This is a genomic window from Brevibacterium sp. Marseille-P9724 (assembly GCF_902500275.1).
Classification (GTDB): Bacteria; Actinomycetota; Actinomycetes; order Actinomycetales; family Brevibacteriaceae; genus Brevibacterium.
On the sequence record NZ_LR722991.1, the window covers coordinates 344,393 to 402,063 of the forward strand.

Here is a 57,671-nt window from a genome sequence, read left to right on the forward strand (position 1 = left end):
AGCGACAGCTCTTCGCCGTTGCCGATCCGCAGCATCCACTCGACCAGGTCAACACCCGTGACTTCTTCTGTTACGGGGTGTTCCACCTGCAGGCGGGTGTTCATCTCCATGAAGAAGAACTCGTCTGGCTTATCAGCCGAGACAATGAACTCGACCGTGCCGGCACCGCGGTAGCCCACGGAGCGGGCCGTGTCGCAGGCCGCCTGGCCGATGGCCGCGCGCGTCTCTTCGTCCAGCAGTGCCGACGGGGCTTCTTCGATGACCTTCTGGTGGCGCCGCTGCAGGGAGCATTCGCGCTCGCCCAAGTGAATGACATTGCCGTGCTCATCAGCGAGGATCTGCACTTCAACGTGGCGCGGGGTTGCCACCAGGCGCTCAATGAACAGCGTGTCGTCGCCGAAGCTCGCCGCGGCTTCGCGGCGGGCTGCCGCAAGGGAGTCCTTGAGGTCCTTCGGGTCGTGCACCGCGTGCATGCCCTTGCCGCCGCCACCGGCCGAAGGCTTGATGAGGATGGGGAAGCCCACCTCGTCAGCTCGTTCAATGAGCTGTTCATCGCTCAGGCCTGCTTCGGCCACACCGGGTACCAGCGGCACATTGCGCGAAGCCACGGCCTGCTTGGCCGTGATCTTGTCGCCCATCGTGCGGATGGCTTCGGCGGTGGGCCCGAGGAACACGATCCCCGCGTCTTCACATGCCTGAGCGAACTCGGCATTTTCCGACAGGAAGCCGTAGCCGGGGTGAATCGCCTCGGCACCGGTGTCCTTCGCGGCCTGAATGACCTTGTCGATCCGCAAGTACGATTCCGCAGCGGCAGCGGGACCCAAGCGGACCGCAACATCGGCGGCTTTGGTGTGTGCCGCCTCGGCGTCGGCATCGGAGTACACGGCAACCGTTTTGATGCCCAGTGCACGGCAGGTGCGCATAACGCGCAGGGCGATTTCACCGCGGTTGGCAATGAGAACTGTTGAAAACACAGCGATCACATCCTGAACACGCCGTAGCCGGGCGCGTTGTTGGGGCGGGCAAGCGGGGCGTAGCGGGCGGCTTCGAGAGCCAGTGCGAGCACCTGGCGGGTGTCACCGGGTTCGATGATGCCGTCATCCCACAGCCGTGCCGTCGAATAGTAGGGCACGCCCTGGGTTTCGTACTGCTCAAGGACAGGCGCTTTGAATTCGGCTTCTTCTTCTGCCGACCACTCTTCGCCGCGTGCCTCAATCTGGTCGCGCTTGACGGTTGAAAGCACACTGGCAGCCTGTTCGCCGCCCATGACGGAAATGCGGGTGTGCGGCCACATCCACAGAAACCGCGGGCTGTAGGCGCGCCCGCACATCGAGTAGTTTCCAGCACCGTAGGAACCGCCGATCACCACGGTGAACTTCGGCACCCGGGCCGTGGCGACCGCGTTGACCATCTTCGCGCCGTGCTTGGCAATACCGCCTGCTTCGTAGTCGCGGCCAACCATGAAGCCGGTGATGTTCTGCAGGAAGATCAGCGGGGTGTCGCGCTGGTCACACAGTTCGATGAAGTGCGCGCCCTTCTGCGCGGACTCACCGAACAGCACGCCGTTGTTGGCGATGATTCCCACGGGGTGTCCGTCCAGGTGGGCGAAGCCGGTGACGAGCGTCGTACCGTACTCGGCTTTGAATTCGTGGAACTCGCTGCCGTCGACCAGGCGGGCGATGACTTCGCGGACGTCATAGGGGGTTTTGAGGTCAGCGGGCACCACCTGCGTGAGTTCGTCCGGGCTGAACAGCGGTTCGCGCGGCTCTTTGCGCGCCCACGCCGGGGTGAGGCTTTCCTGCGGCGGAAGCGTTGAAACGACATCGCGCATAATCTCCAGGGCGTGTTCGTCATTGGCCGCCAGGTGATCGGTGACACCCGAGGTGCGCGAATGCAGAGCACCGCCGCCAAGCTCCTCGGCCGTAACAACTTCGCCGGTTGCGGCCTTCACCAGCGGCGGACCGCCCAGGAAGATCGTGCCCTGTTCATTGACGATGATCGATTCGTCCGCCATTGCCGGAACGTACGCACCGCCGGCAGTACACGAGCCCATGACAGCCGCCAGCTGCGGAATACCGGCGGCCGACAGTGTGGCCTGATTGTAGAAGATGCGGCCAAAGTGCTCACGGTCAGGAAAGACATCGTCCTGATTCGGCAGATTGGCACCGCCGGAATCCACCAGGTAAATGCACGGAAGCTGGTTTTCGCGCGCAACTTCCTGGGCGCGCAGGTGCTTCTTGACGGTCATCGGATAGTAGGTTCCGCCCTTGACCGTGGCGTCATTGGCAACAATGACGCAGGTGCGCCCGGCAACAACGCCTATGCCGGTGATGATTCCAGCACCCGGGCTGTCGTCGTTGTACATGCCGTTGGCAGCCAGGGGAGAAAGCTCCAGAAACGGAGTGCCGGGGTCCAAAAGCTGCTCTACCCTGTCGCGCGGAAGCAGTTTGCCTCGGTCGATGTGCCGCTGCCGTGAACGCTCGGAACCGCCCAGGGCGGTTTGGGCGACGCGCTCACGCAGTTCGTCGATGAGCTTTTGGTGCGCCGCAGCGCGTTCGGCGCCAACCGCAGCATCAGGCGGTGTGCCTAGTGTCTTCATCCGAACTCCTTCGTACTGGATACCACCGGGCCGGCAGACTGAATTCTGAAGACCAAGCCCTGCCGATTTCAGTGAATTGCCACTAACTGAAAGTATAGTATGTCGATGTGTCGCCAGACACAAGCACGGACCGGCAAAGCCAAAAGCGGCACAGTGAAGGAGGGCCCATGACAGGCAGTGACGCTCCCCAGCCCACGCGGCGCCAAGCCGAAAAAGAGCGCAGGCGCCAGCAGATCCTCGACTCCGCCAAAAAGCTGTTTGCCCGTCAGGGGTTCCGCGCGGTCAGCATTGACGACATCGGCGCCGGTGCCGGGATCTCGGGCCCAGCGGTGTACAGGCATTTCGAATCCAAAGAGGCCCTACTGGCCGAACTCCTCGTGGGCATATCCAAACACCTGCACACCGGCATGAGCGCTATCGTCAACACCCACAGCGGTCAGAGCGCAGACAAAGCAGACGGCACAGCAAAGCGCCCCCACGCCGACCCCCACCCCGGTAAGGGCGTAGCGTCGGGTGAGGGCGCCTCGGCAGTGGGGGCCAGCCCGCGTTCAGCGATGGAAGAGCTTCTTGCCTTTCACGTGGAGTTCGCCGTCAACGAACCCGAGCTCATTCGCATTCAGGACCGCGATTTCGAGGCTCTGCGGGAGAGCGACCGCAAACGGGTGCGCCGCCTGCAACGGGAATACATGACCGGCTGGGAAGACGTGCTCGTGCAGGTGCGCCCCGACCTTAAAGGGGCCGGGGCGCGCGTGCTCGTGCAGGCTGTCATCGGGATGCTCAATTCGACGCCCTACGTGGTGCGCCGGCTCGAATCAAACGTCATTGAGCGGCATCTGCGCAAAGCCGCTCACGCCGCCCTCGGCCTGGGCTGAGGCTTCAGACAGCGGCGGGCCGCCGGGGTGACGCGCACTCCCCTGCCGTCACGCTTTCTGGACTGTGATCGTCCAGCTCGCATCGCCAACACGGTCAAAGTGCGTCACTGGGTAGCCGTTTTCGGCAGCCCATTCCGGGATCGCCTCCGTCGCCTGGGTGCAGTCAAAGTCGATTTTGAGCTCATCGCCGACAGGCAGAGTCTCCATGGCCTTCTTCGCTTCGACCAGCGGGAACGGGCAGACCTGGCCGACGGTTTCGAGTACGTGCTGCATATTCATCTTCTCCTTGATAGGACGCGCTTGGGGCGCAGGGCCGCGCCCCAAGCGCCGGATTCCGTGCCGAAGTGTTCGGGCACGAGGGGTGGTTCAAAGACGGCGGGGGTCTTAGGCGCGAACGGGCGCTTTCTTTTCAGATGCGGCTTCCTGCGAAGTGCCGCCGCCGATTGTGAGCTTGGCGGCGACTCCCGCTCCGATCACCATGAATGCGAGCGAAACCCAGCCCTGCCAGGTCATCATGGCGGTCTGGACCATCCCGTTGCCGACAGTGCATCCTCCCGCCAAGGCAGCGCCGAAGCCCATGCCGATACCGCCGAGGATTGACTTGACCACTGTGGTTGCGTCAGGAACGCGCAGACGGAACTCGCCGGAGGCTTTGGCCGCAATGAACGAACCTATGATGAGCGACACGGTGAAGTAGACGCCCCAGTCGACGAGTTCGACATCGCCAGAAGCCAGGTAGGTGACCAGGTTCGCCGACGGAGTCGTCACACCCAGCCCGCTGTTGCGACCGGCAGCAGCTGAGAGCACCCAGCCGATGGTGGCGATGACGCCGATGACGGCTGCTGTGGCAAACGGGTTCCAGCGCTTTTCAAGCAGCAGGTGCTTCACCCCGCTGTAGCGGGGAGGAAGGGTCGCAACCTTGGCGCGGCCTCCGTTGTGGTGGATCGTCAGCCAGGCGGCCACAGCAGCCAGGATGATGGTCAGCACCCACGGGGACACGTGCAGCGTTTCGTAGATCGCGCCCTGCGAGATTTCGATATCGCGCATGCTTTCAGTGAAGCCGCTGAGCGGGCCGTGCTTCATGATCGAGGCGGTCAGCGCGTACATGCCGAGTGCAAACCATGAACCGACGAGCCCTTCACCGGCGCGGTAGTACGTGCCGGTGGCGCAGCCCCCGGCGACGACCATAGACGCTCCGAAGATGAAGGCGCCGATGATGGTTGCCGCCCACGGGAACCCCTTGGAGTCCAGGTGAATCACGCCGAGGGACACCAGCGCCCACAGGCCGACGGCGTGCACGGCGATAAGCAGAATGAATGAAGAGAACCAGCGTGTTTTTCGTGCGAAGAAAACGTCACGGAATGCACCCGTGGTGCAGTAGCGTCCACGCTGCAGGATAAAGCCGAGGACGCCGCCGATCACAAGACCGGTCAGTGGCATAGCAAGCCTTTCGTGTTTGCCCTCTCAACCGCACCGAATCAAGCGCGGCGGCTTTGCCGCAGCGCCATTGGCTGAACCGAGCAGCGCTCAGCGCGCGACTACACGCGGCGCAGGCCGGACAACAGCCGTGCTGGCTCGGTGAGCGGAGGGAATTTTCTGGGAACCGAGTCCGCCTGGACGGCGGGCGCCCCAATCAACACGAAGACGTGCAGATGTACATAAAGTCAACAGCCCGGCGGGAGAACAGCACATTGCGCTTGGCAGCCATGTTCTCTCCTTGATCTTCGGGCTCAGATGCAGTTGTCCCACGGGAACAGCTGCTGCAATCATGCGCCACCGCTGTCGGGCGTGTCAACACGCGCGCATCGAACGATGGCGGTTTCGTCATCGAAGAACAGAGAAGGGCAGGGTTCTATTCCCGCTTTGGGTTCTCGCGATGCCCATCCTGGGTTCTCGCCCCAGGAAAGAGGCAGTGGACGGAGTTCAGTTGATGATGCGGCGGCTTGCCAAACGCGGGTCGTCGCGGAATGTCGACAGCAGAAGCGAACTCCGCGCTTCGGTCACAAGCCCCGCAGCGGCTCGACCCAGCTGGACCGCCATACCGTGGAACAGGTTCACCCCACGCTTGCCGATGCATAGCAGCTGCGCGTCAGCCGACGCCTCGGCCAGCGCCTGCACCGGGTTGGACGATTCAACGAACTTCGCGGACGCCTTGAGATCGCGGAACTCCGAGCGCAGCCACGTGAGATCGAAGTCCACCTGCGAATTCGCCCGCTCAGAGTTGTCCAGGGTCCCGGTGGCTACAACCACGTGCAGGGGCACACCCGCCCGCTGCGCAAAAGCCGCCGCATCGAGTGCTGCGACCGCGGAATACTCCGAGGTGTCCATGCCGACGACAACCGGACGTTCATCACGGGCGTCTTCACTGCCCTCGGAATCGTCAATCGGCCGGTGGATGACAACCGGACACAGCGCATGCCCCGGCAGCCCGCGACTGACAGTGCCGATCCGGCCTGCAACAGGCTGATCCGAACCGTGATGGCCGATGACCAACAGCCCGGCATCCATGCCGCACTTGTCGAGCTCTTCGGCAGGATCACCGAACAGCACACGCGATTTCACCTGGGCGCCTTCGGGAACCACGAGCTTCGACATGACCCGCTCGATTGCCGCCTGACCCTTTTCACGGTCCTCAGGCGTTCCAACAGTCGTGAAAGTGCCGGGCAGGTTGTGTTCGTAATCGCCTGCCGGCCGTTCTGTTTTGATGACGGTGACAAGGTCAACGGGAGCGTCCTGCGCGAAATTGTCCACGGCGAACTGCGCCGCTTTGCGACTCGAACCAGAACCGTCGATTCCGACGACGACGTCTCCGCTGATCTTCACGTGCCACTCCCGATAAACGCTCTGCCTTCTCCTGCACCCTACTGTAACCCGGACCACACACCCTGAACACGCGCGAGGCGCCGCCCACCTTTCCCAACCGGCACCTCGGTGGCGTGGCAGGAAAGCTGCGCGGCACCTCGTAAGACAAAGAAGAATCTCCCCTTCCAGACTGGAAGGGGAGATTCTTACGCCGAGCCGCCTGCCGGAATCGAACCGGCGACCTATTCATTACGAGTGAATCGCTCTGCCGACTGAGCTAAGGCGGCAACTCGGAAAAGAATACTCGAACGTCAAGACAAGAGCAAAACGATCGCACCGGCTGAGTCCGCACCCAGTAAGGTGACAGGGTGGCTTGCCCACCGCCGCGCAACAGTCGGCACGCACATACCGACCGACAGCACACAACAGCTAGGAATAGGGATATCAACAGTGGACAGCACGGAACTCGACCGATTCATCCGACACTTCCGCACACTCGTGGAATGCGAATCCCCGTCGATGGACCATTACGCGCTGTCTCAGTCCGCCCGCGTACACGCCGCCGTCGGCAAAGAGCTGCTCGGAACGGCACCCCGGATCATCACCGCGGCAGACACTCCGCACCTTCTGTGGCGGTTCGGCACGCAGCCGCGGAAGGTCATCATGATCGGCCACCACGACACCGTGTGGCCCATGGGCACGATCGACACCATGCCCTTCGCCGTCAACAAGGGCGTCATCACCGGCCCCGGAACGGACGACATGAAGGGCGGGAACCTCATCGCCCTGTACGCCGCCGCCCGAGTGCAGAAGAAACTCGGCTCACTCGACGGGCTGTCAATCTTCATCAACGGCGATGAGGAGCTCGGCTCACCATCGTCCCGCCACCTGATCGAAACGGAAGCCCACGGAGCATCGGCCGCTCTGGTATTCGAATCCGGCGGGCCCGACGGTGAGCTCAAAGCTGCCCGCAAAGGCGTTGCACTCTACGGCCTCAACGTCACCGGTCGGGCTGCCCACGCCGGTGTGGAACCTGAGCGAGGCATCAACGCCACGATTGAGGTCGCCCACCAGATCCTCGGTGTAGAACAGCTGAACTCCCCCGAAGTCGGAACGACCGTCGTCCCCACAGCTCTGCGATCCGGCACCACCACCAACACCGTCCCCGCCGAAGCACAGCTCGACATTGATTCGCGCGCACTCACGGTAGCCGAACAGCTGCGAGTCGACTCGGCACTGCACGCGCTCAACCCGCATCTGCCCGGCGCGCAGATCGAACTGACCGGCGGCATCAACCGCCCGCCCATGGAAGAGCGCTCCAGCCGACCGCTGATCGAACTGGCGCAGCACATTGCCGATAGTCAGGGCCTGCCGGAAGTGCGGCCGATTTCGGTCGGCGGAGGTTCCGACGGCAACTTCACCGCGGGCATCGGCGTTCCCACGGTCGACGGCCTCGGCACCGTCGGCGGAGGTTCGCACGCTGACGACGAGCACGCGCTCATCGACTGGATCGGCCCGCGCACCACGCTGACCGCCGGAATGCTCGAACACCTGCTGACCGTCGGCTTGGAGTGACCCCGGCTGATCTGGCAGCCGCCGGCTGGTTCACCAACCGCGTTCAGCCAGCCGGTGAGGCGCCGGGAGGTCAGCGACGTTGATGCCGACCATCGCCTTGCCCAGGCCCCGGGAAGCGTCTGCGATGACGGCCGGATCGCTGTAGTTCTTCACCGCGGTGACAATCGCCTTGGCGCGGGCTTCGGGATTGCCGGACTTGAAAATGCCCGAGCCCACAAACACGCCGTCAGCACCCAGCTGCATCATGAACGCGGCATCGGCCGGGGTGGCAACACCACCGGCGACCAGCAAAGGCACCGGCAGGCGACGCTCGCGCGCGGTTTCAACGACGAGTTCATACGGGGCTTGGAGTTCCTTGGCTCGGACGTAGAGTTCGTCCGGCGCGTTTTCGTACAGGGAAGCGATTTCGCTGATTTCGCGATTGAGCGTGCGGATGTGCTTAGTGGCCTCCGAAACGTCGCCGGTACCCGCCTCACCCTTCGAGCGGATCATGGCAGCGCCCTCGTTGATGCGGCGCAGGGCCTCGCCCAGGTTGGTCGCACCGCAGACAAACGGAACCTCGAAGGCGTGCTTGTCGATGTGGTGGACGTAGTCGGCTGGGCTGAGAACTTCAGATTCGTCCACGAAGTCCACGCCAAGCGACTGCAGGACCTGTGCTTCGACCTGATGGCCGATGCGGGCTTTGGCCATGACGGGAACGTCAACGGCCTCGATGATCGAGTCGATGAGGTCCGGGTCGGACATGCGGGCAACACCGCCCTGCGCGCGGATATCGGCGGGCACGCGCTCCAAAGCCATGACCGCGCGAGCTCCCGCATCTGCGGCTATGCGGGCCTGTTCGGCCGTGACAACGTCCATGATGACGCCGCCCTTGAACTGTTCGGCCAGTCCTCGCTTGACCATGCTCGACTGTACGGCGGTCTGATGTCCGGGTGCTGTCATGGGGTTCCTTTCGGTCTTCGGCCGTCGCAGTTGGTGCAGCTGGCGCGGCTGCGGCGGCCCTGTGATGTGACTTTGCCCATCGTGGCCCGCAAAGCGGTGCAAAGCGAGGTCCAGTTCAGCCTGAAACAGATAGACCACTTAGCTGATGGTCGGCTACTGTCTGAGCATGGCCCGCACCCCTCGCCCCGTGACTCTGCCTGTGTCTGTCGACCGTGCGGCAAGCGCGTCGCTTCCCGTGCAGATTGCCGGACAGCTGCGCACCCTCATTGAAACCGGAACTCTTGCCCCCGGTGCTGAACTGCCTTCAACCCGCAGCCTCGCCCACCTGGCAGGAGTTTCACGCGGCACGGTCGTCGCCGCCTACGACCAGCTGACAGCAGAAGGTTGCATTGTGTCCACCGAAGGGTCCGGCACGATTGTCAGCCCCGACCTCGCAGCAGTCCCCCGCCCAATGGCCCCAGATGAGCCGCGCACCGCGGGCGGTTCCGGCGTACGCGGGCAGGCACCTCGGGAGCTGGGCACCGGAATGCACGGAAGCAACACGGTCAGCGAGACCAAGGCGAACGTGACAAGTCGCGCGAAGGCGGGCTCCGCCAGGTCAATCAGCCTCCTGCCGTCGCGCGTGGACGGCTCCGGGATCGTGTCGCCCATGTGGCGGGCGGCGTGGCGGTCGGCCGCGAGCGCTGCCGAAGACGACTTTCGGGCAGGGACCGCTGAACCGCTGGGCCTTGGCGAGCTGCGAACCGCGTTTGCCGACAGGCTTCGGCGGGTACGCGGTATGCACGCCTCAGCCGAGCGCGTGGTCGTCACCGCAGGCGCCCGCGACGGTCTCCGGCTGGTTCTGGACTGTCTGCAGCGGCGGATGAGGCGAGATGACAAAGCGACCGGGTCAGCGGGGTCGGCTGGGCGTCCGGTGCTGAGCATCGGCATTGAGTCCCCCGGCTACCCGGGCCTGAGGCGGGCTGTCGAGGCTTTGAGACACCAGCTGATTCCTGTGGCCGTTGACGATCACGGACTGGTTCCCGAACGGATTCCTGCCGGTTTGGATGCGCTCATTGTGACGCCGTCGCACCAGTATCCGCTGGGCGGTTCGCTGCCGCTGGCCAGGCGTCTGGCGGTATTGGCCGCAGCCGAAGGGGATGGTTTTGCTGTGATCGAGGATGATCACACCGCCGAATTCCGATGGGATGCGGCACCCTTGCCGACTCTGGCAGGACTTGCTGTTGCCGGGCGGACGCCGGTTGTGATGCTGTCATCACTGGCTTCTCTCATAAGTCCCGGCATTGCTCTGGGGCACCTGCACGTCCCGGCGGAGTGGATTGACGACATTGCGGTTCTGCGCGCACAGCTGGGTGCACCGGTGGGGCGGATTCCACAGCGGGCAGCCGTGAAGCTGATCGAATCTGGCGGTTTGGAGCGCCACGCGGCTGCTGTGCGCGCCCAGCATCGGATCAAGCTGGATGTTGTGCGGACCTTACTGGGGCGTGTTCCCGGGTTTCATGTTGACGAGGTGCCCGGTGGTCTCGCTGCCGTTGTCACCATGGACCTGCCAGAGGCTGAACTGGTTGCCGCAGCCGAGGCGCACGGGGTTCGCGTCCAGCCGCTGTCGGAGTATTGGGCTGGCGGCCTGACTGACGGCGGTGGCGACTATGCGAGGCTGCCTGACGGGGTCGTTGTGGGTTTCGGCGGACCGGAGGACGAACTGCACACGGGACTGCGTAGGCTTGTGGAGGCCGCACGTTCACTGAGGTGAGCTGCAGTGCACCGGTTCAGCGCACCGACTCAGCGCACCGTGTGATTTTCAAGCCAGGGGTTAGCCAGCCCGATGAACGCCGCTTCGACAATCAGCAGGGGTGCGGTGTTGGTCTGCAGGCGTTCGCGGGCGAGTTCCAGAACATCAATGCGTTTGAGTGTTGTCGTTGCGTCGTCTTGTTCTGCGATTTCGCGGATGAGTTCGGCTTCGCTGATGTTGATGAGTGTGTCGCCGCTGCCCAGCTGGGTCAGCAGGACGTCGCGATACAGCGAAAGAAGTTCCAGCATGATCGAATCAAGTTCATCTGCCCGCGCCCGCACTGCTCGGCGCTTCTGTTCTTCTTCCAGCTTCTTGACCTGCGGCCGCAGGGCTGGTGGAACTGCTTTGCCGGGTTCAACGCCGAGGGTTTCGAGCAGTTCGGCGCGCTCTTTTTCCGAGCGGGCTTTTGTGCGCTCTTCTGCGCGTTCGGATGCCGCTTCGACCGTTCGACCTGCCAGCCGCACTGTCGCTCCGACGGATGTGAGCCGACGCGGGATTTCGAGGATTCTGCGGCGGGCCTGGGCGGCATCGTCGTCCAATGCCAGGTGTTTAGCTCGCCCAATGTGGTTTTGCGCGGCAGCCGCAGCCCACCGAGCACGTTCGGGGTCGACGCCGTCGCGGTTGACCAGCAGCTGTGCGACGGCTTCGGTCGGCGGGATTCTCAAACCGACGGTCCGACAGCGCGACCGGATGGTGGTGAGAACGTCTTCGGGGCTGGGTGCGCAGAGGATCCACACTGTGGAAGGCGGTGGTTCTTCGATGGCTTTGAGCAGCACGTTGGACGTGCGCTCGGCCATGCGGTCGGCGTCTTCGATGATGATGACGCGCCAATCAGCGTTGACCGGGGAACTTTGGGAGGTGCTGACCAGCTGCCGCACTTCGTCAATGGAGATGACGGACTTCTGCGTGCGCAGCATTGTCATTGATTCGTGCGTGCATGCCAGTGCTCGCTGAGCTGCGGGACTGAGGCTTTCGCCGTGGTCTTCAGTCAGCAGCGCAGCGGCGAAAGCCCGGGCGGCGTTGGACCGACCTGAACCGGGTGGGCCCGTGATGAGCCACGCGTGTGTCATCCCCTGGCCTGCGGCAGCGGCGGCGAGTTCGCCGATTGCGGCCTCTTGGCCTACGAGGTCGTTCCACACGCTCAACGGCGCCCCCTGCGGGCTTGGCGCAGCCGTTCACGCGCCTGACGTTCGAGTTCGGTCTGCCTCCGCAGCTTGTCAGCGCTCTGCTGCGGTTGGGACGGCAGGATTCTGGTTGCGGCGTCTGCCTCAGGACTTACGGCGGGTGTGTCCGGAAGAATCGCGTCTGCTTCCGGCACCGGAGTCGGCTGAGGCGGCAAAACGACCGTCGCCGGCGCGGCTTCGTCGCCATCGTCCTGGGAGCTTTCGCCGTTGTGGTGCGCTTCAACATACTGCTGGCCGCTCTGGGCGAGCTTTTGTTCCTCTTCGGCCTGCGCGAATTCATCGTCAAACGGCATGGCCTGTGTGGCATCGGGGTCATCTGAGGTCAGCAGATCCGCCGCAGAGCGCCGCGACGGACCGGACGCAGCATCCGCCGGCTTCGGACTGTGCCCCAGGCTTGCAGCGTCAAGTGCCCGGTCAAGAGCAGCCGCAATGTCCTCCGAGACTTTCTGGACGGGCTGATCGGCGTTGATGACGACGTACCGGTGCGGGTCTTCCCTGGCCAAAGCGAGGAAGCGTTCGCGCACACGCCCGCGGAACTGCGCTGACTGTTTATCAAGGTGGTTTTCATCGCCGCGTTGTGATGTGCGTGCGGCGGAGGCTTCCGGGGAAATGTCCAACAGCAGTGTGAGGTTGGGCATGAGCCCATCAGTTCCCCACGCCGACAGTGCGAAGACGTCTTCTTCTGCAAGTTCGCGACCCGCGGCCTGGTAGGCAAGCGATGAGTCGATGTAGCGGTCAGTGACCACAACTCCGCCGGACCGCAGGGTGGGGTCGACCAGCGATGCTACGTGGTGAGCCCTGTCAGCGGCGTACAGCAGAGCCTCCGACTTCGGCATGACTCCCTGACCGTCAAGGATTGCGGCGCGGATCTGCTGACCTTTGTCGGTTCCACCGGGTTCGCGAGTCAGTTCGACATTGTGCAGCCCCCGGTCGGCCAAATATTTGCCGATGAACTTGATCTGGGTTGATTTGCCCGATCCGTCAGGGCCTTCGACGGCAATGAAGAAACCGCGCTGCGCGGTCCGCGGGGAGGGAGTGCGCAGACCTTCACCGGGTGACGCCTGCCCCTGCGAGCTCTGTTCTGCCAGGCTCCCAGCCGGAGCGTGGACCTGCGTTGGCGCGTCGGAATCGTCGGCGGCGGCAGGCTGTGCGGGATCGGCGTCCCCTGTTGTCCGGGAGCGAAACGCGTGGACGATGTCGACGCCGATGCCGTGAATGCCCGTGGGTGAGAACAGGAACAGAGCGGCAATTCCGCCGCCGGCGGCGAGCAGACCCACACTGGACACGGCAACTGCCGAACCGGTGATCTTCCACGTTGATGCTTCGCTCAACACCACCGTGAAGCGCGCATCCAGGCTGAGGATGAGCAGAGTGATGATAGCGCCGATTCCCAATCCGATGCGCCGCGAGATCTGGTAGTCCTGCGCCCGCACGCCCACGCCGACAGCGAACGCCGCTGCCCCGAACAGCAGAGCAGTGCCCGAAACTTCGTGGACCATGCCGCCGAAGATGGCGAGTATGCCCGCGCCGATCAGCGAAAAGGCGGTGAGTCTGGGTCGGGTCATGCCGGGAGCAAATGTCGGCCCCGCTTCGTAGCCGGCAGCCCAGCCGATCAGCACGGCGCACACCATGAGCCCCAGGCTCATAATGCCGAACGATTCGTCAGAAGCAGTGGGCACAATCACTACGAAAATCGAGCCGATTACGCCGAACAGAGCGTACACCGGCCACGGAGCGCCCACGTCTACGTGTGCACGGGCCTGCCGCAGAGCGCGCGTGAGCGGAAATGCCCCGGTTGAGGGAATCCGGGAGCGCTGCAGCGGCGAGACGATAATGAGAACACCGACCAAGATGATGACAATGCCTGAAGTGAAAACAGTCCAGGGAACGGCGAGCATTCCGGCACCGATGCCGGCTCGAATCTGCGCGACTGCGCCGATGAAGAAGAAGATTCCTGCGGCAACCGTGCCGGCCCGCCAGGGTTTGGTGTGAAGTTCGGGGGTGTGAATGACCTGCAGGGAAATGAGCGCGCCGAGGAAAAGCGCGGCGATCGCACCCATCCACACCGTCGAATACACGCCGAACACAATGAGGACCACGCCCGTCAACACGGACGTGATGGTCAGAATCAGAGTACGCTGCGAAACGTCCATTGCGCGGACGCGCTTAAGCGGCAGAAAGCTGCCGATGCTCAAAAGCACGATGGCCGCCAAGTAGGCAGGGTTGGCGAAGTTCCGGTTGAAATCGCCGTCAGCTTCGCGCTGCACAACGGCGGCGAGCGCACCGCCGCGGGCAGAAGCCCCAAAGCCCACGACACCGGCCAGGGAGTATGTCAGCAGAACCGAGGACATCACGGCCAGCCACGTTGCGGCTTCGAGAACGGCGTGCCCGATGACACCGCGCTGCGGACTGATGACCGCCATACGCTCAGAGGTGTCTGTGTTCGGACCGCCGAAAGGCTGGTCGGCCGAAAGCCTCTTGTCACTGCTCATATGCTGACCTCCTGTCTCCTGACACTCCCAGCCTACGTTGACCCCCTGACATGACGCTGAACAGACACGTCCCGGCCCGCTACAGTGTTTCCGTGCCGACACTCCATTTCCTGCCCCGCGGTCACGACGATCCGCTGACAGCGCTCTCTTTAGCCCGGGTGCTTCTTGATTCGGTGCGCGAAGGCCGCAGGCCCGGCGCGCTGCGCATCTACCGGCCCGAGCCGACCGTTGTGTTCGGCGGGCGAGACAGGTTCCTCACCGGGTTCGACGAAGCGGTGGGAAAGGCGCGCACAGCCGGGTTCACTCCCCTGCTGCGCACGCTCGGCGGACGTGTGGCCGCCTACCATCACGGCAGTCTCGTCATCGACCACGTGGAGCCCGCAGACCAGATGTTCACGGGCACAAAGGCGCGCTTCACCTCGTTCGGCGACATGTACGTGCGAGCCCTCCGGTCGGTGGGGATCGATGCGAGGCTCGGGGAAATCCCCGGCGAATACTGCCCGGGCGAGCACAGCGTCAACGTCGCAGGAAAGATCAAGGCGATCGGCACGGCGCAGCGGGTGACGAAGACAGGGTGGCTGTTCTCATCGTCGGTGGTCATCACCGACCCGGCACCCATCCGATCCGTGCTGACAGAAGTCGAAGCGGCTCTCGGGGTTGACTGGGACCCAGCCACCGGCGGAGCAATCAGCGAAGTCCACCCGGATGTCACTGTCGACGCCGTCGAACGGGCGTTCACGGCGGAGTATGCGCGCGAATACGACCTCGAAGCCTCGGAGTTCTCAGCCGAGGAAATTGACGCGGCCGCCGCGTACAACTCAGTCAGCAGGCTCGACTCCACTTGCTAATGCAGATCCACGCTTTAATGCGGCGCATTAGCGCGTGCATCTGCATTACAGCGTGCGAACGGCCCGACGCGACTGCGCAGGCAGCCCAGGGTGAAAACGGCCCACAGGGCGCAGCTCCACCGCCACCCCGTTCACGCAGTTTTAGCTTCACTGCAAGAGTGAGTTAACCGACGAATACGACGGTGTAGAGGTTCGAATTTCGGTCTGCAGAAAGTACACCCGTGAACCTCACTCGTCTTGCACCAGCAGTCCTCGCCACCGGTTTGGCAGTCGGCTTCGGCATCACACCCGCCGTTGTCAGCACACCCGGAGCCACGGCCCCGGTAAACGCGCAGACCGCCCCGGCTGGCGCCTCGTTCGCTCGAACCGCAACCTACCCCGTCTACGAAAACCGGCCCAAGGGCGCTGGCATCACAGACGAAACCGTTGCCGAAATCTCCGACATCTCCGACGACGGCAAGACGATGGTGTACACGGACGCAGCCGGAAAGCGCATCGGATTCCTCGATGTGAGCGACCCCGGCAGCCCGAAGGGGCTCGGCACCGTCAGCCTTGCAACCCTGGGCAACAAGGGCGATGAGCCGACCTCGGTCGCAGTTGTGGGCGAATACGTGCTCGTCGTAATCAGCGAAACCGGCAAGGACTACGAAAACCCGAAGGGTCGCGTTGACGTCATCAAACTGAGCGACCGCAAAAAGGTCGGCTCCTACGATCTGGGCGGCCAGCCCGACTCGATTGCCATCAGCCCCGACGGCAAGCGCGCCGCAATTGCGATTGAAAACGAACGCGACGAAGACAAAGGCGACGGCGGGCTCCCCCAGCAGCCGACCGGCTTCGTCCAGACGATCAAGCTCGAAGGCGACCCCGCCTCAGACTGGAAGCCCGCACCTGTTCGCTTCCACAATGAGGACGGCACTGCCCTGCCCAAGGTCGCCACGGCCGGCCTTGACACTCCAGAAGACCTCGAACCCGAGTACGTTTCCATCAACAGCCGCAACCAGCTTGCTGTCACCCTGCAGGAAAACAACGGTGTGGCGATCATCGACCTGAACACCAATGAGATTCAGAGCGTTTTCAGCACCGGCAGCGTCGACCTTGAGAATGTTGACGCCAAGAAGGACAAGCTCATCAAGCCCACAGACTCGCTGGGTGGCGTACCGCGTGAGCCCGATGCGGTTGCCTGGATCGACGATAAGCACCTGGCCACCGCCAATGAGGGCGACTGGAAGGGCGGCAGCCGCGGATGGTCGGTCTTCGACAGCAGCGGCAAGGTCGTGTGGGATGCGGGTTCGTCGATCGAAGACATCGCCAACCGCTACGGCCTGCACAACAACAAGCGCGCCAACAAGAAGGGCCCGGAAATCGAGGGTATTGCAACGGCGACCATGAACGGCACCCGCTACGCTTTCGTCGGTTCGGAACGGTCGAACTTCGTTGCCGTCTACAACGTGGAAAACCCGGCCAAGCCCGAATTCGTGCAGCTGCTGTTCAGCACCAACGGCCCCGAGGGCATCCTGCCGGTCGAAAACCGCAACATGCTGCTGGTCTCCAGCGAAGTCGACGAAGCCAAGGCCGGCGTGCGCTCCGCTGTCAACGTCTACCAGCTGTCCGACAAGAAGGACCCACAGCCGTCGATCGTGGCTGATAAGTCCGAACTGGGCTTCAGCGCTCTGGGCGCGCTGACCTCCCACCCGACTGACGCGAAGACCCTGTACGCCGCATCCGACTCCGCACTGGCCGAAGGCCGCGTGTACACCGTCAATGTCAGCGACGAAAACGCACCCGCCCGCATCACCGAAGCACGTTCGGTCACGCACGGCGGCAAGCCCGCCGAAGGGCTCGACATCGAGGGCATTTCCGCACGTGAGGACGGCGGCTTCTGGATTGCCTCGGAAGGCAAGACGGGTAAGAAGAACGCCATTCACCGCACCGACGGCGACCTCAACATCAAAGACAGCATCAGCCTGCCGGATGACGTTGCCAAGCACGTCGGCAAGTGGGGGCTCGAAGGCGTTGACGCAATCGACGACGGCAAGGGCGGCGAATACGTCTACGCCGCACTGCAGCGCCCCCTGTGGAAAGACCCCGAAGCCGACAAGCTCGAAGCGCTCGAAGGCGACAACACGGTGCGCATCGGCCGCTACAGCACCACGGACAAGACCTGGGAATGGTTCTCCTACGAACTCGACTCCACTGACAAGGCCGGCGACTGGATTGGCCTGTCCGAACTCACCGTGGTCAACAAAGACACGCTCGCCGTGATCGAACGCGACAAGCAGAACGGTCCGAACGCCGAAATCAAGCGGATCATGAAGGTTTCACTGCCGGGCGGCGCTGCGGCTGGTGGTGAAGCTGACTCCGCTGACGAGGCGCCGGTCGCCGGCAGCTCGGCCTCGGGTGCCGACGGTGAGACCAAGGCTGCAGAGGAAAGCGCAAAGCCGCAGAAGGTGAAGAAGGCTGTTGCGGTTGACGTGCTGCCCAAGCTTCAGGAACTCAACGGCTGGACACAGGAAAAGCTGGAAGGCTTCACCATCGCAGCTGACGGGCAGGCCTACGCCGTCACCGACAACGACGCGCTTGAAGACGCAACCGGCGAAACCGTGTTCCTGCGTTTGGGCAAAGTCTTCGACGAAGACGTGCCCCCGGCAGACGAGCCGGGTGACGACACTGCCGAGGGCCCCTCGGACAAGCCCACCGAAGATGGTGAAGACGCGAAGCCGGGCGATGGTTCCAACGACGGCTCCGCAGACGAGCCGACGGAAGGTGCTGAAGACACAAAACCGGGCGGCACCTCGGGAGACTCTGACGATGCAGATTCGGCAGACCAGGCCGAAAGTGGCGCCGAAGACGGGACCGACGGCGGCGCTGGCGACCAGGCTGGTGAGGACGAAGGTGGTAAGGCCACCTCAGAGGCGAAGGCACCTTCCTCGCAGGGCGGTTCACTGCCGCGCACGGGTGTGAGCATCGCGGCTGCCCTTGCTGCGGCCGCCGTGTTCATCGGCGGAGGCTTCGGCCTGCGCGCTTTGGCCCGCCGTCGCGGCTGATTTCCGGCCCGGCGGCCGGCCACTTGGCCGCCTGGCCACCTGGCCACTTGGCCACCTGGCCACCTGGCCACGCAGATTCGCTCTTTAATGCAGATTCACGCGCTGATGCGCTGCATTAAAGAGCGAATCTGCATTAGCGCGCAAAACCAGCCTGGCTAACGGGCACGAGGCGGTGCTTGATGAAGGGTTTGGCTGCCCCTAGGGCCGCTGGTGTGCAGGACGGCGATGTTTCAGCCGAGCAGGCCCAGCTCTTTGAGGCGGGAACGCAGACGGTCGAGGTCATGGAGGTCACGCCACATGATGCGGACAACCCTGTAGCCCAGTCGATGCAGCTGATGCTCGCGTTCCTTTTCGCGCAGGAGCTCATCGCCGTCGTCGCTGAATCCGCCATTGGCTGTCGACCGATATTTCACGGCCCCGTCGAACTCGATGATGATGCGCTTATCTGCGATAAGTCCGTCAACGCGGGCAACGAATATCCCGTCTTCGTCGAGGATTTCGACTTGCTGTTCGAGGTTGCGGACTCCGAGCATGCGCAGCTTAGCCATACATACGCTTTCGCCATAGGACTCAGCAAGTCCGTTGGCCAAGCGCAGCGCCCAGCGCACACGCGCACAGCCAGCACGGTGGGCGTAAGCTTCAGCGATTTCGTGGGCTTGGGCTAACAGCTGTTCGCGCTGGAGGGGAGCTGCGCGCAGAACAGCGTCCAGCACCGCCGTGCCGTATTCGACGGATTCGTCTGCGGCCAGATCGACAGCGGTTCGGACGGGGCTTGTAATGGCAAAGCCCCGCCAGTCAGCGATTTCTGCTTCGCCTATCTGCCTGCGCCGCCGGTGAACAGTCTCGCCCCTACGCGACAGATTCGGGTTGGTCAGTTCGACGGTGCGAGGCACAGCTTTGACGGGCAGCCCCTGCAGCAAAGCAGCGGTCGAATGGCTGAGGACATCATCCCGGTGCGCCGTTTCAGCGATCAGCGCTGCCTTTGCGGTGTGCAGATTCGCCTGCATTTGACGCCACGCAGCATTGCGCAGTTTTGCATCCGCACGCGCAGCCAAATCAACCGTCGCCTGATCCGCGAGCTGCCAAAAGTGCCGATGTCGAGGGCATAGTCGCACAACCGCATAGATCCCGCGGTGCAGGCGTTCGACGCAACACGAAACGGCTGACCGCAGCTGTCCCATTTGGATGCCGCAGGTCGCCGCCATTTGGTTGGTGAAAACACTATGCACCCTTTTATGTCACCGCAGCGGCTCGGTTTCCACAAGGGGGTCTACACAACCTGTGGATAACTTCGGCCGCCCGCATTGCGCCAGATTCACGCGGCAGTGCAGATCCACGCGCTGTTGTGGCGCATTAACGCGCAAACCTGCATTAGCGCGCAGGTCCGGGCTGGTGCCGAGCACAGCAAAGCCCGGTCTGCGTGACTGCACACAGACCGGGCGATGCGGTAGAAAATCAGTAGCTGGAGAAGCCGTCTTCGCTCAGCACGTGCTTTTCAGTGCCGTCGATCGGCGGGTTGAAGATGCTCAGCAGCTCCATGTCTTCGTGATCGGAGGCGCGCAGGTAGTGCGGGTCGTGCTTGTCCAGCACGTAGATGACGCCGGGGGTCACGGGGTACACATTGCCGTCCGTGTCCTCAACATTGCCAGACCCCGAAATGCAGTAGCAGGCTTCGAGGTGGTTACGGTACTCAAGTTTCGATTCAGTTCCCTTGCGCACAACGGTGCGGGCAACTGCGAAACCCATGTTGTCTTTTGCAGTCAGGACGCGCTGGCTGGTTCCAGCACCCCACTCAACGGATTCGACATCGTCAACGGAACGTGTGAACACGGTGCCTCCTATAAGTCGTATTGAGAAATACGTATGGTCATTCACGCTATGAAAACGTCCCCTGCGCATTCAAGGCTCAAGGGACATTTTCAGAGCTTACCTAGGATTCTCTGCGGCCACGGTCAAAGGGCAACCGGGCTCACGGCAAGGTCGAACACAGCTGTTGACAGCATCCAGACCGCTGGCCGCGGCTCATCTCAATCGCGCTGCCGTCGGTGTCCTAGCGGCACAGACACACCGGTCGCGAAAGCAGAGAGGCATCCCTCCCCGTCCGTCACGATTTCTTAGCGGTGCTGGTCGTCGAAGTGCTCTTCTTAGCCGCAGTCGTTTTGCGCGCAGTGGTCTTGCGTGTGGTCGTCTTCTTCTTGGCAGGCCCCTTGGCGCGCTTTTCTGCCAGCAGCTGGAATGCGCGTTCGGCGGTGATGCCTTCGACGGTGTCGTCCTTGCGCAGAGTTGCGTTCGTGGTGCCGTCGGTGACGTAAGGACCAAAACGACCGTCCTTGAGCACGACCGGCTTTTCGGAGTTCGGGTCGGTGCCGAATTCCTTCAACGGCGGTTTTGCAGCACGGCGACCGCGAGTTTTGGGCTGTGCGAAGATCTTTTCGGCTTCTTCAAGCGTAATGGTGAAGATCTGCTCTTCAGATTCGATAGACCGGGAATCCGTGCCCTTCTTGAGGTACGGACCGTAGCGTCCGTTCTGTGCCGTGATGTCCACACCTTCGGCGTCCTGGCCGACAACCCGCGGCAGGCTCAGCAGCTTCAGCGCCTCTTCCAGCCCGATGGTGTTGAGGTCCATTGATTTGAATAGGCTCGCTGTACGCGGCTTGGGCTTCTTGGTTCCCCGCTTGGGCTTTTCGTCAGGTTCCGGCAGAACCTCTGTGACATAGGGGCCGAAGCGGCCGCTCTTGGCGACAATCGTGTGTCCGCTTTCTGGGTCTACACCGAGTTCGCGGTCGCCGTCGCCTTGTTTTTCGATGAGTTCGCGAGCCTTTTCTGCCGTGAGTTCGTCCGGGGCGAGGTCATCGGGCAACGACACTCGTTTGGGCTGTTCCGGGTTGTCGCCTTCGGCTTCGAGGTAGGGCCCGTAGCGGCCAACGCGCAGGTTGATGCCCTCTGCGATGTTCACCGTGTTCAGTTCACGCGCATCGATGTCGCCGAGGTTGTCGACGATTGCCTTCAGCCCAACGTGGCCAACGTCGGAGTCCATGCCCGCCGGCGCATCGTGACCGTCGTCGGCGCTGTTGCCGAAGTAGAAATCGCGCAGCCATTCGGCGCTGTTTTCATCACCCTTGGCGATTTCGTCGAGATCAGCTTCCAGACCAGCGGTGAACTGGTAGTCAACGAGGTCGTCGAAGTGCTCTTCTAGCAGTTTGACCACCGAGAATGCCAGCCAGCTGGGAATGAGCGCATTGCCGCGGGTCGTGACGTAGCCGCGGTCTTGGATGGTGGAGATGATTGCCGCATACGTTGAGGGGCGGCCGATTCCGAGCTCTTCCATGCGCTTGACCAGGCTGGCTTCTGTGAAGCGCGGCGGCGGTGCGGTCGTGTGGCCGTCGGCTTCCACCCGGTCGACCGACAGCGCGTCGCCTTCTTTGACGTCCGGCAGGCGGCTCTTGTCCTTTTTGTCGGATCCGTAGCGTTCGAGGTCCTGGCCTTCTTCGTAGGCGGCGAGGAATCCCTTGAACGTGATGACGGTGCCGCTTGCGGTCAGTTCGGCGCTGCTGCCGCTGCCGAGGTCGGCATTGATCCGCATGGTCGCGGTCGACCCCTTGGCATCAGCCATCTGGGATGCGACGGTGCGCTTCCAGATGAGTTCGTAGAGCTTGAATTCGTCGCCGCGCAGCTGCTTTGACACCTGGGCCGGGGTGCGGAAGTGGTCACCGGCGGGCCTGATGGCTTCGTGGGCTTCTTGCGCGCCCTTCTGCTTGGACGCGTAGATGCGCGGCTTGGAGGGCACGAATTCGGGGCCGTAGAGTTCGCCCACCTGGCGGCGGGCAGCTGAAAGCGCTTCTGTGGACAGGACCGGCGAGTCCGTACGCATATAGGTGATGTAGCCGTTTTCGTACAGTGACTGTGCGGTGCGCATGGCCTGGCGCGCGCTCATGCGCAGCTTGCGGCCAGCTTCCTGCTGAAGGGTCGAGGTGGTGAAGGGCGCTGCGGGACGGCGCGAGTACGGTTTGGTCTCCAGTGCCGCCACCGACAGTCCGTCTTTGGCGTCGCCGCTGAGTTTTGCGGCAAGGCCTTCGGCATCCTGCTGAGTGAGGATGCGAGCTTTGGTGCGCGGTTTGAGTGTGCCTTCGTCGGTGAAATCGCGGCCCTGTGCGATCTTCTGCCCGTCAACGGCGGTGAGCTTGGCCGCGAAGCTCTCCCTTTGACCGGGAGCCTGCAGGTCGATGTCGAGGTCCCAGTAGTCGGCTGAAATGAACGCCATGCGCTCACGTTCGCGTTCGACGACCAGGCGGGTGGCAACGGACTGCACGCGGCCGGCAGACAGGCCCGCACGGACTTTGCGCCACAGGACTGGAGAGATTTCGTAGCCGTACAGGCGGTCGAGAATACGGCGGGTTTCCTGCGCGTGCACGAGGTCGTGGTCGATTTCGCGCGTGTTCTCCAGCGCCCTTTCGAGAGCTTCCGGAGTGATTTCGTGGAACACCATGCGCTTGACCGGCACTTTGGGTTTGAGCACTTCCAGAAGGTGCCACGCAATGGCCTCGCCTTCGCGGTCTTCATCTGTTGCCAGGTAGAGTTCGTCGGCCTCTTTGAGCAACTTGCGCAGCTCGGTGACCTTCTTCTTTTTGTCAGGGTCCACCCGGTAGTAGGGCTTGAAGCCGTCGTCCACGTCGACCGCGAATTTGCCGTAGGGCCCTTTTTTCATGTCCGCGGGCAGTTCAGAGGGCTGCGGGAGATCCCGAATGTGTCCCACTGAGGCTTCGACGGTGTAGCCGTCGCCCAAAAAGCCGACAATCGTCCGCGCTTTCGTCGGGGACTCGACGATCACCAAACGACGTGGTTTCTTCTCAGCCACAGTTTTCCTTTCCACGGACACGCTGCGAATGTAACACCGGGCACTGACACGACGGCAACGCTGATGATCGCACCACCGTCTGTGAACTGCTTTCAGCCGCTGTCAGCAGCTGTACGACACGGCCCGGGTGCGTCCAGCTGTTCTCACCTGACTGTAACGGTCTCACTCGAGTACAGGGTAGACGAACCCGAGCGGGAGTATGTCGCGCACTTGCCTGACCAGCTGCTGGCACAGCTTGTCAGAATCGACTTCGAGCAGGGCGGCGAGCGCCCCGGCGACGGTCCGCAGGGTCATGCTCCCGTCAGCCACTCCGATGAATGCCGCAAGTGCGGTGTCGACCGTCAGCGTCTGCCCGAAGCCTGTCCCCTGGGCCATTTCGATGACGGACGGATTTTCGCTGCTGGGTTCGTGATGTCGGTGTTCGACGATGTCGGATCCGCGCACGAACGCCGTGGCTGCAAGTTCTGAGTCTTCTGCGCCTTCGAGCCATTCGAGCATCGCCATGCGGGTGTCGAGAAACGCCGCCAGTCCCGCCGCGTTTGCCCCGAGTGGTCCGCTGATGCGGTCAGCGGCCGCGAACGCCGAGGCAGCCGCGCTGCGTTTGAAGCGCACCCACCCGAAGGCGATCTGCTCGACTGAGCGGGCAGCGAAGTCGTCAAGCCAGGCTGCGGTATCTGCGTTCCACTGTCCACTGGCCCGAGCCACCCCGCCGTCGCGAATCCAGGTGTGCGCATAGGCGGTCGGAGTCAGCTGCTCACGTTCAATCACCATGAGCGATGTTTCGCCGGCGGCCGAACCCACACTCGCAGTCTGCTCGTGCTTGTGCCAGGCGACGGGGCCGGCCTCGGCTCCCGACTGGGCCACTTCCCAGTTGCCGAGCATGGCGGCCTGTCCGCCTTCGGTCAGGTGGCCCGGAATATCGCGCACCAGTGAGCGCATCAGCTGGTCACCCGGCAGCCCGCCGTCTCGGTACTCAAACTGCCCCCGGGCAGCCTGCGGCGTGATAACGAACGGCGGGTTGGTCACCAGCAGATCGACCGCCTGCCCGCGCAGTGGCTCCAGCAGGCTGCCCCTGCGGGTTTCGATGTTGTCGATCCCGTTGATCTGCGCGTTCAGCCGCGTGAATTCAAGAGCGCGCGCAGAGATGTCCGTGGCGATGACGCTGTCTGCGTGCAGGGCCAGAGCAAGCGCTTGAATACCGCAGCCCGTGCCGATGTCAGCCGCTGTTGTCACGGCTTCGCGCGGCGTGATCTCAATGAGAGTGCGCCCGGCACCACCGAGTCCCAGCACGTATCTCCCGTCGAGAACCGTCGGCTGGGTCAGCGTGCCGAAATCGGAGGCCAGGTAGAGGGTGTCGGGTTTGCGCTGCCCCACCAGCCGCGGCACGCCCACGGGCAGGGAGTACGGGACAATCGACACTGAACTCACGAGGCGCCGCTCGCCTTCCACCTGATACTCACCCGAGTGCTGATCACCTGAGTGCGATTCACCAGCATCGGCTGGGACCAGCAGGCCCGCAGCGCGCAGCGCACTGGTGAGATCAGCACCGAGTGCATCCTCAGCGCTGGCAGTGGGAACAGCATCCGCCAGCAGGAACAGCCGTGCGACAACAGCAAGCGAAGCGGAGCTTGTGCGCGCAAACCACAGGGCGGGCGCGGCATCGTTAGTCAACAGCGCCTGATCGACGTCAGGCCCCCACAGAGCTTTCAAACCCGGCTGTGTGTACTCCAGACTTTCCAGTGATGAGCGCAGGTGCGAGGGCCATTCAGACCCCGCGGTCTGGCCGCGGCCAGCGGGCTCTCCAGAACCCGCTGCTGCTTCAGAGCCTGCAGGCATTCCAGCAGCCCCCGCAGAGTCGATCTTGGGCACAGCCGGCAGTGAGCTTCGCATATTTCCTTCCAACAGCAGGCGGCAGACAGCGCATATCAAGCCTACGCACAACGCAGGCGCGTGAGAGAATGCGCGCATGCCGTCCGCTCTTACCGACCTCCTCACTCGCTTTGGCGAACGTGCCGACCGCGTGACGAACATTGAGAGCATTCCGCAGCGGCATGCAGTTACCGGTGACTGGCCCGACTGGGTGCATGACGACGTCACCGCGGTATTCGCCGGTACGGGCATCACCAAGCCGTACAAGCACCAGGTCGAAGCTGTGAACAGCATTGCATCAGGCACTGACACAGTGGTGGCGACCGGCACCTCGTCGGGGAAGTCCCTGACCTTCCTCGTGCCGATCCTCGACTCGATTGCCCGGACTCGCGACAGAGTCCGCCCGGCAACCTCCATATACCTGGCACCGACCAAGGCCCTGTCACACGATCAGCTCACCGCCGCAGCGAGCCTTCCCCTGCGGGGGCTGCGTCCGGCAGCCTTCGACGGGGATGCTTCGCACGCGCAGAAAGACTGGGCTCGCAGGTGGGCCAACCTGCTGTTCACCAACCCGGACATGCTGCATCGCTCGGTCCTTCCGGCCCACTCCCGATATGCGCGCTGGTTCAAATCGCTGCGGTTCATCGTCGTCGACGAAGCCCACCGGTATCGCGGCGTTTTCGGTTCACACGTGGCGCTGGTGCTGCGTCGACTGCTGCGCATTGCCGAACACTACGGCGCCCAGCCCGTTGTCATCGGCGCTTCGGCCACCATGAGCGAACCCGCTGAGACATTCGCTCGGCTGACCGGCCGCCGGGCTGCCGCTATCACCGACGACTGCTCGCCGCGGGCCGCCGGCGAATTCATCCTGTGGGAACCGCCGCTGCTGCCCGGGTCCGATGCCACAGACTTCATGCCGTCCCCAAGCCCTGATCCGGCAGACGCAGACCCTGCCGCGGCCCGTGACGCGGCTGCCCCCGATGACCACCAATTGCCCACGGCCGCGCCGCTTCCAGTCGACGCAGCTCGCCGATCCACAATCGCCGAAGCCGCAGACATGCTCACCGACACCACGTGTGCCGGATACCGCTCGATTGCCTTCATCGCATCCCGGAAGGGAACCGAGGCTCTCGCAGGGGCGATCCGCACGGAAGTCGAAAGCATCGCGCCAGAACTGACGAAGACTATTGCCGCCTACCGCGGGGGCTATCTCCCAGAAGAGCGCCGCATGCTGGAAACCGCTCTGCGCAGCGGCAAGCTGCGCACTGTGGCTTCGACAAATGCTCTGGAACTGGGCATAGACATATCCGGTCTCGATGTGGTTGTCATGGCCGGCTGGCCCGGCACCCTTGCAGCCCTGTGGCAGCAGGCGGGACGGGCGGGCCGATCCGGTCAGCAGTGGTGCGCTGTTCTCATTGCCCGCGATGACCCGCTGGACACCTACGTGGTCCACCATCCCGAGGCGATCTTCGACACGCCCGTCGACGCCGGCGTCATCAACCCCGCCAACCCCTATGTCCTGGCGGGTCACCTGCTGGCCGCAGCCGCCGAACTGCCGCTGACAGCCGACGACTTCCCGCGCTTCGACGCCCACACCCACCCAAGCGCCCAACACTCCACCGCCGACGGCCCCAGCACCCATCGCCCCACCTCTGACCAGCCCGAACAAGCAGATGAGCGGGGCGGCGCCTCGTCATCTCAAACAGCTCAGCTTGTCTCCCAGCTGACCGAACACGGAATGTTGCGGGCCCGGCCCACCGGGTGGTTCTGGACAAAAGCGGAATCGGCGGCCGCGCTGACCGACATTCGCGGCTCCGGCGGCGGGCAGATCAGGCTTGTCGAACAGGAAACCGGCCAGCTGCTGGGAACGGTTGACGACGCCAGCGCGCACACACAGACCCACACCGGCGCGATCTACGTCCATCAGGGCGTCGAGTATCAGGTGCTGGACCTCGACTTGGACAGTTCGGTGGCGATGGTCCAGCAGGTCACGGTGGACTTCACAACACAGGCGCAGTCGACAACCGAAATCAGCATTGTCGAAACCCACGACCAGTTCGCCCTGCCCAGCGGAGTGCGCGTTTTCACGGGAACCGTCGATGTGACTGACCAGGTCACATCGTTTGTGCGCAAACAGAAGCGCACCGGGGTCCGCTTGGGGGAGTTCGAGCTCGATCTTCCCGCCCGCACCCTGCGGACCACGGCGGTGTGGTGGACGGCACCGGAGGGCCTGATAGCCGATGCCGAGGTGGATGCGGCGGACTTGCCGGGTGCGGTTCACGCGGCTGAGCACTGTGCAATCGGCCTGCTGCCGCTGTTTGCCGGCTGTGACCGGTGGGACATCGGAGGGGTGTCATCTGACAGACATGCTGACACCGGCATAGCGACGGTCTTCGTGCACGACGGTCAGCCGGGCGGGGCGGGATTTGCCGAGCGCGGCTTCACTGAGTTCCGTCGCTGGTGGCAGTCCACACTGGACACTCTGGACAGCTGCGAGTGCGCCAACGGCTGCCCCAGCTGCGTGCAGAGTCCCAAGTGCGGCAATGGCAATGAGCCGCTCGACAAAGACGCCGCCCGGCGCCTGCTGCTGCAGATGCTGACGTGAGGGGTGTCCTCACGAAAGCGAGGTGGCGCCCCGGGAGACAGGGCGGCCCGGCAGCCGTGTGCCGCCTCGCCGGGGCCTCTCGGCGCTCCCCTGCCGCACTCAGTCCGTGACGAGGCCGTTGTCGACCACGAGGTTCTGCCCTGTGACCGCCCGCGATGCCGGCTGTGCAAAGAACATGGCCGCCGAAGCGAATTCCTCCGGTGTGGTCACGTGCCCCAGAGGCGTTGTTGCTGCGATCGCGTCGAAGACGTCATCCGGGGTGGCAGCCGATGCGTCGGTGGTGCGCAGCAGGCCGCCGGACACCATGTTGACGCGCACGCCCAGCGGACCGAGGTCTTTTGCGAAAGTGCGCGTCAGCGACAGCAGGGCGGCTTTGGCGGCGGTGTAGTCGTGATACGGCACGACGGGGTTTTGGAACAGGTTGGTGCCGATGTTGATGATTCGGCCCGAGCCGATTTCACGGAACCCGTTCATTGCGGCCTGAATGACGTGGACCGCCCCGCTGATGGTGCCGCGGAACTGGTCGTCGAAAGCAGCATAGGAAATCGAGTCAGCGTCAGGGCGCTGGTCGCCGTTGAAGGAGAAGTCCACCAGGGCGTTGTTGACCACGGTGGTTACGGGCCTGCCGAATTCTTCGCGTGCGGCGTCGAACATGGCTTTGACTTCGCGGAAGTCGGTGACATCTGCGCGCACTGCCAGAGCATCGCCGCCTTTCGCCCGAATCTGTTCGGCAAGGCGAGACGCTTGGTCTTCCGAGTTGCGGTAGTTGATGACAACCGCCGCACCTTCGGCATGGAAGGCTTTGACGAGTGCGGCCCCAAGCCCGCGCGCGGCACCGGTGACCAGCACCAGCTGCTCGCGCACGGGCATGGCTGCTGTTGTGTGGGCTTGTGCGTTCGTCATTGAACCTCCCCGGGTATTGACCAGTGTTGGTCAGACTGCGTGGAGTTCCACTTTAACCCGGCTATCAGACCAGACCGATCCACTTCCAGTAGGTTGCGGACAGCAGCAGGACCAGCAGGTATCCGACGATCGTGATCGGGATACCCGATTTGAGGAACTGCTTGGCGGTGAAGGCCCCGGTTCCGTAGGCGAGCATGTTCTGCGGTGCGGAAATGGGAAGCAGGAATCCGAAGCAGATGAGGAACTGCTGGATGATGACGAACCCGATTCCGCCGCTGGCCGCACCCGGGATGGACTGTGCCAGGGCGATGAACACGGGAATGAGTGCGGAGCTGAGCGAGGTAGCTGAAGCAAAGCCCAGGTGGATGAGGATGGTGAAGATGCCCACGAGGGCGATCATGGCGAGCATCGGCATGTCGGTTACGCCCAGGGCCCCGAAGGTCTTCTCTGACAGCCACGTTGCCGCTCCTGTGTTCAGCAGCAGTGAGCCGAGCGAGATTCCGACGGCGAACACGATGAGCGTGCCCCAGTTGATGAGCTTTTCGGCGGTCTTCCAGGAGAACACTCCCACTCGGGGAAGCAGGAGGAAGCCGATGGCGACGATGGTGACGGTTGCCGAGCTGAATGGGTGCAGGACTTCTTCGGTTGCCCACAGGAACAGCAGGCACACAGCGACGATGATCAGGCGGATTTCTTTGCCGGTGATGGGGCCGAGTTCGGCGAGTTCTTTTTCAACTACTGCGCGGCCGCCCTGGATGTGGTCGACTTCGGGTTTGATGACGCGGCGCATGATGAAGAACAGGGCGATGCTCATGAGCACTGACCACGGGGCGGCCCACATGAACCACTGTCCCCACGAAACTGACTGGCCCATGGATGATTCGATGAAGCCGGTTGCCACGAGGTTCTGTGCGGCGGCGGTTTTGATGCCGACGTTCCAGATGGACACTGCTTGGGCTGCGGTGATGATGAGGAGTGCGCCCAGGCGCGAGTTGGTGGGCAGACCGAAGGCTGCGACCATGCCCAGGAGGATCGGCACGACGGCACCGGCGCGAGCTGTTGCGGAGGGGACGAAGAACGCAAGGATCGTTGAGATCACGATCGCGCCGATGAGCACGCTGCTGGTTTTTTCGCCGGCGACTTTCAGCACCATGAGGGCCAAGCGCTTGTGCAGGCCGGTGGCCTGCATTGCGGCGGCCAGAGCCAGTGCTGCCGCAACCAGTGCGACGGCCGCGCTGGAGAAACCGCTCAGGGCCAGTTTGATTGATTCGGTCGTGCCCATCGCTTCGGCAGAATCACCTTCGAGTGCCGGGGCGAAGGACAGCATGACGGTGATGATTCCGACGATCAAGATGGACGAAACCGTGTAGGTGACGGCTTCTGTCACCCACATGACGATGGCGAAGGCCAGCACGGCCAGGCCCATTTTTCCAGCAAGGGTCAGGTCGTCGCCGGTGGGAATGAACAGCACGCCGATGAGTGCGGCACAGGCGATGAAGAACCAGACCGGTTTGAGGTTCAGGTGAGCGAGGAAGCCGTCAGGGTGTTTGCTGGAGTCGGCTTCCTGTACCTGAGAGACGACTGCCTTTTCCCGCCTGGCGGATTCGGAATCGCGTGATCGGCGTTCAGCCTGTTTGCGGAGGGGACTCTTGCCTGAGGTGGCCATAGCGTTCCAATCAGTCGGTGTGCTGCGAATTGAGAGGTTCGCTTTCGACGTTACTCCCTGAGCGCAAACGCTGCATGAACTGCCCCCGTTTTGAATTTTCAACCAGCGGCTCGTGCCTGCGGACCACCTGCGACGGCGGATCTTCTAACCGCCGGGAACGGTGCTGGCAGCTATGCCCACACGTTCCCGTGGTTCTTCTTCACAAGGCTGGGCTCGGCGGTTTTCGCTTGGCCAGTGCAGGGCACTGCCAGCAGGAGCGCTGCAGCGAACAGCCCCAGCACAATCAGGAACACGCCAAGACCAACAAGACCGTGATCACGCGCCCACGCCCAGGACAAGACGAGCTGCACTGCCACAACAGCTGAGGTGCACACCGCCAGCGCACCGCGGTTCCTGCGGCGTGAATCAAACGTCAGCCGCCAGTTCCGTTGTGCCAAGCTGATGAGCACGAGGCTGACCATGTTCGCAATCATTCCGGGCCACACGGGATGTGTGCCCAGGAACAGCTCGCTGGCATCGAAGCCGGACAGTGCGTACCATGCAAGGCCCGTGCCGAAACCGGCGAGCATCGAGACGACGGCAGCTGTCTTTGTCGCCACCGGCCAGAAGAAAGCACCGAGGACCGGTGCGAATGTGGCACCATTGCGCAGTGTCCACGCCATGATGTTCCACCAAGCGGACTCTTCTGCCCGCAGGAGGCTGAAGATGATGAGCAGAACCGTGAGACCGCCGAGCGCTGCGCGGGAGTAGAACACGAGCTGCTGCTGGGAGGCACGGGGATTGAGCGCACCGCCCAAGTCGCGTCCCAGTGAGGTTGCTCCGGAGAATTGGCACGGCCCGGCCCAGCCGAGGGCGCATGCCCACAGGCCGACGAAGAAGATCGCTGCTGCCCACGGCGGAACTGCACCGACGACGTATTCGGAAATTGCAATCAGCGGCTTTCCGTCGCTGGGAACCACTGCCGCTGACGCTATGCCGACCACAACGCCCAGGACAATGAGCGGTGCACCGATGACTGCGGCAAGAAACAGACCGCGCTGGCCGTCTTCCGGGGTGCGGGCTGACATCGACATCTGAAAAGCAGCCTGTGCCAACGGCACATTGACGATGAACGTGCCGAACCACGCGACGATCAGCGACACTCCAGCATTGGCAGGCGCGAGCACCTGGGGGTTTGCCTGCACATAGTCGCCGATCCCGCTTGGACCCGGCGAGGTCAGGACGGCGCAGACGCCGACGACGAACATCGCGCCGATGACGAAGACGTTCATCGTCTGGCTGAATGCGACTGACCGCATGCCTCCGAACACGAGGAAGGCAAGGAGCACAAGAGATGTCAGTGTGATCGACTGCCACAGCGACACGTCTGAGATCACAGTCAGAGCTGAGGCAAAGGCGATAGCCGTTGCCAGGGAATACATGGGGAACGTCAGCCCGGTGATCAACGCTGCGACGGCTTGGGCCAAACGGCCGAATCGCTCGCCGATGATTCCCGTAACGGTGACGACGAGTTTCCTCCGAAGTGGCTTCACCAAAAGCAGGGCGATCAGAATGATCTGAACGGTTTCAGCGACTCCGTACCAAATTGCGGAAATGCCTGTGCGGTAGCTCAGCTCGACAATCGCAATGTATGACGAACCGCTGAACAGACCGGTGATGCAGAAGGCCACCGTCCACGGGCTGAACGACCGCCCGCTGACAAAGAAGTTCGCGGTACTTGAGCTGCGTGAAACGACCCAACGACCGCCCACGACAAGCCACACCGTATAGGCGAGCGCGAGGCCCAGCGTCCACAGGCCCACCGACGTCACGGCGTTTCTCCTGTTTCTTCCGTCACCCGGTCGGCGTTGACGACGGTGAATTGAACATCGGGAAGCTCGCGTGCTGTTTCGTAGCCCCAGGCGGCGTTGCTCAGGGCCTCTGCTGCACCCTGACCGGCTTTCCGTACGAATGACCACACAACCGTCAAACCTGCATTGGCGTCGCGCAGCAGGTTGATGGCTGGGCAGGTGTGCTCCGCGTTCTTGGCAAACGCGGTAAGCACTTCCGGATTGGCTTCCTCTGTTTCGATGACAATCTGAAGCCGGTAGGCGTACATGTACGGCTGAACGTCCGCCTGTCCGGCCAGCCCTCGGGTGTCCTGTTTGGTGATCGTGTACGTCTGCACGTCTGTCGTTTCGATGAGGTGGTGCTTGGCGGCGCCTTCTATGACAACAGTGGCGCACGCGTTGACGGCACCAGCCAGATACTCCATTGGGCTGGGGCCTTCGTTTCGACCGCCGAGAGCCTCGGGGACATCGGAGATGAACGAAAAGTCGCGAATCCTGACCCGTGTCTGCTTCTTTCCTGTTCCCGTTCCGGCAGCTCGCATCGTCTTAGCGAACTCTTCTTGAGCACGGTCACTGAAGCGTTTATTTAATGCTGATGCCGGAGCCTCGCCGGGGAAAGCGAGATTGCCTTGCGTTTCAACTGCTGTGGTCATGGACGAAAATGTAGAGCCCGCGTGGAAACCTGCCGATCACCGGCGAAATATTCTGTCTTGGCAAGACATAAAGCTGCCGCAATCCGTCACAGGAACAGCACTGGCGTAAGGTTCACAGACCCTGCGGACCACCTGCGACGGCGGATCTTTTAACCGCCGGAAACGGTGCTGGCAGCTTCGCTTTGACTGTGATTTTGACGCGGCCCAGATCAGACCGGGCAATGCAGTCGTCCATTGTGAAGCCGTCAGCTTCGATGAGCTTCTTTGCAACATCACAGGGGTCGCCGGACCGTGTGCCCCTTGCGGCGTCCGCTGCGGCAAGGGCCGCGAGGTCGGCGCTGCCATCAGCACGAGCGGACACCAGAAGCACTCTGCCGGTCAGGCCAAGACCGGCTATGAGCACTGCGGCAATACCCATGATGCTGACCGCGATTACGGGCGTCGAACCACGATCTTTCGAACGATTGCGGTCTGTTTGCCGCTTTTGGTGCGCGTTCACTGTGCACCGCCTGGCTGGCTGCCGCTTTCGGTACGCGCTCACTGTGCACCGCCTGGTTGGGTGCCGCTTTCGGTGCGTGCTCTCTGCACCGCTTGGACGTGCGGAATGAACCTGCGCACGGTTTTCGGTGTGGCAATCGTGACGGTCACGGTCGTGTATTCGCCGTCTTTGCCGATTTCGACAGCAGACCCGGGCCCGGCTTTGCTTTCTGCGCTGCGGCGCACTTCTGCGATTGGTTCGCCGCGCGCGGCTTCACGGGCGCCGGCCCGCGCAGCTTCGTAGGATCGAAGCTGCGCAAGACCGAGCGTGCCCACCCCGATGACCATGAGAATGACGAGCACAATGGCCGGCATGATCATGGCGAATTCGGCCGTCACAGCACCGCAGTCCTTTCCAGCGGTCCGCTTTCGGCGAGGAGCGAATGACATACGAGCAGCGCCAGGAACCCCGCTCCCTGAGCGAAACATCGAAGTGGGCACAGCTATCACCCGCCGAGTTTGAGTGCGCTGGTGATGACGCCGGTGATGGCAGCCTGAATGCCGTCGGACTTCAGAACCAGCACCAGAAGTGCCGCGAAACCACACGCAGCAAGCGTTGTGATCGCATATTCGGCGGTTGTTGCTCCCCTGTCCGGTTTGCGCAGCCGGACAGCTTTCTTTTCTTCTTCAATCGGAACGAGTTCCTGAACTTCGTTGTCCATCTTTTTCCTTCCTTTCTTCAGATGGTGCTTCCAGCGTGCGCCCCGGACGCATCCAAAAGAAGAGCGAAGAAAAGCCTGGGGACAACCGCGGAGTTATCCCCAGGCTTAAGAACTGCAGTTCAATAGCTCGTTTTTCGGCACCGTGAACTCAAGCAGCCAACACAGCCCTTCACAGCTGAGTGCAGGCGAAGTTCCGCCGCTGAGTTCGTGTTTCAGCCGCGGCGGATCCCATTCGGTTCTGAATGAGCAATCACGTTCAGCCAAAGAGCACCGACATGTCGTCGATGAGGGTGAGCACCACGGGAACAATGCCAAGCAGCACGAACGCCGGCAGAATGCACACGCCCAGCGGAATGACCAGCTGCACTCCCAGCTTCGCCGCCGCCAGGCGCCGGCGTTGGTGTTCGGCCCGCCGCAGGTCATACGCCATAGCAGACAGCAGACCAGACAAAGCCGCACCTGTCTGCGCTGAGAAGCGGATGAGCACAAAGACTTCGTTCAGATGCTCGGCATCGAAATCGGTCTGCCCGAGTTCGAGCGCCCGGCTCAGAACACCCAAATCAGACCGATCTCCGCCGGCGGCGGCTGCCAGAGCCAAAGCCCGCTCTATCGGCAGGCCCGCACGAAGACATATGGCGGTCAGCTCAAGATCAAAGGCGAGCGCCTCCAAGTCAGACTCGCCGTGCTCTTTCTTCTGCCTGCTCCGACGCTGCAGCAGGACGGCCAGCCAACCGGCGGAACGCTGCTCTTCACGCGGCTCCTCTTCTGTCCGGCCATCGCGTGCCCTGGATCCAAGCACACGTTTCAAGCGTTCGTCTGAGTCCCCTATCCACAGCCACACGGCGGCCGCAATGAGCACTGCGGCAAACAGCCCGGCCATCACTGCGCCCTTTTCAACATGCGCCGCATCCACAGTCGCCCGACCACCAGCAGCACCGCACCGCTGATGCACGACACGGCACCGGGGACAGAAGCCAAAAGTTCCACCGGATCAGCCCCGATGAGCACTGCCAGGCCCAAAGACATGAGCGGCAGTGCGGTGAGAACCTTCACCGTCGACTGGGGTCCGGCCAGTGCTATGGCCCGCTCCCGTGCCGAATCGGTCTGCATTCGCGCGGTCTTCGCAAACCGCTCCAGCAGATTCGCAGCCGGCGCACCCGCAGACTCCGCAACAAACCACACGGAGGCCATGTGCAGAAGAATGTCCTTTGACAGTGTTGGCAGCCCTTCCGCCTGCGTGGAGAGCGCCTGATGCGCAGCGGTGCCGAGCTCGGCCGAGCGCGCCGCCGTAGCCAAAGCTGTCCGCAGGTCCTCCGGCCCGGGAAGCTTCGCCAGGTGCGCCAACACCGTTGAGGGTGCTGCCCCCACACGCAGCAGCTCAGCAGCGCGGTCGATGACGGCGATTGCGGCAGCCGCATGTTCTTCATCTTCGTTTTCGGATCTGCGAAAACGCCGCACAAAGCTCTTAGCACGCCCCCGTATTCGCCCGCCCGAAACATCTGTGCGATCACCAGCCAGCAGCTTCCGCAGACGCCTTTCGGCAGGGTCCCACATCCACAGCCCGGCCGCCATTGCAGCCAGCACAGCAGCCAAGAGAATCATGACCGCGCCCCCTGTTTCCGCCTAAGCCAGTCAAGAAAGCCCTTCCAGCCCGCGTTCGGACCGCGTTCGGCGCTCCACACTGTCGCCAGTTCTGCCGAGGTGTCGCCAGCTTCCACAGTCCCCGCACCCTGCGTGCGCGGCAAGCTCGGTGCAGGACGGCCGGAGCTTGTGCGCGCGGCGATTTCGGAGAGTCTTCTGTGTCCGTCACGCCCGCGGGTGATGTGCAGGATGACGTCGATCGCGGTCACCGACTGCGAGCGCACTGCCTCCGAAGTCATGCCTGCCAGCGCACCGAGAGCTTCGAGCCGGGCGGGAACCGCGGATGCGGTGTTGGCGTGGATGGTGGCGCACCCGCCTTCGTGGCCGGTGTTGAGAGCCGTGAGCATGTCACGGACCTCCGCGCCCCGGCATTCCCCGATGATGAGTCTGTCCGGCCGCATGCGCAGGGCGTTGCGCACCAGATCGGCCATGGAGACTTCGCCCATGCCTTCGACATTTGCCTGGCGGGCAGCCAACTGCACCACGTGGTCATGGCGGACGTTGAGTTCCCGTGAATCTTCGACGATGACAATCCGCTGGTCTGCGGGAAGCTCTGCAAGAAGCGCTCCCAGAAGAACGGTTTTTCCCGATCCGGTTCCACCGGATATGAGGATATTCGCCCGCACTTCCAACAGCCCCAGCAGAACCTCGGCGATGTCTGCGGGCACAAAATCGCGGTCAATCAGCTCCGAGAGCCTGAAGCCTTTGCTGCGGGGAACGCGGAAGGACATCACGGTGTTCTCACCGGCAAGCGGCGGAATGAGCGCGTTGAGCCGCACCCCATCCGGCAAGCGGACGTCCACGAGCGGCTGAGAGTCATCCAAGCGTCTGCCGCCGAGTGCCGCCAAACGCACTGCAAGTGCCCGCACGTCGTCTTCTGTTCCCAGTGACAGGGGCACGGGTGTGAGCCCGCTTCCTCTGTCAATCCAAACGTCTTGGGGGCTGTTGACGAAGACGTCGGTCACGTCCGGTTCGTCAAGAAGCGACTGCAGCGGGCCGGCCCCGCCCAGCTGCGCCGAAATCCTGCTGACCAGCTCAAGAAGTTCAGCAGATCCGACCACCCGGCCGCTGCGGGCAAGTGCTGCCGCCACGGACCCGGCGGTTACCGGGCCGGGGTTCTCCAAAAGGTGCGTTCTGACATCGCGGATGAGCTCAGCATCGAGCCACTGGGTTTCCAGAGTCACAGCGGGCTGCCTTCCACGATTCTTTCAGCCAGGCGCCCCACGTGAGTGCGGGCGATCGGCAAGCCTTCACCGCGATCCACGGCTGAAGCCGTCTGGGGGTCGTCCCTGATGATTCCCACCAGCGGAAAGCCGATTGTGTCGGCTACGAGTTCGGGCCGCACACCGCCCCTGCCCGCGTCTCGCACTGCAATGCGCACGGCTGAGTTGACTGCCTCGAGGCGCCTGGCGACCCGCGATGCTGCGACCGCGGCGCGCACCCTGCCGGGCACGACAACGGTGAGTTCACTGCACATGCGGGCCCACTGCACGGGCGCGTGTCGCGGCAGGTCCACGACTACCAGCTCAAATGCCTGCTGTGCAGCCGTCATGACAGCTTCGAAGACGTCGGGTGTGAGCTCCTCTGTTCCCGTGCGGTCCCACGACAGCAGCGCCAGCCCGTCGGTGCGCGGCAGCGAATCCCGCAGAGTGGAAGGACGCAGTCTGCCGCGCGATGCTGCCAGGCTCGGCCAGCGCAGACCGTCTTTGCCCTCCGCACCGAGGACGAGGTCGAGGCCCCCGCCCAGCGGATCGGCGTCGAGCAGCACCGTGTCGATGCCCTGCGCTGCGGCACTGCGTGCAACCGCGCTTGCAAGCACCGAGGTTCCCGCTCCTCCGACCCCGCCGACGAAGCCCCACGTCTGAGCGGGTTCTGCCGGCGGTTCGACGGCGTTGATCATGCGGATGGTGAGCCATTCCGCCCCTGCGGGCAGCACCGCCACGGTGTCTGCTCCCAGGCGCGCTGCGGCTGCCCACACAGCGTTGGACTGCGTCAGCGTCACAAGGACGGTGGGGACATTTCCCACGTCCGGGGCCTCCGTGATGTCGTCGCCGATCAGAACGAGCGCCGCGTCCTGCCAGCCGCCGTTCTCCGGCAGACGGATATCAAGGCCCAGTCCAATGCCGTCTGCAAGCGCGGCACAGTGGTCGATAAGGCTGGGCACTCGGGTGAAGAGCACTACGCGAGGTCGATTCATACCTCAACAATTGCCTTTTCACTCAACGGCGAAAACGCTCCGCATGGCCCTGTTGACAAGCGGCTGGCTGTCCACAGTCCACAGCACACAAGTCACAGTCGCGCCCCACAGTGCCCGCAAAAGTTCAGCGCGCGCCAAAAGCCCGCCCACCCCAACCCCACACCAGCGAATCAATATATTGCCATTCGTTTATATATCTGCGAGAATGGAGCCACCAAGCCGGTCATATCCGGCGCAGACAGCACATGCGCACACCCAGCGCAGAACACAAGGAGAACATCATGGCTGCAGGCTGCGAAGCTCACCACACCAAAGACGAACACACCCACGGCCCCAACTGCGGTCACGAAGCCGTCCAGCACGGCGACCACGTTGACTACGTGCACGACGGCCACCGCCACGCAGAACACGGTGACCACTACGACGAGTGCGCGGCCTGAATCTGACCGCACTCACACTGTCAGCTGACTGACCGCACCAGCTCACTCGAGCCACGACAAAGGCCGAGGCGGGACCCTTATAGGAAGTTCCGCCTCGGCCTTTGTCGTTGTTCTGGGCTGCTCAGGTGCGCGGAATGCGCCCGGCTTGTACGCTCTGGCAGATCTGAACGCCTTCGCCGACGCCCTTTTCCACAGCTTCGGCATTCATAGTGATCCAGCCGATGACGTCCCGACCGCTGGTGTAGGCAGCACCGGCTTCGCCATAGCCTGCTGCGTCAGACAGCAGAGCGGCTTCCGGCACCGCAACGCCCGTGATGTCGACGCCAGAAGACACCATGTGAATGCGAAACAGCGCCCGGGCAATGAGTCCGTTGCCGATCACAAAGGGGCGCATCGCCAGGATCTCCCCGTGCAGAATGCACGCAACGACGAAGCCGGGAAGGCTCTCATCCTGCAGCAGAGCTTCGAGGTCGGCCAGACGCTGCTGGACTTCGTCCGGGCTCGGTGCCGGGGGCAGTCCACCCATGTCTCCGGGTTCTTCCCCGGCACGGCGCGGCCTGCCCAGCTGATCTTCCTCGGCCAAACCTGCTCCGCCTGCCAGGCTCAGCCTGGCAAGGTGCCCCATGAAGCCGGACCGCAGAGCATCCGGGGTCTGCGACAGTTCGTCTGCGACGGCTGCCACGCGAACCGCCGCAGTCAGCTGCACGCCCGACATGTCGTCAGTCACTTCGCGCCCAGCGCCGATGACTTCGCGCACATAGTTCAGCGGATACCTGGCACCTTCCAAAGCCGCTGAGGTGCGGGCCGCCCGAACGGTCGCTTCGGCGCGGCATTCGGCCATTCGCTTGCGCAGCGCGTTGTGCCAGCGCAGCTGAGTGCAGGCGGTGCGAACGCGTTCGATGGCATCCTCCACCGTCGGCACCTGCGCCAATGAGCGCAGGGCCTGTGAAAGGTCAGTCATCAGCCGCGTTCGACTCCGTGGACATTGCGCAGCTCGCCGATCCGACCGTCTTCGCTCTGCACCGTAAACGTATCGCCGTTGTCGGCAAGCGCCAGAATCCACTTTCCGGGCTCCAGCTGGAAAACCGGCTGGCCGGATGCTTCGACGGCCGTTCGCGGTTCTGGAACCGCGAACCAGAAGGGCTCACGCTGCGGGTGGGCGTGCTTTGGCTGCCTCTGTTCGGGCTGCGGCTGCTCCGGCTGGGGCGCCTCCGACTGGGCCTGCCTTAGACGCCTGCGCTCCGGCAGGGGCTGGTCGGGCTGGAATGGCTGGTCCGACTGAATCGGCCGGTCAGGCTGCGGCTGCTCCGGCTGGTCGTGTTGGATCGGCTCAAGTCGCTGGGTCTGCTCCAGTCCATGGTCAAGGGCCGAGGTGCCGCTGACCATAGTTGCGTCCTCTTCAAAAGCGCTTTCTTCCGAGGCGACGCGGTGGACTTCGCGCTCCTGGCGGCTATCGCGCGATGCCACGTTGGGTTCAATGCCTCCGGTGGGTTTTTCAGCAGCCGAGGCAACAGTTTCCGAAGGGGCAGGTGCGGGGTTTTCCTGAACGGCCTCTGTGCCGTGGGCCGACGGCTGTGAATAAGCTCCGAGCTGGCCGGCGTCCCACTGTGTTCCCAGTGCAGCGCCGCCTTGGTTCGGTTCGGGCTGAACGGGCTCAGACTGAGCAGACTCGGGCTGAGCGGGCTGGGGTTCAACGAAACCTGGCTGCATCGGGCCGCTGTGTGCCTGACCCGGCTGACCCGCCTGACCCGCCTGGCTCGGCTCATCTGCCTGGCCCGGGTGCCCACCCTGACTCGGGTGGCCAGCCTGACCCAGCTGCCCCGCCTGGCTCGGGTGGCCAGCCTGACCCGGGTGGCCGGGAGCAGGCCATCCCTGAGCGTAGCCGGTATGGGCCGGGCCGCTCTGGACCATGCCGGGATGGCCGGGTGCCGACTGCACGGGACCGGGCTGCACAGCCGGCGCCTGCACCGGAGCACGGCGCACGGGGCGAGCCTTCGGGTGCGCGGGGACAGATTCGCGAGCTTCGAATTCGTCAGCCCCGAGTGCCGGAATCACGGTGAAGACTGCGGCGAATGCTGCAAGCCCAGCACCGATGAGCCCAATGAAGGCACCCCACGACGGGTTAGCGAACGGGAACAGGTGAATGAACCGCACAAACTGCACCGCGGCGCCGGTGGCTGCCAGGACCGTGACGAACTGGTCTGGGCTGAACGATCCGATGTTCTGCGGGAACGAGCGAACCGTCTTGTTGAGAACCCCGATGAGACCAGCGGCGAGAATGGGCAGAACCCCGAGCATGAGAACGCCGGTGCCGTGAATATTGAACGACCACAGCCACCCGTAGGAGCCATCGCCGTAGTACGCGTCCGACCACCTGTACTGGGGCAGGAATACAGAGACGAAAACCAGAAAGGCACCGGAGGCCAGAAGAATTTCGCGGAGCCCGAATGCGGAGTCCTGTTTGCTGGGCTGAGCCGGAGGAAAGCTGCCAACTGTGCCGGGCATGGAGCCTACCATCGTGCCGGGAGCTGCGCCCGCCGGCGGGTTCTGCCCCGAACCGTGCGGCGGTCCCTGGGTAAAGGCCTGGGGACTTGCACCGTAGGGCTGCCCCTGGCTGAACGCAGACTGCGCGCTCTGCGCGTCCTGCTGGCCGTAGTGGGGACCGGGCTGCGAGAAGCCGCCTGGATAGTATGGCTGACTGCCAGATGGACTGCTCATGCTCATTGACTCCTTAATTCGCGTTTAGACGGCAAGCCTGCAAACCGGGCGGGCCCCATCAGTACACACCGGCTATGTTTTCACACGGTTCCACTGCGTGCACTGCAGAACACCCAATAACCGCCTGCGAATCGCGTCACGTGCGGTTCGCACTTTTGCAGTGGTTACAGCAGGAGTAGTGTGAAGAATGCAGTGACCCGCGTGCGCAGTGAAGCTCACAGGGTCGGGACTCACCGACGAAACGAGGATGTTTTGGCAGACGAGAACACACAGAGCCTGCTGCGAGAAAACCGCACCTTCGCTCCCCCGCAGGCATTTGCAGACCAGGCCAACGGAACCGAAGACCTCTACCGGCGCGCAGAAGCCGATCGCCTGGGATTCTGGGCTGACCAGGCGCGCGAACTCCTCACGTGGCACAAGGACTTTACGGAAGTCCTCGACTGGACCAACCCGCCCTTTGCCAAGTGGTTCCAGGACGGCGAACTCAATATCGCCTACAACTGTGTTGACCGACACGTAGAAGCCGGCAACGGCGACCGTGTGGCTCTGCACTTTGTCGGCGAACCCGGAGACACTCAGGACATCACCTACGCGGAGCTGTCACGCCGGGTCAACCAGACCGCAAACGCTCTGACAGAACTGGGAGTCAGCCGCGGAGACCGCGTGGCCCTCTACATGCCGATGATTCCCGAAGCGGTCATCTCGATGCTCGCCTGCGCTCGTCTGGGCGCTGCACACTCAGTTGTGTTCGGCGGTTTCAGCCCCGATGCCCTGCACTCGCGCATTATGGATGCGCAAGCGGAAGTCGTCATCACCGCCGACGGAGGTTTCCGCCGCGGCAAGCCGTCTGACCTCAAAGCGACGGTCGACGAGGCCCTGAGCCACGGCGACACCCCTGTTCGCCACGTGCTGGTGGCAAAGCGCACCGGCGAAGACGCCCATATGGTCGACGGGCGCGACCAGTACTTCCACGATGTCGTCGACCGCCAGTCCGCTGACCACACCCCCGAGTTCTTCCCGGCCGAACAGCCGCTGTTCATCCTCTACACCTCGGGAACCACAGGAAAGCCCAAGGGCATTCTCCACACCTCCGGCGGCTACCTCACCCAGGCGGCCTACACCATGAAGTACGTGTTCGATGCCAAGCCGGAAACCGATGTCTTCTGGTGCACCGCCGATGTCGGCTGGATCACGGGGCACACCTACATCGCCTACGGGCCGCTGGCTATAGGCATGACGGAGGTCATCTACGAGGGCACTCCCGACAGCCCGCACCGGGGCCGCTGGTGGGAGATCGTCGAAAAGTACGGGGTGACCCAGCTATACGCCGCCCCGACTGCCATCCGCACGTTCATGAAGTGGGGTGAGGAGATCCCGGCGGAGCACGACCTTTCGTCGCTGCGACTGCTGGGCTCCGTCGGCGAACCCATCAACCCGGAAGCGTGGATGTGGTACCACCGGGTGATCGGCGGCGAGAAGTGCCCGATTGTCGACACCTGGTGGCAGACCGAGAACGGGGCGAACATGATCGCTCCCCTGCCCGGTGTGGTTTCCACCAAGCCGGGCTCAGCACAGCGTCCGCTGCCGGGCATCAGCGTCGACGTCGTCGATGACACCGGTGAGCACATCGGCCGCAACCAGGCAGGCTACCTTGTCATCACCGAACCGTGGCCGTCTATGCTGCGCGGTGTCTACGGCGATGACCAGCGCTACAAAGACACGTACTGGTCGCGTTTTGAAAACATGTACTTCGCCGGTGACGGCGCCCGTTTCGATGACGATGGGGACATCTGGTTCCTCGGCCGCGTTGACGATGTCATGAACGTGTCCGGCCACCGCCTGTCGACCGCTGAAATCGAATCCGCCCTGGTGTCCCACGACGCCGTTGCCGAAGCCGCCGTCGTCGGTGCCGATGACCCGACCTCCGGCCAGGCGGTCATGGCGTTTGTCATCACCCGCGGCGACTTCGCCGACAGCGACGGAGCAGAAGAACAGCTGCGCCAGCACGTGGGACGCGAAATCGGGCCGATCGCAAAACCCAAGCACATCTACTTCGTTGACGACCTGCCCAAGACCCGCTCCGGCAAGATCGTCCGCCGACTGCTGAAGAACCTCGCCGAGCGCAAAGACGGAGGAGACTCTTCGACACTGGCAGACGCTTCCGTTATGACCAGCATCCAAGCGGCCGTCGACCGAGCGCATAACTCCTGATCAAGGCTGCGGCACGGGCACCTCGGGAAAGACGGGGCCCATCCCCCCCCCCCTCCCGAGGCGCCTGTGAGCACGGCCTCATCCTCACCTTTCGTTGGTGCTGATGAACTGTTCGCACTAGTATCGAGACAAAGGCGTGCATTTTCTAGGAGGCAACGACCCATGTCTGATCGGTCCATTGCGCAAATCGTGCGGGACATCTCTGCCGACACAAAGGCTCTGGCAGAAGAAGAAGCCGCACTGGCCAAGCAGGAGATCAAAGAGGGTTCCGTCAAACTCGGCACCGCTATCGGTCTGACCGTCGTCGGCCTGGGCATCCTCATCATGTCCCTGTTCGTCCTGACCGCGTTCTTCGTCGCTGTCTTTCACGAATTCGCCGGTTGGGGCTGGTGGGCCAGCACCCTCATTGTGTTCGGCATCTACGTCGTGATCGCCTCGGTCCTCGTGGCGATTGCCGTGCCGCTGTTCAAGAAGGGCAACCCCACGCCGACTCGTGCGACTGACCGCGGCAAGTCGGTCATCGCCGCAGTCAAGACTGCGCTGACCAACCCGTCCGGTCCGCGCGTGTAGGCGGCTGAAACCCGAACCTAAAGGGGGGGCTGGCTCATATGAACCAGCCCCCCCTTTGCGTGCGTGGCGAGCACCGCTTTTCACCTGCGGTTGGTGTTCGGTGAGCTCAGATGTCGATGTGCAGGCGGTTAGTCCGATCCCATTCCCGCGACCATCCAAGGGCTTCAAACGCACTGTCGAGCAGCCCGGCGGTGAACCCCCAAGAGCGCAGAACTCCGGCATCGAAAACAGGTGAGTGCCATCCGGTTTTCGGTACCTTGAACACTCCGCGGTTCGCAGGTGCCACAAGGTCGGCTACAGGCACCCGGTGCACGGAAGACGATTCCGCCCGGTCTACCGCCCGCAGCACCTGCCGACCGTCCCATGCGGCGATCACCGGCGTCACACTGTGCCGACTGACGGGAACCCACAGTGAAGGCCACGTGCCGATCACATTCACTCGAGCAGGGTCGACCCCCGTTTCCTCCCGCGCTTCCCGCAGTGCCGCATCGACTGCCGTTGCGTCCTCGGGATCTCTGCGGCCGCCTGGAAACGCCACCTGACCGGGATGATTGCGCAGAGTATCGGCGCGCTTGAGCAGCACCACGTCAACGTCCCCGAAATCACCCAAGCGGTCCTGTTCGCGCAGTCCGGCCTCTGTGCGCGGCTGGGTCCCGCGGCCAAACAGCATGAGAACAGCCGCCGGGCGCACAGAGTCGTCCTCTTTCGGTCTGCGGTGGTGAATCCAGTGATCGGAAATGTCCGACTGCGCCAAATCGCTCAGCGCCGCAACGAGGCCGGCGTCGCTCACAGCTGCCATCCGCCCTGTGGAACCTCCAGACCGTAGGCGAGCTTCGCCTCGGCTTCGGCAGGATCAAGCGGGCCCGTTCCGTAGCTGGGACACAGGCGGGCAATCGGGCACACACCGCAGGCCGGTCCTCGCGAGTGGCAGATGCGCCGCCCCAAGAAGATCAGCCTGTGAGAAACCATCGTCAGATCAGACTTCTTGTACAGGGGCAGCAGGTCGGCTTCAACCTTGTCGGGGTTTTCTTCGTTCGTGAATCCCAGCCGCCTGGCCAAACGCCCCACGTGAGTGTCGATCGTCAGCCCGGGAGTGGAAAAGGCATTGCCGAGCACCACGTTCGCCGTCTTCACCCCAACCCCGGGCAGCCGAACCAAAGCCGCCTGGTCAGCAGGCACCTTGCCGGCGTGTTCCTCAACAAGCTGCTCCGCCAGGGCAATGATGTTCTTGGCCTTCGACCGGAAGAAGCCCGTGGGGCGGATGATCTCCTCCACGTCCTCCACGTGCGCCTGCGCAAGCGTCGTCGCATCCGGGTATGCGGCAAATAGCTCCGGTGTCACCTGGTTGACCCGAACGTCCGTAGTCTGTGCCGACAGCACCGTGGCTATCAGCAGTTCGAAAGCATTGCGAAAGTCCAGTTCCGCACGCGCGTCCGGGAAGACCTTCTGCAGCATCCTGTCGATCTTGCGCGCCCTGCGGACTCTGCCCAACCGGGTTTCCTCAGCAAAGCGACGCTGACTGCGCTCAAGCACGCTGTTGTGTGCCACACCCACTCCTTTATCTGCTGGTCAGCATAGAACACAGACACTGTGCTCCACCCGCAGAGCATTGCTACGATTGACCTGTATCACATTGCGGCAGGATTTCAATGGGCCGAAGGACCCCGTCGCAGAACAGCAACCTGGAGGTACAGACGTGGATATCGAAGTCGTCCGCAGTGCGGCACTGTTCGCAGGACTCGATGACGAAGCGACGAACGCGCTTGTCAAATACATGAAGCCGCGCAGCCTGCGCCGTACCGCCGTGCTCTTCCACGAAGGAGACTCCGGGGACGAGCTCTACATCGTGTCCTCCGGCAAACTCAAGGTCGGCCGCGAATCCGAAGACGGGCGCGAAAGCCTCCTCTCAGTTGTCGGTCCTGGTGAAATCATCGGTGAGCTCGCACTCTTCGATCCGGGCCCGCGCTCCTCGACCGTCACTGCGGTCAGCCAGACGGAACTGCTCAGCCTTAAACACGACGACCTCATTGCGTGGCTCGAAGATCGTCCGCAGGCGGCAATGAACCTGCTGCGGGCACTCGCCCAGCGTCTGCGCCGCACCAACGAAACCGTCGGCGACCTCGTGTTCTCGGATGTTCCCGGCCGTGTTGCCAAGGCCCTGCTGGACCTCAACCGCCGCTTCGGCCGTCCCGCTCCGGACGGCAGCCTGGTGCAGCACGACCTCACGCAGGAAGAACTCGCCCAGCTTGTCGGCGCATCGCGCGAAACCGTCAACAAGGCCCTGGCAGACTTCGCACAGCGCGGCTGGATTCGACTCGAAGCTCGTGCCGTTGTCATCCTCGACATGGACCGCCTGCACAATCGCGCACACTGATCCGCGGGCCGTCGGCGCCTCAGCCGTGCTTCTGCACGTACTCCAGCTGCGCGGCGACAATCGTGTTGACCGTCTGCCGCATGTCCTGCGGCGCGGTCGCGTACACGATCCGGCCGACGGCCTCGGTCAGTTCATGTTCGGGTGAGATTTCCAGCCCGTCCAGCTGTGCGTCCTGTTCTGCCAGCGCAGCCCGCACTTCGTCCAGCCGCTCGCGGCGGTGCGAAATGTAGTAGTCCAGCACTTCGGCCGGATTGGCTATGGACTCTCCGTGGGCTGGCTGGATTTCGGTGATGCGGCCCTGCTCCACCATGCTGCGCAGGCGTGCGAGAGAGTCAAGATACTTTTCGACCGAACCGTCACCGTGCATGATCACAGTTGTTCCGCGTCCCAGCACCGTGTCTCCAGAGAACAGCACGGTGCCCGCCAGCACGCTGATCGAATCGAGCGTGTGTCCGGGGGTTGACACCAGCCGGATGCGGTCGGTTTCCGCGGGGCCGAATTCGAGGACCGCATCGTCGCCGCTGAGGTCTTCGTGTTCCAGCGGGGGAACAAAGCGGGCGAATGCGCTGTCGACTGCGAATACGGGAGTCTGCGGCGCCCATTCGTCAACTGTTTTGAGCAGATCCGAGTGGTCCCAGTGGTGGTGTGTGAGAACGATTCCGCGCAGTTCACGATCCCCGACGAGTTCACTGAGCGCTCCCAGGTGTTCGTCCAGCTGGGGGCCGGGGTCGATGATGACCGCGGCGTTATCGTCAGCGGTGAACAGCACGTAGCTGTTCGTGCCGTCGAGTGTCATGGGGCTGGGGTTGTCTGCTGTACGGCGGACAAAACGAGGTGCCGGGTGCTGTTCGTTTGTCATCATTCTTCTTCCGGTGGTTCGCTTTCTGATTCCGACAGCGTTGTCGGGTCTTCTTCTTCGTTTTCGGTTGTCAGCTGAGACAGTTCGTCGATGGCATGGTCGGTCTGGTGCTCGATGCTGATGTGCCATTCGCCTCCGTGCTGCAGGACGGTCGGCTGCAGTGGGCGAAGATCGCGAATCTTGAGCATACTGGCAGCAGCGCTGGGAACCGTGCGCAGAGATTCCAGGACCAAGCGTGTTGACACGCTGATGAACTGGGCAGAAGCACCGTGGCCCTCTTCCCACAGATCGACCGCATCGAGGATCTCCTGCGGGGTCATCCACCCGCCCCACGACTGATTGATCGACACGAAGTCAACGTGCTGACCGGGTGGGACCACGCACACAAAGTACACGGTGTCATAGCGGCGCAGCTGCCACGGCGTGTTGACCCAGCGCATCCACGGTTTGATGAGGTCGGGGCGGAACTCCACGTCGCGGCTGCGCAGCACCGAGGGGAAGGACACCTGGTGATCACGCAGCTTCTTGCCAGCAGTTTTGAGGAACTGCGGTTCAATGTCTGTTACAACCCGCAGGTCATGGCCCTCGGCCAGGGCGATGCCCATGTTCTGCAGAGCCAATCTGCCCGCGGCGGCGAAGAAGGCGACGGCCCGGCCCGATCTGTTCAGGCGCAGCGCCCGGGCACAGCGGTCCGAAGTCCAGTCGCCCATGGACAGCTGCCGTGAGTCCTCTGGTCGAACAGCGCTGAAGGGGAAGGCAAACCTGTTGCGGTCGCTGACACCGGGCTGATCGGCCTGACGGGTGATGAACACCTCGAGGCCCTTGTCGGAATCACGCACCAGCACCAGACAGACTGCGCGCCGCGGGTAGTCGGGGTTGGGCTGCATATCCGCCGAGCGAAAGAGCTCAACTGTGCGCACCAACTCGCTGGAGGCGCGAATCAGGCGGGTGGGTCTGTTCGACCCACCCGCCTGGAGACTGAGCGCAGGTTTCTGCGCTCGCTGCGCGTCAGTCGCGGACGCGGAAGATGAATTCAATCTCGACGCAGGTGCCCTTGGGCAGGGCGTTGGTGCCCAGTGCCGAGCGTGCGTGCTGGCCGGCTTCGCCGAAGATGTCGGCGAGGAAGTCCGAAGCGCCGTTGATCACTTCGGGCTGCTGCTTGAAGTCATCGGTGCTTGTGACGAATCCGTTGACCTTGACCACGCGTTCGATCTTGTCGAGGTCGCCGATGACGCTCTTGGCTGCGGCGAGTGCGTTGAGCACCGAGTAGCGTGCGGATTCCTGGGCCTGTTCGACGCTTACGTTGTCGCCGAGGCGGCCCGGGTTGGCAAGCTCGCCGTCGCGAAACGGCAGCTGACCGGAAGTGAACACGAGGTCACCCGACTTCACGGCGGGCAGGTAGGAACCGGCCGGCGTTGCCAACTGCGGCAGCGGGAAGCCGAGTTCGTTGAGGCGGTCTTCGATCTTTGACATATCAGCCTTTCGGACGCTTCATGTAGGCAACGAGTCCCCCGTTGCCCTGGGGACCTTCCACTACCTGGACGAGCTCGTAGCCGTCCTCACCCCACAGATCCAGAATCTGTTTGGTGTTGTGGATCATGAGAGGAACAGTGACGTACTCCCACTTCTGCATTTTCTCCCCCTTCGGTGGACAGAGTTCATTGTACGAGCCGCTGACGTGGCAGGTGGTGCCTGCGTCACAGTCGACCCGGCAGAGCGTCAGTCGTCGGACTCTTCGTCTTTTTCCGGTTCCTTGACGCTGTTGCCGACGGGACCGCCGAGGCCCTTGTTGCTGCCGACGATCTTGACTGCTTGGCTCATGTAGTTCTGCCACGTTGCACCAGAATAGGTGGCACCGTAGACGCGGCCGCGGACCACGCCCTTGCCGTTCCTGCGCCAGTCACGCGAACCGTTCGGGTCACCCGTCCAGACGGCAGTGGACATCTGGGACGTGAATCCCGCAAGCCACGTGGATCCGACTTCGAAGTTGGTGGTTCCCGTCTTCGCTCCGGCCGGAGCCCCGATCTTCAGTCGCGAGGTGGTTCCGCCGTTGAAGGTCTGCGACAGTGCGTAGGACACATTCTGGGCGACGTCTTTGTCCAGTGCTCGGTGGCAGTCAGGGTCAGGGATCTTGACCTTCTTGCCGTTGCCGTCCTTAATCGATTCGATCGGAGTCGGCGTGCACAGGATGCCGCCGGCGGCGAACACCGAGTAGGCGTTGGCCATGTCAATGGGAGCAACCTGGACGATGCCGAGCACCGATGAAGGCAGGAGTGCTTCGACCACTCCCAGCTGCTCATGGACCGTCTCCAGCGACTGGCCGTTGCCGTATTTGATGCCCAGTGATTCGGCGGTCTTCATAATGCCGCACATGTTCAGCTGATTGGCCATCGAGGCGTAGGCCGTGTTGACGGAGTTCTTCGTGGCCGCAAGCGCGGTCATCTGTTCGTTGCCCTTTGAGTCGCCGGCGTTGTTCGGCGACCAGTTCGAGCCGTACCCCTTACAGCCGCGGTATTTCCACGAGTTCGCCGGGAACGTTCGCTTCGCAGCGCTGACTGAGGTGTTGAGGCTTTTGCCCTCTTTCAGCCATTCCGCGAGCACGAAGGGCTTCCACGTCGAGCCCACTTGGAAGCCGCTGGCTCCGTTGTATGCTTTCTGCACATTGAAGTTGATAGCGGTGTCGGTGTTCTTCTTGCCCTCTGTGACGGAGTAGTTGCGGTTCTGCGTCATGGCAAGGACTTTTCCGGTGCCGGGTTCAACCGTCACCACCGAATGGCCAGCACCCGATGGGTCGCCGACGGGCACACGCTTTTTGACGGAGCTGAACGCAGCTTTCTGCAGCTTGGGGTTGATGGTCGTTTGGATAGTCAGACCGCCGCGCTGCAGAAGATCGCGCCGCTCTTCCTTGGTTTCGCCGAACGCCTTGTTGTTTTCGATGTACGCCTGGACGTAGTCGCAGAAGAAGCCCATGTCGCCTGCACCCATGCAGCCGTTCGACGTTTTGGTGATTTTAAGGTCAAGGTCCGTCTTCTTGGCGTCTTCGTATTCTTTGTCCGAGATCTTGCCCAGCTGGTGCATGCGGGAAAGAACAACGTTCCGGCGCTCGAGCGCGTTCTCCGGGAAGCGCTCGGGGTTGAAAGCACTGGGGTTCTTCACAATACCGGCCAAAGTTGCAGCCTGAGCGTGGTTGAGCTTTGACGCGGGAATCGACCAATAGTGCTGCGCAGCCGCTTCGACACCGTAGACATTCGGGGAGCCCGAATAGTTGTTGATGTTCATGTAGCGGTTGAGAATCTCTCCTTTTTCGTACTTCTTCTCGACCGCAACCGCCAGCTTCGCTTCGCGCAGCTTACGGGCGTAGCCGGCCATACCCGAGGCTTCCTTGGCGGCTTCCACGCCTTCCTTATCTGCGTCCGCGTGGGCGTTTTCGGCAAGCACGTTCTTCACGTACTGCTGGGTCAGAGTCGATCCGCCCTGCTTGGAAGACGACACGAGGTTGTGCACGAGAGCACGACCAATGCCCTGGAAGTCAACGCCGCCGTGATCGAAGAAACGGTAGTCTTCGATGGCAATCGTTGCATCCTGCATGGGCTTGGAAATCTTATCCAGCGGAACTTCTTTGCGGTTGAGCCAATAGAAGCTGGCGATCTGCTTGCCGTCGGCATCGAGCATGCGAGACTGTTCAGCCAGCGGCCTTTCGTCAAGCTGCGCGGGCAGGGCGTTGAACACCTGGAGAGCGTTGTTCGCACCAATAGACGCCACACCCACCGATGGGATCGCTAAGCCTGCGCCCACGATTCCGGCAACGACGCTGACGGCAATGAACTGCATCCACGCCGATAGAGTCGAAGGCGCAGCCGCTGATTCTGAAGACACCATGCCCAACATCGTACAGGCGCCGTCTGATGGAGGCACACCGGACAAGACTCCGCTGAGCCAGACCGGTCAGCGTTCAACAAGCTCCAATACAGACACCTCGGGACGGCAGAACAACCGCACCGGCGCCATCGGGGCCACTCCAACCCCCGCGGTCACGTTGACGAGTGCCGGGCCCCGACGAAACAGACCGCGAGCTTCGCTGCGCGGACGGTCGCAGTTGGTGGCCGGTGCCCCGTAAAACGGCACGCGGATCTGCCCGCCGTGCGTATGCCCGGCAGCAATCAGCTGCGCGCCCGCACCCGCAAGACGATCGAGCACGCGCGAATACGGGGCGTGGGTCACTCCGATTCTGACTTCCGAATCATCGGGAAAAGCAGAGGCTTCGGGCGCATCGGCCTTCATGTGCGCATCGCCAAGACCAGACAGGCCGACCCGCGTGCCGTTGATGTCCACAACAGCGCTTCGGTTGTCCAGCTGCACCCACCCGCGCTGCTCAAACGCATCCACCAGCCCGCGCGCATCCAAGTCAGGCGGGTTGCTGTGGGCCTTGGCCACGTTCGAAGGCCCCAGAAGATAGCGAGCGGGGTTTTTGACTTTCGGCCCCCAGAAGTCATTCGATCCCAGAACAAACGCACCGGGGACATCCAGCAGATCATCGAGGCTCTCAAGCACCGTCGATTTGGTCTGCCCTCCGTAGTTATCGCCGGTGTTGAGAACAAAATCCGGCTGCAGGGTGTCGGCCAGACTGCGCACCCACTGCGGTTTGCGCTTCTGCCAGGCAGTTTGGTGGAGATCCGAAATGTGCAGAATTCGCACGGGCGCACGGCCCGGCGGCAGGACCGCGATTCTTTCGCGGCGCACCGTGAACAGGTTCGGTTCGACAAGCACACCGTAGGCTGCGGTCGCCACAGCAGCGACGGTCAGCCCCAGTGCCGCGCGGCTAAGAGGGCGGGCAGGAGAACAAGTCATAGTGCCGAAGTCTAGTCGCCCGCTGCGGCTTTCGGATCCTGCGCGAGGTGAGGGTGCTTGTCGAGGTCTCCCAGACGACGGTTGCGCGCCTCAAGCTGATGGTTGGTGCGGTACCCGCCGATGATGCGGGCAATGACGTAGAAGAGGAAGCTGATGGTCGTCACGAACGGGCTGATGGGCACAACCGGCGACCCCAGGGCGATGAGGATTCCGCCGACCGAGGACGTCACGGCAAAGACAACCGACAGGACGGGCACGACGATGGGGTGGGATGACAGCTGCATGGCCGCCGCGGCTGGGGTGACCAGCAGAGCCATGACCAGAAGCACTCCGACCACCTGCACGGACAGGGCAACTGCAAGTCCGAGGGTCACCATGAACACGATTGTCAGCATGCCGGTGGGAACGCCTTTTGCCTTGGCGATCTCGGGATCGACTGATGCGAATTGCAGCGGCCGCCAGATGACGAAGATGACGGCCAGCACAACACCCGCGCACACCATGAGCAGCTTTGTCTGGCTTGGGCTGATGGCGACGATCTGCCCGGTCAACAGACCGAATTTGTTGGCTGAGCGCCCGTCGTACAGTGCCAGAAACAGGATTCCCAAGCCGATGCCGAACGGCATGAGCACACCGATCATCGAGTTCGCCTCGGAAGACCGTATGCTGCCGACGCCGATGATGAGCGCAACCAGAAGCGAGCCGATGATCGAACCGTACACAACGTCATAGCCGACGAACAGGGCAAAGGCAGCCCCGGCAAAGGAGAGCTCGGCAATGCCGTGCACGGCCAAGGCGATGTCGCGCATTTTGACGAACACGGAGACAACACCGCCGACAACTCCCAAAAGCGCTGCGGCGATAATCGAGTTCGACAGCAGCGACAGCAGTTCGCCGTAGTCTTCGAAGGTGAAGAGGCTGCTCACAGTTCGGTCTCCTCCGGGTGATGATGATCTGCTTCGGTGCCGACGACAACCAGCTGACCGCCGACGGTCACCACCTCGATCCGCGTGCCGAACAGGGAGCTCAGCGCTTCAGAGGTCAGCACCTCGTCCGGGGTGCCCACCAGGAAATGGCCGCCGGCAATGTAGAGGACCCGGTCCACGTACTTCAGAATCGGGTTGATTTCGTGGGTGACGAACAGAATAGCCATATTCCGTTCGCGTCTTTTCTCATCCAGCAGGCGAGCAACCAGGTGCTGATGGTTGATGTCGAGGCTCAGCAGCGGTTCATCGCACAGCAGCAGCTTGGGATCGCTGGCAAGCGCTTGGGCCAGCCGCAGTCGCTGCAGTTCACCGCCGGAGAGGATGCCTACGGGGCTGTCGGCAAAACCAGTCGCCCCAACCTGGTCGAGAAGTTCGTCAACCCGTCGTTCCTTTTTTCGGCTAGGCAGGCCGAAGCCGAAACGGTGCCCGTCGATTCCAAAGCGAACCAGGTCGCGGGCCCGCAGCGGAGTGTCGCGGTCGACACCCCGCTGCTGGGGCACGTAGCCGACATCCGCGTCGCCGCGGTATGCCGCGTGGCCGTTGACTTCAACGGTTCCCTCATACAGCCGGTACTGGCCGAGCAGCGTTTTCAACAGCGAGGTTTTGCCCGTACCGTTGGGTCCGAGCACGGCAATGAACTCACCGGGCTCAACATCAATGGACAGGTGGTGCCACAGCACCCTTTCGCCGAAGCGAAGCTGGCCGTCTGCAATCGACAGTGCGGGACTGGTAATGAGAGAACACGTCCTTTCGAGGGCTAGAGCTGATCAGCCTTTGAGGGCTTTGTCGACGTCGTCGATGTGCGATCCCATCCAGTCGACGTAGGTTTCGCCCTCGTTGAGAGTTTCGGGCAGTTCTACCACCGGCACTTCGGCGTCATCAGCGGCCTTGCGCAGGCTTTCAGCCTGCTCGTTCACTGCCTGCGGGTTGAAGCCGAGGACTGCGACCTCCCTTTTCTTGATCTGGTCCTGAGCCTGCTTGAGAACCACCGGTGCTGCGTCCGATCCTGCTTCTACTGCCGACAGGAACTTCTGCGGTGTGATGGTCTCCAGTCCGAGGTCTTCGAACAGCCACAGTGCAACGGGTTCAGTCGCCGCACTCTTCTTGCCTTTGCCTGCTTTCTTGACTTCGTCAGCCTTCTTCATCAGACCGTCGAGCTCACCCTGAAGCTTATCGGCGTTCTCTTCATAAGCCGCCTTGTTGTCGGGATCTTCTTCAGACAGGGTTTCTTCGATCGAGTCGACGACGTTCTTCATGGCACTAACGGAGTACCAGATGTGCTCATTGAACGCACCGTGGTCGTGGCCATGGTCGTGGTCATGACCTTCTTCGCCATGGTCGTGGTCATGACCGTCTTCGCCGTGGTCATGGTCGTGGCCCTCTTCACCGTGGTCATGGTCGTGCGGCTCGTTGGCGAAGTTCTCTTCGGCACCGGGCAGCTCTGAGACTTCGACGCCGTTGACCACCTTCGGGTCCTTGTCTGCTGCTTCGAGCATGGTCGTCATGAACGCGTCGTAACCGCCGCCGTTGACGATCACGACGTCGGCTTTCGACAGTTTGAGCTGGTCGTTCGACGTCGCTTCGTAGTCGTGGGGGTCTTTCGACGCGTCCGAAATGATGGGTTCGACATCCGCCGCGTCACCGGCGACTTGAGCGGCAAGGTCCGCGTAGACATTCGTCGAGGTGACAACATTGAGCTTGTCGCCGGAGCCTTCCGATTGGGCTTCGCCTGCCCCGCAGCCGGCCAGAACCAGGCCAGCAGCTGCGGTGAAAGCTGCAATCCGTGCAGACTTCATAAGGGTGCAACTCCTTCACATAGGTGCAAACCACCCCAATGTAGGTTTCGCTCACCAGCATCTACCAATAGACATATGCCTACGCGGACATGCAAAAGCGGGTGGCGGCGGTCCAGATGACCGCTCACCACCCGCAGAACATTCAGGCGGCTGGATGCGTCAGCGATCCAGCAGGGCTGCCAGCTGCACCGTGTTCAGCGCAGCGCCCTTGCGCAGGTTGTCGTTCGACACGAACAGCACCAGCCCCTTGCCCGCAGGTGCCGACTGGTCGGCACGGATGCGGCCGACAAGCGACGGGTTGCGGCCTGCGGCTTTCAGCGGGGTGGGAATGTCTGCCAGATCAACACCGGCGGCTTCCGAGAGGACTTCCTCAGCTCGCTGCGGGGTTATGTCGTTTTCGAACTCCGCGTGGATTGCAAGTGAGTGGCCGGAGAAAACAGGAACGCGCACGCATGTGCCCGCAACAAGAAGTTCGGGCAGACCCAGAATCTTGCGGGATTCATTGCGCAGCTTCTGCTCTTCGTCGGTTTCGCCCGAACCGTCGTCCACGAGCGAACCGGCCATCGGCAGAACGTTGAACGCAATCGGGTCGGTGTACACGTTCGGCTTCGGGAAGCGCACGGCCGTGCCGTCGCGCACAAGCTGCTTGGAGTCGGGAAGAACGTCCTCAGCCTGACCGTAGAGTTCGTTCACTCCCGCCAGGCCGGAACCTGAGACCGCCTGGTAGGTGGCGACTTTCAGCCGCAAGAGCCCCGCCTCGTCGTGGAGGGGTTTGAGGACCGGCATTGCGGCCATCGTCGTGCAGTTGGGGTTCGCAACGATCCCCTTGGGGATCGAGTCGAGCGCTTCCGGGTTGACCTCAGACACCACGAGCGGCACCTGGTCGTCACCGCGGAATGCCGATGAATTGTCGATCACGGTCACACCGGCGGCAGCGAAGCGGGCGGCCTGCGCCCGCGAAGTCGCACCGCCAGCAGAGAAGAGCGCCACGTCCAGCCCCGTGGGGTCTGCTTCGGCGGCGTCTTCGACAACGATCTGCTCGCCGCGAAACGGCAGGGTCTTTCCTGCCGAGCGGGCCGAGGCGAAGAAGCGAACGCTGGCGATTTCAAAGCCGGGTTCGGCTTCGAGAATGTCGCGGATGACTTCGCCGACCTGGCCGGTGGCCCCGACAATGCCGATATTGAGGCTCATCGTCCTGTACCTCCGTAGACAATTGCTTCGCTTTCAGATCCGTCCAGACCGTACGCGGTGTGTGCGGCGCGGACGGCGTCATCAAGGACGTCCGCGCGGGTGACGACGCTGATGCGGATTTCGGACGTCGAAATCATTTCGATGTTGATTTTGGCTTCTTTGAGCGCTTCGAACAGCGAGGCTGTGACTCCGGGGTGCGAGCGCATGCCGGCCCCGACCACGGAGAGTTTGCCGATCTGGTCGTCATACCGCAGCTCTTCAAAGCCCACGTTGTCGCGCTGAGCCTCCAGGGCTCTCATGGCCTTGGCACCGTCAGACATGGGCAGCGTGAAGGAAATATCGGTCCGGTTGTTCTTCGCTGTCGAAATGTTCTGCACGATCATGTCGATGTTGATCTCTTCGCCTGCCACGATCCGGAAGATCTCCGCGGCCTTGCCCGGAACGTCCGGGACGCCGACCACGGTCAGCTTAGCTTCGGAGCGATCGTGCGCAACACCGGAGATGATGGCCTGTTCCATGGCTTCCTTCTTTACGTCGTTTGCGAATTCGCGGGGTACGGGTTCGTCGGTCACCCAGGTGCCCGGGTGGGGGCTGAAGCTGGAGCGCACGTGAATGGGCACTCCGTAGCGGCGCGCGTATTCAACGGCGCGCAGGTGGAGGATTTTGGCTCCGCTGGCGGCCAGTTCGAGCATTTCAGCGTAGGAGATGGTCCCGATCTGGCTGGCGGTGGGAACGATCCGCGGGTCAGCGGTGAACACGCCGTCGACGTCGGAGAAGATTTCGCACACGTCGGCGCCCAGGGCGGCCGCGAGTGCGACTGCCGTGGTGTCGGATCCGCCGCGGCCGAGTGTGGTGATGTTCTTGGTGTTCTGGGAAACGCCCTGGAAACCGGCGACGATCGCTATGCTGCCCTTGGCTACGGCTTCCTGGATACGGCCTGGGGTGACGTCGATGATGCGGGCGTGGCCGAAGGCTTCGTCTGTGATGACGCCTGCCTGGGAGCCTGTGAACGACTGGGCGGAGTAGCCCAGGTTGGCAATCGCCATGGCGAGCACGGCCATGGAGATGCGCTCTCCCGCTGTCAGCAGCATGTCGAGTTCGCGGGCCGGAGGCAACGGTGAGACTTCCTGAGCGAGGTCGATGAGGTCGTCTGTCGAATCGCCCATTGCGGAAACGACGACAACGACGTCGTGACCGGCCTTTCGGTATTCGACAATCCGTTTGGCAACGCGCTTGACCCCGTCGGCGTCGGCTACGGAGGATCCGCCGAATTTTTGGACGACTAGGCTCACTTCACACACTTTCTTCCGGCAGCGCTGTTTACCGCTGATCAGTTTAGAGGACGGCGCTCAGCTGACCTTGGTGCGGCCCTGGAACGCTCTTCCCAATGTGACTTCGTCAGCGTATTCGAGATCACCGCCGACTGGCAGACCAGACGCCAGTTTTGAGACGGTGACGCCGATTGAGGACAGCAGGCGGATGAGGTAGGTGGCTGTTGCTTCGCCTTCGAGGTTGGGATCGGTGGCGAGAATGCATTCCTGGATGTCGTCGCTTTGCAGTCGGGGCAGGAGTTCGCGGATCCGCAGGTCGTCGGGGCCTACGCCTGACATGGGGTCGATGGCGCCGCCGAGCACGTGGTAGAGCCCGCGGTATTCGCGCGTCCGTTCGAGTGCGACGACGTCTTTGGGCTCTTCGACAACGCAGATGAGGCTGCTGTCGCGGCGCGGGTCGGAGCAGATGGAGCACAGCTGCCCCTCTGCTACGTTTCCGCACTGGTCGCAGAAGCGCACGTGGGTTTTGACGCTGGTCAGGGCGCTGATGAGCGAATCGACGTCTTCGCGCGGCGATTGCATGATGTAGAACGCAAGTCGCTGTGCGGATTTGGGGCCGATGCCGGGAAGTTTGCCGAACTCTTCGACAAGGTCGGCAAGCGCGCCTTCGTAAACACTCATTCGGTGATCTCTTCGAGGATGACTCCGCCCAGCAGCCGCTGGACGACGGGAATGCCGACTTCGGGGGATTCGGACACGTCGGGGTCTTCGTCGACGTTGAAGTCGGGGTAGTCGGATTCGGCGGCCGCACCCCATTCGGCAGCTGTTGGGGTGTGCCCG

50 protein-coding genes and 1 tRNA gene (2 of these 51 running past the window's edge) are annotated in these 57,671 nt (G+C 62.9%); 10 read left to right on the forward strand and 41 right to left on the reverse strand.

Translation table 11 applies throughout. The features are described from left to right. Positions 1-974, reverse strand: partial view of an acetyl-CoA carboxylase biotin carboxylase subunit gene (locus tag GC119_RS04380; protein ID WP_151952519.1) — the beginning only. The gene continues 1,024 nt to the left of window position 1, outside the view; the window shows 974 of its 1,998 coding nt (coding positions 1-974); its start codon is at positions 972-974; its stop codon lies beyond the left edge, outside the window. 5 nt (positions 975-979) lie between these two features. Beyond that, complete coding sequence (locus tag GC119_RS04385; RefSeq protein WP_151952520.1) at positions 980-2,599, reverse strand: carboxyl transferase domain-containing protein; 1,620 nt, start codon at positions 2,597-2,599, stop codon at positions 980-982. Positions 2,600-2,766: 167 nt separating this feature from the next. On the opposite strand from GC119_RS04385, the gene GC119_RS04390 reads away from it, so the two are divergent. Then, positions 2,767-3,471, forward strand: coding sequence for a TetR/AcrR family transcriptional regulator (locus tag GC119_RS04390; RefSeq protein ID WP_151952521.1), 705 nt, complete (start codon positions 2,767-2,769; stop codon positions 3,469-3,471). A 48-nt stretch (positions 3,472-3,519) separates the two neighbouring features. Here GC119_RS04390 and GC119_RS04395 read toward each other — a convergent pair whose 3' ends face one another. The 4 genes from GC119_RS04395 to GC119_RS04410 form a co-directional block, all read right to left on the reverse strand. After that, positions 3,520-3,744, reverse strand: a complete 225-nt coding sequence (locus GC119_RS04395; protein ID WP_151952522.1) for a sulfurtransferase TusA family protein — start codon at positions 3,742-3,744, stop codon at positions 3,520-3,522. 111 nt (positions 3,745-3,855) lie between these two features. Further along, entirely contained in the window at positions 3,856-4,911 is a 1,056-nt protein-coding gene (locus GC119_RS04400) for a YeeE/YedE family protein (RefSeq protein WP_151952523.1), read from the reverse strand. A 483-nt stretch (positions 4,912-5,394) separates the two neighbouring features. Continuing rightward, the gene (locus GC119_RS04405; protein WP_070573191.1) at positions 5,395-6,294 is read right to left on the reverse strand and encodes a universal stress protein; all 900 of its coding nucleotides are present in this window, start codon (positions 6,292-6,294) and stop codon (positions 5,395-5,397) included. A gap of 193 nt (positions 6,295-6,487) precedes the next feature. Next, positions 6,488-6,560 (reverse strand) — tRNA-Thr (locus tag GC119_RS04410). A gap of 163 nt (positions 6,561-6,723) precedes the next feature. Between GC119_RS04410 and GC119_RS04415 the strand changes: the two genes are divergently transcribed. Beyond that, positions 6,724-7,848: a M20 family metallopeptidase gene (locus GC119_RS04415; RefSeq protein WP_151952525.1), complete on the forward strand. Its 1,125-nt coding sequence runs from the start codon at positions 6,724-6,726 to the stop codon at positions 7,846-7,848. 30 nt (positions 7,849-7,878) lie between these two features. Here the strand turns inward: GC119_RS04415 and pdxS are convergent, their stop codons facing one another. Beyond that, positions 7,879-8,790, reverse strand: a complete 912-nt coding sequence (gene pdxS / locus GC119_RS04420) for a pyridoxal 5'-phosphate synthase lyase subunit PdxS (RefSeq protein ID WP_151952526.1) — start codon at positions 8,788-8,790, stop codon at positions 7,879-7,881. A 166-nt stretch (positions 8,791-8,956) separates the two neighbouring features. On the opposite strand from pdxS, the gene GC119_RS04425 reads away from it, so the two are divergent. Further along, positions 8,957-10,543 (forward strand): PLP-dependent aminotransferase family protein, encoded by a 1,587-nt coding sequence (locus GC119_RS04425; protein WP_193215614.1) that lies wholly within the window; start codon positions 8,957-8,959, stop codon positions 10,541-10,543. A gap of 29 nt (positions 10,544-10,572) precedes the next feature. Here the strand turns inward: GC119_RS04425 and GC119_RS04430 are convergent, their stop codons facing one another. Together GC119_RS04430 and tmk are read right to left on the reverse strand one after the other, a co-directional pair. Then, the gene (locus tag GC119_RS04430; RefSeq protein WP_151952528.1) at positions 10,573-11,727 is read right to left on the reverse strand and encodes a DNA polymerase III subunit delta'; all 1,155 of its coding nucleotides are present in this window, start codon (positions 11,725-11,727) and stop codon (positions 10,573-10,575) included. Beyond that, complete coding sequence (gene tmk, locus GC119_RS04435) at positions 11,724-14,258, reverse strand: dTMP kinase (protein ID WP_151952529.1); 2,535 nt, start codon at positions 14,256-14,258, stop codon at positions 11,724-11,726. Before tmk ends, GC119_RS04430 begins: the two co-directional genes overlap by 4 nt. 92 nt (positions 14,259-14,350) lie before the next feature. On the opposite strand from tmk, the gene GC119_RS04440 reads away from it, so the two are divergent. Then, positions 14,351-15,106 carry a biotin/lipoate A/B protein ligase family protein gene (locus GC119_RS04440; RefSeq protein ID WP_070573477.1) on the forward strand — a complete coding sequence of 252 codons (756 nt, stop codon included), beginning with the start codon at positions 14,351-14,353 and terminating at the stop codon, positions 15,104-15,106. Positions 15,107-15,327: 221 nt separating this feature from the next. Further along, positions 15,328-18,150 carry an esterase-like activity of phytase family protein gene (locus tag GC119_RS04445; protein WP_151952530.1) on the forward strand — a complete coding sequence of 941 codons (2,823 nt, stop codon included), beginning with the start codon at positions 15,328-15,330 and terminating at the stop codon, positions 18,148-18,150. A 230-nt stretch (positions 18,151-18,380) separates the two neighbouring features. Here the strand turns inward: GC119_RS04445 and GC119_RS04450 are convergent, their stop codons facing one another. The 4 genes from GC119_RS04450 to GC119_RS04465 form a co-directional block, all read right to left on the reverse strand. After that, positions 18,381-19,157 carry a hypothetical protein gene (locus GC119_RS04450; RefSeq protein ID WP_151952531.1) on the reverse strand — a complete coding sequence of 259 codons (777 nt, stop codon included), beginning with the start codon at positions 19,155-19,157 and terminating at the stop codon, positions 18,381-18,383. Between the two features lie 448 nt (positions 19,158-19,605). Then, entirely contained in the window at positions 19,606-19,980 is a 375-nt protein-coding gene (locus tag GC119_RS04455) for an ectoine synthase (protein ID WP_070777745.1), read from the reverse strand. Between the two features lie 274 nt (positions 19,981-20,254). Continuing rightward, a complete protein-coding gene (gene topA, locus GC119_RS04460; protein WP_193215615.1) occupies positions 20,255-23,005 on the reverse strand; it encodes a type I DNA topoisomerase in 2,751 nt (916 codons plus the stop codon). Between the two features lie 162 nt (positions 23,006-23,167). Further along, positions 23,168-24,895, reverse strand: coding sequence for a methyltransferase (locus GC119_RS04465; RefSeq protein ID WP_226829245.1), 1,728 nt, complete (start codon positions 24,893-24,895; stop codon positions 23,168-23,170). 76 nt (positions 24,896-24,971) lie between these two features. On the opposite strand from GC119_RS04465, the gene GC119_RS04470 reads away from it, so the two are divergent. Next, entirely contained in the window at positions 24,972-27,479 is a 2,508-nt protein-coding gene (locus tag GC119_RS04470; RefSeq protein WP_151952532.1) for a DEAD/DEAH box helicase, read from the forward strand. A gap of 99 nt (positions 27,480-27,578) precedes the next feature. Here GC119_RS04470 and GC119_RS04475 read toward each other — a convergent pair whose 3' ends face one another. From GC119_RS04475 to ssd, 11 genes are all read right to left on the reverse strand, one after another. Then, complete coding sequence (locus tag GC119_RS04475) at positions 27,579-28,382, reverse strand: 3-oxoacyl-ACP reductase (protein WP_226829247.1); 804 nt, start codon at positions 28,380-28,382, stop codon at positions 27,579-27,581. Between the two features lie 64 nt (positions 28,383-28,446). Beyond that, on the reverse strand, positions 28,447-30,048 hold the full coding sequence (locus GC119_RS04480) for a DASS family sodium-coupled anion symporter (protein ID WP_151952533.1): 1,602 nt from the start codon (positions 30,046-30,048) through the stop codon (positions 28,447-28,449). A 170-nt stretch (positions 30,049-30,218) separates the two neighbouring features. Further along, positions 30,219-31,859: a sodium:solute symporter family protein gene (locus tag GC119_RS04485; RefSeq protein WP_151952534.1), complete on the reverse strand. Its 1,641-nt coding sequence runs from the start codon at positions 31,857-31,859 to the stop codon at positions 30,219-30,221. Continuing rightward, positions 31,856-32,530, reverse strand: coding sequence for an OsmC family protein (locus tag GC119_RS04490; protein ID WP_151952535.1), 675 nt, complete (start codon positions 32,528-32,530; stop codon positions 31,856-31,858). Before GC119_RS04490 ends, GC119_RS04485 begins: the two co-directional genes overlap by 4 nt. A gap of 112 nt (positions 32,531-32,642) precedes the next feature. Next, positions 32,643-33,071: an Rv3654c family TadE-like protein gene (locus GC119_RS04495; RefSeq protein WP_319643749.1), complete on the reverse strand. Its 429-nt coding sequence runs from the start codon at positions 33,069-33,071 to the stop codon at positions 32,643-32,645. Next, positions 33,068-33,406 carry a TadE family type IV pilus minor pilin gene (locus GC119_RS04500; protein ID WP_256278252.1) on the reverse strand — a complete coding sequence of 113 codons (339 nt, stop codon included), beginning with the start codon at positions 33,404-33,406 and terminating at the stop codon, positions 33,068-33,070. The genes GC119_RS04495 and GC119_RS04500 overlap by 4 nt, the downstream gene beginning before the upstream one ends. A gap of 107 nt (positions 33,407-33,513) precedes the next feature. After that, positions 33,514-33,729 carry a DUF4244 domain-containing protein gene (locus GC119_RS04505; RefSeq protein ID WP_083304056.1) on the reverse strand — a complete coding sequence of 72 codons (216 nt, stop codon included), beginning with the start codon at positions 33,727-33,729 and terminating at the stop codon, positions 33,514-33,516. 256 nt (positions 33,730-33,985) lie between these two features. Beyond that, positions 33,986-34,609, reverse strand: a complete 624-nt coding sequence (locus GC119_RS04510; RefSeq protein WP_151952536.1) for a type II secretion system F family protein — start codon at positions 34,607-34,609, stop codon at positions 33,986-33,988. After that, positions 34,609-35,331: a type II secretion system F family protein gene (locus GC119_RS04515; RefSeq protein ID WP_070573163.1), complete on the reverse strand. Its 723-nt coding sequence runs from the start codon at positions 35,329-35,331 to the stop codon at positions 34,609-34,611. Before GC119_RS04515 ends, GC119_RS04510 begins: the two co-directional genes overlap by 1 nt. Next, positions 35,328-36,554, reverse strand: a complete 1,227-nt coding sequence (locus GC119_RS04520; protein ID WP_151952537.1) for a TadA family conjugal transfer-associated ATPase — start codon at positions 36,552-36,554, stop codon at positions 35,328-35,330. The genes GC119_RS04515 and GC119_RS04520 overlap by 4 nt, the downstream gene beginning before the upstream one ends. After that, positions 36,551-37,567, reverse strand: coding sequence for a septum site-determining protein Ssd (gene ssd, locus GC119_RS04525; protein WP_070573158.1), 1,017 nt, complete (start codon positions 37,565-37,567; stop codon positions 36,551-36,553). Before ssd ends, GC119_RS04520 begins: the two co-directional genes overlap by 4 nt. A 281-nt stretch (positions 37,568-37,848) precedes the next feature. On the opposite strand from ssd, the gene GC119_RS04530 reads away from it, so the two are divergent. Continuing rightward, a complete protein-coding gene (locus GC119_RS04530; protein ID WP_070573469.1) occupies positions 37,849-38,007 on the forward strand; it encodes a zinc transporter permease in 159 nt (52 codons plus the stop codon). A gap of 121 nt (positions 38,008-38,128) precedes the next feature. Here GC119_RS04530 and GC119_RS04535 read toward each other — a convergent pair whose 3' ends face one another. Then, on the reverse strand, positions 38,129-38,968 hold the full coding sequence (locus GC119_RS04535) for a Fic family protein (protein ID WP_151952538.1): 840 nt from the start codon (positions 38,966-38,968) through the stop codon (positions 38,129-38,131). Continuing rightward, positions 38,968-40,725 carry a hypothetical protein gene (locus tag GC119_RS04540; RefSeq protein ID WP_151952539.1) on the reverse strand — a complete coding sequence of 586 codons (1,758 nt, stop codon included), beginning with the start codon at positions 40,723-40,725 and terminating at the stop codon, positions 38,968-38,970. Before GC119_RS04540 ends, GC119_RS04535 begins: the two co-directional genes overlap by 1 nt. A 252-nt stretch (positions 40,726-40,977) precedes the next feature. Here GC119_RS04540 and acs point away from each other — a divergent pair, with 252 nt between their 5' ends. Both acs and GC119_RS04550 read left to right on the forward strand, forming a co-directional pair. Continuing rightward, complete coding sequence (gene acs, locus GC119_RS04545) at positions 40,978-42,936, forward strand: acetate--CoA ligase (RefSeq protein WP_151952578.1); 1,959 nt, start codon at positions 40,978-40,980, stop codon at positions 42,934-42,936. A 162-nt stretch (positions 42,937-43,098) separates the two neighbouring features. Next, on the forward strand, positions 43,099-43,506 hold the full coding sequence (locus GC119_RS04550) for a phage holin family protein (RefSeq protein ID WP_070573149.1): 408 nt from the start codon (positions 43,099-43,101) through the stop codon (positions 43,504-43,506). 106 nt (positions 43,507-43,612) lie between these two features. On the opposite strand, the gene GC119_RS04555 is transcribed toward GC119_RS04550, so the two are convergent. Beyond that, entirely contained in the window at positions 43,613-44,305 is a 693-nt protein-coding gene (locus GC119_RS04555) for an NUDIX hydrolase (protein WP_070573146.1), read from the reverse strand. Next, positions 44,293-45,054: an endonuclease III gene (gene nth, locus GC119_RS04560; protein WP_151952540.1), complete on the reverse strand. Its 762-nt coding sequence runs from the start codon at positions 45,052-45,054 to the stop codon at positions 44,293-44,295. Before nth ends, GC119_RS04555 begins: the two co-directional genes overlap by 13 nt. Positions 45,055-45,202: 148 nt before the next feature. On the opposite strand from nth, the gene GC119_RS04565 reads away from it, so the two are divergent. Continuing rightward, complete coding sequence (locus GC119_RS04565; RefSeq protein WP_070573140.1) at positions 45,203-45,880, forward strand: Crp/Fnr family transcriptional regulator; 678 nt, start codon at positions 45,203-45,205, stop codon at positions 45,878-45,880. A 19-nt stretch (positions 45,881-45,899) separates the two neighbouring features. Here the strand turns inward: GC119_RS04565 and GC119_RS04570 are convergent, their stop codons facing one another. The 13 genes from GC119_RS04570 to GC119_RS04620 form a co-directional block, all read right to left on the reverse strand. After that, positions 45,900-46,739, reverse strand: a complete 840-nt coding sequence (locus tag GC119_RS04570) for an MBL fold metallo-hydrolase (RefSeq protein WP_193215616.1) — start codon at positions 46,737-46,739, stop codon at positions 45,900-45,902. Beyond that, positions 46,739-47,626, reverse strand: a complete 888-nt coding sequence (locus GC119_RS10925; protein ID WP_193215617.1) for a hypothetical protein — start codon at positions 47,624-47,626, stop codon at positions 46,739-46,741. The genes GC119_RS04570 and GC119_RS10925 overlap by 1 nt, the downstream gene beginning before the upstream one ends. Positions 47,627-47,747: 121 nt before the next feature. Further along, positions 47,748-48,212, reverse strand: a complete 465-nt coding sequence (locus tag GC119_RS04575) for a RidA family protein (RefSeq protein WP_151952542.1) — start codon at positions 48,210-48,212, stop codon at positions 47,748-47,750. 1 nt (position 48,213) lies between these two features. Continuing rightward, positions 48,214-48,372, reverse strand: coding sequence for a hypothetical protein (locus tag GC119_RS10930; protein ID WP_019174463.1), 159 nt, complete (start codon positions 48,370-48,372; stop codon positions 48,214-48,216). Between the two features lie 86 nt (positions 48,373-48,458). Next, positions 48,459-50,618 (reverse strand): transglycosylase domain-containing protein, encoded by a 2,160-nt coding sequence (locus tag GC119_RS04580; RefSeq protein WP_226829251.1) that lies wholly within the window; start codon positions 50,616-50,618, stop codon positions 48,459-48,461. 66 nt (positions 50,619-50,684) lie between these two features. Next, positions 50,685-51,587 (reverse strand): metallophosphoesterase, encoded by a 903-nt coding sequence (locus GC119_RS04585; protein WP_151952543.1) that lies wholly within the window; start codon positions 51,585-51,587, stop codon positions 50,685-50,687. A gap of 11 nt (positions 51,588-51,598) precedes the next feature. Beyond that, entirely contained in the window at positions 51,599-52,513 is a 915-nt protein-coding gene (locus GC119_RS04590) for a metal ABC transporter permease (RefSeq protein WP_070777755.1), read from the reverse strand. Next, positions 52,510-53,253 (reverse strand): metal ABC transporter ATP-binding protein, encoded by a 744-nt coding sequence (locus GC119_RS04595; protein WP_083304054.1) that lies wholly within the window; start codon positions 53,251-53,253, stop codon positions 52,510-52,512. Before GC119_RS04595 ends, GC119_RS04590 begins: the two co-directional genes overlap by 4 nt. 87 nt (positions 53,254-53,340) lie before the next feature. Further along, positions 53,341-54,369, reverse strand: coding sequence for a metal ABC transporter solute-binding protein, Zn/Mn family (locus tag GC119_RS04600; protein WP_151952544.1), 1,029 nt, complete (start codon positions 54,367-54,369; stop codon positions 53,341-53,343). Between the two features lie 159 nt (positions 54,370-54,528). Beyond that, positions 54,529-55,560, reverse strand: coding sequence for an aspartate-semialdehyde dehydrogenase (locus tag GC119_RS04605; protein WP_070573117.1), 1,032 nt, complete (start codon positions 55,558-55,560; stop codon positions 54,529-54,531). Continuing rightward, the gene (locus tag GC119_RS04610; protein ID WP_070777757.1) at positions 55,557-56,852 is read right to left on the reverse strand and encodes an aspartate kinase; all 1,296 of its coding nucleotides are present in this window, start codon (positions 56,850-56,852) and stop codon (positions 55,557-55,559) included. The genes GC119_RS04605 and GC119_RS04610 overlap by 4 nt, the downstream gene beginning before the upstream one ends. 57 nt (positions 56,853-56,909) lie before the next feature. Next, entirely contained in the window at positions 56,910-57,512 is a 603-nt protein-coding gene (gene recR, locus GC119_RS04615) for a recombination mediator RecR (protein ID WP_070573112.1), read from the reverse strand. Continuing rightward, positions 57,509-57,671 carry the end of a DNA polymerase III subunit gamma and tau gene (locus GC119_RS04620; RefSeq protein ID WP_151952545.1) on the reverse strand. It continues 2,687 nt past the right edge of the window, so the window shows 163 of its 2,850 coding nt (coding positions 2,688-2,850); its start codon lies off the right edge, out of view; the stop codon is at positions 57,509-57,511. The genes recR and GC119_RS04620 overlap by 4 nt, the downstream gene beginning before the upstream one ends.

Excerpts from the sequence above, each read along its gene's own strand:
- tmk (WP_151952529.1), bottom strand. The coding sequence starts at position 14,258 with ATGAGCAGTGACAAGAGGCTTTCGGCCGACCAGCCTTTCGGCGGTCCG.
- GC119_RS04605 (WP_070573117.1), bottom strand. The coding sequence starts at position 55,560 with ATGAGCCTCAATATCGGCATTGTCGGGGCCACCGGCCAGGTCGGCGAA.
- GC119_RS04515 (WP_070573163.1), bottom strand. The coding sequence starts at position 35,331 with ATGATTCTCTTGGCTGCTGTGCTGGCTGCAATGGCGGCCGGGCTGTGG.
- GC119_RS04575 (WP_151952542.1), bottom strand. The coding sequence starts at position 48,212 with ATGTCAAAGATCGAAGACCGCCTCAACGAACTCGGCTTCCCGCTGCCG.
- GC119_RS04535 (WP_151952538.1), bottom strand. The coding sequence starts at position 38,968 with ATGACTGACCTTTCACAGGCCCTGCGCTCATTGGCGCAGGTGCCGACG.
- GC119_RS04540 (WP_151952539.1), bottom strand. The coding sequence starts at position 40,725 with ATGAGCAGTCCATCTGGCAGTCAGCCATACTATCCAGGCGGCTTCTCG.
- pdxS (WP_151952526.1), bottom strand. The coding sequence starts at position 8,790 with ATGACAGCACCCGGACATCAGACCGCCGTACAGTCGAGCATGGTCAAG.
- GC119_RS04555 (WP_070573146.1), bottom strand. The coding sequence starts at position 44,305 with ATGGCAGCTGTGAGCGACGCCGGCCTCGTTGCGGCGCTGAGCGATTTG.
- GC119_RS04400 (WP_151952523.1), bottom strand. The coding sequence starts at position 4,911 with ATGCCACTGACCGGTCTTGTGATCGGCGGCGTCCTCGGCTTTATCCTG.
- GC119_RS04490 (WP_151952535.1), bottom strand. The coding sequence starts at position 32,530 with ATGACCACAGCAGTTGAAACGCAAGGCAATCTCGCTTTCCCCGGCGAG.
- GC119_RS04470 (WP_151952532.1), top strand. The coding sequence starts at position 24,972 with ATGCCGTCCGCTCTTACCGACCTCCTCACTCGCTTTGGCGAACGTGCC.
- GC119_RS04550 (WP_070573149.1), top strand. The coding sequence starts at position 43,099 with ATGTCTGATCGGTCCATTGCGCAAATCGTGCGGGACATCTCTGCCGAC.
- GC119_RS04580 (WP_226829251.1), bottom strand. The coding sequence starts at position 50,618 with ATGGTGTCTTCAGAATCAGCGGCTGCGCCTTCGACTCTATCGGCGTGG.
- GC119_RS04480 (WP_151952533.1), bottom strand. The coding sequence starts at position 30,048 with ATGGCCACCTCAGGCAAGAGTCCCCTCCGCAAACAGGCTGAACGCCGA.
- GC119_RS04510 (WP_151952536.1), bottom strand. The coding sequence starts at position 34,609 with ATGGCCGGGCTGTTTGCCGCAGTGCTCATTGCGGCCGCCGTGTGGCTG.
- GC119_RS04385 (WP_151952520.1), bottom strand. The coding sequence starts at position 2,599 with ATGAAGACACTAGGCACACCGCCTGATGCTGCGGTTGGCGCCGAACGC.
- GC119_RS04450 (WP_151952531.1), bottom strand. The coding sequence starts at position 19,157 with ATGCAGGCGAATCTGCACACCGCAAAGGCAGCGCTGATCGCTGAAACG.
- ssd (WP_070573158.1), bottom strand. The coding sequence starts at position 37,567 with ATGAATCGACCTCGCGTAGTGCTCTTCACCCGAGTGCCCAGCCTTATC.
- GC119_RS04465 (WP_226829245.1), bottom strand. The coding sequence starts at position 24,895 with ATGCGAAGCTCACTGCCGGCTGTGCCCAAGATCGACTCTGCGGGGGCT.
- GC119_RS04425 (WP_193215614.1), top strand. The coding sequence starts at position 8,957 with ATGGCCCGCACCCCTCGCCCCGTGACTCTGCCTGTGTCTGTCGACCGT.
- GC119_RS04395 (WP_151952522.1), bottom strand. The coding sequence starts at position 3,744 with ATGCAGCACGTACTCGAAACCGTCGGCCAGGTCTGCCCGTTCCCGCTG.
- GC119_RS04390 (WP_151952521.1), top strand. The coding sequence starts at position 2,767 with ATGACAGGCAGTGACGCTCCCCAGCCCACGCGGCGCCAAGCCGAAAAA.
- GC119_RS04530 (WP_070573469.1), top strand. The coding sequence starts at position 37,849 with ATGGCTGCAGGCTGCGAAGCTCACCACACCAAAGACGAACACACCCAC.
- GC119_RS10930 (WP_019174463.1), bottom strand. The coding sequence starts at position 48,372 with ATGCAGAAGTGGGAGTACGTCACTGTTCCTCTCATGATCCACAACACC.
- GC119_RS04570 (WP_193215616.1), bottom strand. The coding sequence starts at position 46,739 with ATGACAAACGAACAGCACCCGGCACCTCGTTTTGTCCGCCGTACAGCA.
- GC119_RS04475 (WP_226829247.1), bottom strand. The coding sequence starts at position 28,382 with ATGACGAACGCACAAGCCCACACAACAGCAGCCATGCCCGTGCGCGAG.
- GC119_RS04585 (WP_151952543.1), bottom strand. The coding sequence starts at position 51,587 with ATGACTTGTTCTCCTGCCCGCCCTCTTAGCCGCGCGGCACTGGGGCTG.
- GC119_RS10925 (WP_193215617.1), bottom strand. The coding sequence starts at position 47,626 with ATGCAGCCCAACCCCGACTACCCGCGGCGCGCAGTCTGTCTGGTGCTG.
- GC119_RS04600 (WP_151952544.1), bottom strand. The coding sequence starts at position 54,369 with ATGAAGTCTGCACGGATTGCAGCTTTCACCGCAGCTGCTGGCCTGGTT.
- GC119_RS04505 (WP_083304056.1), bottom strand. The coding sequence starts at position 33,729 with ATGGACAACGAAGTTCAGGAACTCGTTCCGATTGAAGAAGAAAAGAAA.
- recR (WP_070573112.1), bottom strand. The coding sequence starts at position 57,512 with ATGAGTGTTTACGAAGGCGCGCTTGCCGACCTTGTCGAAGAGTTCGGC.